Consider the following 57671-nt stretch of genomic DNA (forward strand, 5'->3'; position numbering starts at 1 on the left):
TCAATCTTCCTCCAACGGACATAGGTTGTCAAAGTTGAAAAACTAAGAATGAGCGAGAAAACAGGAGAAAACATTACTTTATAGTGGGAGGTATGAATCGTGGCGGCTTCACCGAAAACGTTAAGAACGTGCGACAACGGACACCAGTACTACAAAAGCACCGATTGTCCGACATGTCCGGTTTGCGAGCAGCAGGCGGCGCCTGACAGCGCGTTTCTCTCCCTTCTCTCGGCGCCGGCCAGACGAGCGCTGGAACATAACGGCATTACGAGTTTGCAGCAGCTTTCGACCTATAGCGAGAAAGAGATTTTGAAATTTCACGGGATGGGACCCGCGTCGTTGCCTAAGCTTCGGGCGGCTTTGGAGAAGATCGGTTTATCGTTCAAAGATTAGCGTAAACGGGAGCGTAACCGGAGGAAGGGCAGGCAGGCCGCCCTCATATGAGGCCCCGCAAAGTCGGCTTGCCGCCACGGGGCCCGATTACCGGGGGAAGCGGCCTCCGGACTGCCGGCCAAGGAATTGGAAAGGAAGGCTAACGGTCCATTGCGCTTCTACGATGGGCCGTTCAACTGCCTTGCGAATTCCAGCTGCATCCCCCATAACTCTTTGACGCCGACCGCTTTTCTCGAGGTGCGTTCCACATCTTTTCCTTCAGCCGTCCATAGATACGGGTACAGTAAAAACGCCTGGTCGCCTTGAATGTTTTGCGAATCGTGCAGCCACTCTTTCCACCGGAACGTCTCGTAAAATAAAGCCAACTCCCCATTCAGCACCCAATCGATAAATCCGGAATAGGGGACTTTCAGGTCTTCCCAGGCTAGCGTGTCCGGAGCAAAATATTGTACGGTTCCCGTTTCCCCGCTTAGTGCAAAACAGCCCCCGACCAAATCGTACGCGACGATTAAAGCGTCTCCGATCGGGTTGTTCCAGGTAATCAGCGACCCCGAAATACTGGAGTTGCCGGCCCCCAAAATTTTTAACCAGCCGCCATCGATTAACAGTCCGCCGGTTTCAAGGGCAATGGCTCCCAGATAAGATCGATTCGATAGCTGCAAATGTTCAAGCGTTGCGATCCCTTGTTCTCTATTGCAAGGGAGTACGGAAACCCGGTTCTGCGCGCCTGCGATACATTCCTGCAGTTCGCCCCACGCATCGTCCGGACCCATCCGTTTTTTACTAGTTTTCATGGATTTACCTCACTATTGGATGGTTTCTGGCGGGAGACTTATCGTTATTCCTTCATAAGCAGCAGCTTCATTCTGCGAGAGCCGCCCCTTCCTCACCGCAGCTTAACCGCCCGAACCGGCAACCGCTGGGGAAGAGCCGCCAGCGGATTGTGCGCACCTCCATAGCCAAATGGGGGAATGCCGGCGTCTTGTCCGGCAGCGCCAATAAATGGTCTTTCTCTACCGTATATTCGTCTTGTCGAAATCTAGCAACCTTCCATATACTGTATCAGCTTCAAACAAAGAGCGCAGCGTAAGACCTCCCCCTTCTCGCTGCGCTCTTTGCTATGTGCCGACCCTGCAGCCTGCTCGAACGCTTTCGCTGTCCGGTTCCTATTCTATCGGGTTAAATCAGTTCCCTCCGCCGTTTTAAGTAGCGGTACAGCACGATGCTGAAAGCGGCGCACACAGCGGCGCACAACCCGATAAACCCGTACCCGGCCTGGAGCCCCCGGAGCAGGCCGATGGGAGTATCGGCGCCGTAAAGCGCCTTCGTACCTTCTATGACGCCTCCGATGAGGTAGTTGCCGATAACGCTCCCTACCCCCATCAGCGTAACGGTAAAGGTAATGGCCGTGTCGCTGCCCCTCGAATACCGTCTGGCAATAAAGGCCATAACCGTCGGATAAATCATCGCGATCCCCAGTCCCGCCGCTGCGAACAGAACGGCATAACCTTCGCCTCCGATCAGGGCTGCAAACGTACATAAGGCCGAAAATGCCGAGAAAACAATAAGCGACAGGGTGAACCCGATCTTATCGGTCAAGGGCCCCAATATAAGCCGGGCAAGCGTAAAGCATAGAAAAAAAGCCGACAGCATGCCCGAGGCCGTAACGGTATCCCATCCGTAAGCCTTCTCCAGAAAATAAACGAGCCAGCCGCCTACCGCCAGCTCCGACACGACGCCGAAGGTGAGGATCAGCACCATCAGCCAGAGGGCCGGGTCGCGCATCAAGGCTTTCAGCGGAATCCGTTCCTCATGCGTCAGGCTGTCGCCCGGGAACGAGGAGCGTAAGGCCGATATAATGGGCAGAATGGACAGCGACAGCATCACCAGATACATGCCGCGCCAATCCAGCGTATGCCCGAGCACGGTTACGTTCATTAAGCCCGTCGCCACCAGGGGAGCCACCGTGGAGCTGATCCCGTAGAAGCCGTGGGTCAAATTCATCATCGTGCCCGTATTTTTCACGAAAATACGCGCGCCCAGAATCGCTAACGCAATCTCCAGCATCCCGTTGCCGATGTACATGAGGAAATACGACGAAGCAAACGCCGGATAACTGTGGGAGAAATAAATAAGCACGCCCGAGAGGATCATCGACCCGAACGCAGCGACGCTTACGATTTTGATTCCCCAGATCCGGGTCAGAAATGCGGTAAACGAGCAGGCCAGTAAATAGCCGAGCGCATTCAGCGACAACAGCGTGCCGAGCTGGGATTCATTCAGCATGAAGTCGAATTGAATGCGCGGTATAGCCGGTCCTTTACTATTTTCCGAAAAGCCGAAAACGATAAATCCTGCAAAAATCGTCACCAATTGCATGGCGTAAATCTTGTTGAACTTCTCCAGTCGTCTCTCCACTTCCGGTTAACCTCCGGGCTGTTTCTGTCTTCGCTTGTCGGTTGGACCGCGTCATCACAGGATCGCCGGTTCGACGACCGGACGGTCCATGAATCACTCTATCAACCCTGGGCATAAAATGCTATTCTTTTATACTTGAAGGTTTCTGATAAAATCCCCAGATCGCGCGCACAGCCCTCGCTCCTTTAATCGTTATCCTTGTCCGGGCCTGGCGCAGGCGGCTCCGCAAACCGGACCGACCAATGCCAGCCGTCCTCCGTCCGTTCCGTCAAGTCCCTGGCTTCTATATCCCGGATCAGCCGCACGACCCATGTCCGCTCGGTCCGGCCTTGTCGCTTTTTCTGAAGAGAGCCGGTTTCGCTCCCGTACTTTTCGAAGCCGATGAGCAGGCCGACGACTATGCGGGGTTGTTTCTCAATCTGGCCCGCAACGGGACGTATGTTTTGCAAGAGCTGGGGTTGGATGAAGAAGTCCGGCGCGAAGGGTATGCAATGCATACGATGAAGAGGGTCAGCGGCAAAGGCAAGCTGCTGGGTGTTATCGGCGCTTCCGACGGGGAGCCCCAAGGGTATACGGTGAAGAGAGGCGCGCTCCATCGGATTCTCCGGGAAGAGGCGCGGCGTCAAGGCATTCCGATCGAGTACGGCAAGAAGCTGAAAGCGGTCGAAGTGAATACGGCAGAACGCGTGGAGATTTCTTTCGAGAACGGGGGAACCGCATCCGGGGATCTGTTGATCGGCTGCGACGGCATTCATTCGCGGGTCCGGAGAATCGTCGTTCCGGGCGCGCGCCGGAGCCGGCTTATACAGGATTGATCAGCTTTGGCGGTTTTTTGCCCGACAGCAGACTCCCCTACGATCGGGGCACCCAAACGATGGTGTTCGGAAAACGCGCGTTTTTTGGCTATTTGACGAGGCAAGACGGCGAAGTGTACTGGTTCGGCAACTTGGACTATCCCGGATCGCCCACCCGGCAAGATCTGTAGCGCATCCCCCAGGCGGAGTGGCATCGAACCGTCCGGGAGCTGTATGCCGACGATATCGCCCCGCTTTCGGGTATCGTGCATGGGATGCGAGGAGAGATCGGCGTCTATCCGATCTACGATCTGCCTTCCTTGCCGGAATGGCACAAGAAATCCGTAGGTCTGATCGGCGACGCCCTGCATGCCACATCGCCAAATGCCGCAGGGCGCTTCGCTGGCGCTGGAGGATGCGATCGTACTGGCCAAGTGTCTCCGCGACCTCCCCGATCAGGAGCAGGCCTTCGCCCTTTTCCAGAAACAGCGCCGCGACAGGGTGGAACAGATCGTTCGTTACTCCAGAAGCATCGGCCGGCGCAAGCATGCGACGAACCCGGTGCAAGTGTTTTTCCGCGATCTGATGATGCCGCTGTTTCTTAGGAGAGCCGATAAGGACGCCCATCGCTGGATGTACGAGTACCGGGTCGATTGGGAAGAGAACTGACTCAACGTAAGATGCAGCTGTACCCTTACTGCGTTAAGAAACGCATGTCCGGACTGCCTTCGCGGTCGGGTGTCTTAAGGACTTGCCTTTCCCGGACGGCTCCGGCCTCTCGCGAAGGATATGAGCAGCAGCAACACCGGCACCACATACGCGATGCACATTCCCAAGTAAATGTTCAACCTCTGGTACTCGATCAATTTCTGGCTGCTTGGAGGAAGCATGGAAAACCAGTACAGCACCGGCAGCATGAGAACAGCGATCCACCGCCGGCTTTTCACCTTGTAAGCTTGTGTGGCGATGATCGTTGCGGCGAAATACATATTGCCCACACTCGTAAAAACGGACGCCACCCATACGCCGAGAAAAGCCGATTCCAGCCGCTCCAGGATCAGTCCGGGCACCTCGCTCGTCTTGACCAGCTCCAGAGTCGGCCAGGCCAGAATTCGCAGCTCGTCGACGCCAAATACGGATATGCCGGAAAATGCGATAAGCACGTAGATGAACCCCGGGATCGCAACGCCGATGATCCCGGCTGTCATTCGTTTGCCCCCCTGCTCCGTATTCGCCAAAAAGATCGACATCATCTCGAAGCCGAGATACGAGCCGGCCGTGTAGAAAACCCCCTTCAGCAAGCCGAGCCAATTTCCGCTGAATATCGGCAGCACGTTGTCCAGCCGCGCGCTTTGCAGGGAAGACAGAGCGATGATGACGACGGGAACGACGATGATCGGCAGCAAAATTTCATTGACGCGAATCAGCACCTGCTCATCGTGCATAACGAAAAACAACCCTGTGAACAGCATCGTCAGTATAACGACTTCCAGAGGCGTTTCCCGCAATACGTTGGTTACGACGACCTCGCCGAAGCTGCGGGCGATGAGTGCGGTAGAAGCTGCCCAAAACAAAAAGTATGCGGTGAATAAAGGAAGGCCGATGAGGCGTCCGACCAGAGGGTAACGCTTCGGGCCGAGCAGCCGGATCGCATAATCGACAATCGTCTGACCCGGATGGCGGTTGGACAGCTTAATGATGACGGACAACGCCAGGATGGCCAGCAGGCAGCCGCCTATGACCACGATCCACCCGCTTTCCCCTGACGATTCTGCGGCCATCCTGGGCAAGGTCAGCACGCCGATGCCGATCAAAGAGCTGGAGACGATGCTGCCGGACTGCCGGATGTTGGTGTAGAACGTGGGACGGCTTTCCCGATCTGCCGGACCTTTCGGACGGTTCGAGTCTCTGCTGCCGGTTTGCTGTTCGATGCTCGGCTCCCCCCTGCCCGGCTCCTTGTGAGCTCCATTGGTTTGCTACATGTCGCTTCTAATTATTTCCGGAGCGGTGTTAAACTATTCCAACTCTGTTCCGTCCAAGGAAGGAGCGCTTCTTTCAACAAAAATACCCCCGTTCCGGCTGTAGCGGCTGGTAGGGGGGGATGGAGGCTGACTTAAACGCGCAGTTCCCTTGCCGTGCAAACTTAATTCAAAGCGAGCATAGCCGCCATATCCTCTTGCGCATCGCCGATCAGCTTCAGGCCGAACAGCTCGACGAGCACGTTCATGACGCCTTCATTGATGAACTCCGGCGCTTTCGGACCGATCCGGATATCCCGGATACCGAGGCTGAACAAGCCCAGCAGGATGGCGACGGCTTTCTGCTCGAACCAGGACAGCACGATGCTTACCGGCAGTTCGTTGACGCTGCAGCCGAAGGCGTCGGCCAGCGCCAGCGCGATTTTGACCGTAGAGCCGGAGTTGTTGCATTGGCCCAAATCGATGTACCGCGGTATGCCGGTGCCGGCTACCGTGCCGTAGTCGACGTCGTTGAAGCGGAACTTGCCGCAGGACGTCGTCAGTATCACCGTGTCGTTCGGAAGCGAAGTGGCCAGCTCGCGGTAATACTCGCCGCCTTTGCCCGGAGCGTCGCAGCCGGCGATGACGAAGAACCGCTTGATCAGGCCGTCGCGCACCGCTTGAATGATTTCCGGAGCGAGTCCGATGACCGTCTCGTGGTGGTAGCCGGTCGTCAGCACTTGCTCGGAATCGATATTCGCCTCCGGCAGCTCCAGCGCCCGTGCGATCAGCGGAGAGAAATCGTCGCCGACGATTTTCGTCACATTCTCAAGCCCCGCCACCTCATAGGAGAAAAACCGGTCCGCGTAGGTGCCCTTAATCGGCATCACACAGTTCGTCGTCGCCAGAATGGCCCCCGGAAACTGCTCGAACAACCGCCGCTGGTCGTACCACGCTTTCCCGATATTTCCTTTCAAGTGGGCATACTGCTTCAGCTTCGGATAGCCGTGAGCCGGCAGCATTTCGGAGTGCGTATAGATCTGGATGCCTTTGCCTTCCGTCTGCTTGAGCAGCTCCTCCAGCGCATACAGGTTATGCCCCGTTACGACGATGCACTTGCCCTCGATCTTGTTCTGCGATACCGTAACGGGCTGCGGAATCCCGAAGTGCGTCGTATGCGCACGGTCAAGGACATCCATGATCCGGACCGCGGCCGTGCCGACCTTCATCGCCATATCCAGATGCTCCTGGAGGTTAAAATTCGAATTGGTCAAAGTCAGGTACAGCGCTTCGTGCGTAATCCGGTCCACTTCCGGATCGGTATAGCCGAGCTGTCTGGCATGTGTCGCGTAAGCGGCGATTCCTTTCAGCGCAAAAATAATCGTATCCTGCAAGCTTGCGATCGTCTCGTCTTTGCCGCATACCCCGACCACTTTACAGCCGCCGCTCGGCGTTTGTTCACATTGGTAACAAAACATAAAGCCATCCTCCATTCGGCGATTCGCTATGTTCTCTTCCAAGAACCAGCTTAACAGAGCCGGGGGGATGGCGACGGTGACGGCAGTCACACCGTTTCTGGCGAAATGATGACATTGCTTACGCCTTGTAGATGCAATACCGCTGGGAGTATGGCACGGCCATTTACCTAAAAGACGCACGAAGACGCAAACTGTTGGCTTACCGGTCCCTCCGGCGTACAGCCGGGTTACATACGCTGACCCGGTTGCGGCCGCCGCGCTTGGACAAATACAGCGCCTCGTCGGCCGCGTGCAGCAGCGACTCCAGCGTATCGCGGCCGGGCTCCGCCGCTTGGGCCGCACCGAAGCTGGAGGTGACGGCGACCTCGCCATCCGCCGTAATCAGCGGCTCGGCCTCCAGCGCCGCGCGCAGCCGCTCGGCAAGACCGGCAGCCTCATCAAGCGAAGCGAACGGCAGAGCGATCACGAATTCCTCGCCGCCGTAACGGCCGAACAACGTATTTTCGCCAAGTATCCGCTTGCATACGGAGACGACGTGCACGATGACACGATCGCCCGTCTCATGGCCGAAGCTGTCGTTAATCTGCTTGAAATAATCGATATCGAAAAGCACGACCGAGAACGGATGTCCCCCGGTCCGGGATTCCTTTAACAGCTCGCGGGCCAGGTGGATGAAATGGGTCCGGTTGTAGATTTGGGTGAGACCGTCGTAGTAGGCCATATGCTCCAAATCCCGCTGAAGCCGTTTCAGCTCGGTCACGTCGATCAGCATCAGCAGGCTTCCCGCCTGCTCGCCGTTGCGGTGCCGGACGACGGAAGAACGAACCTCGTAGCAGCGGCAGCCGTTGTCCGCCGTCCACACAATCTCCTCCTTCATCCCCTGAGGCTGACGGGCCGCAGGGAACGGTGATCCCGTCATCATGGTCCATACTTCGTCCAAGGTTTTACCGATGAGAGAGAGATGGAGCGAAGGAATCATCGCGGCTGCGGCGCGGTTGAAATCGATGAGCCGCTCTGCGGGATCAAGCACGATAACCCCCTCGCCCATGCTTTCGAAAATCGTTTCTTTGGCGATTGGAACCACGGTGAGCATTTTGGTAGAGACTATCGCCCATATAAACAAGGAGGAAGTGACGCACATGACGATTGGCACAGGATCGAGTCCCCCCGGCGCGATCCCCAGCAAGTAGAGGAAGGCGGCAACCATCGGAATGAACTGCCCGCACAGCATCACCGTCAGTTGCAGCCGGTAAGTCCGGCTCGTCTGTCTCCAGCGGCCAATCAGCAAGACGACGGCGGCAAGCAGACAGCTGAATGTGTAGATGCCGTGTACGATGTACCATTCTCCGATCTCAATCTTCACGAGCGGGGCCGGCAGGCCCTCCCTCAATTCCATTGACTTGTAGAACAGATGATGATAATCGTTCGTCGCAACCATCAGCAGAGTGATCGCCGGGATGACCAACATAACCGCAGCCGTTCTCCCGGATACTTTCCTGCCGAGATAGTTCAGCACGATCATCAGACCCAGGGCGGCCGAGAACGGCATGCCGACGTATTCGACCGTCGTCCAGAGCTTGACCTCCCGGATCGTATCGCTTGCCAGACAGAAAGCATACCCGAAACAGTAAATCGCCAGCGCTGACGTATAGGCCATAAAAGTTCCCGCACCCGGTATTTCGCGCCTCTTGGAGAAGGCGTAGATGCTGAGAAACACATTGAACACACCCGATACGCAGACAAGCGTAATGTACATCGTCAATAGCGAATCCATGTTTGCCGGCTCCATCCTAAGTAGCTGTATATTCATCGTAACATACCGATAGCGGGGTAGTGCGAATTGTTTTGCACCATACCAGCGTACGTGAATACGGTAAACCCTTTATCCCGTTAAACGTTCAAAAAGCAGCAGCCGGGATGCCTCCGGGACTGCCGCTGTATTCAACTGTTCCGGCCCGCCGCTAGGACCCCAGCGGTCCCCGAAGCTTGCCGGCTTTTCGCGCTCCCAGGCTGTGGAGCCACCGAACGAGACCGTCAGCTTCGCTTCGCTGCGCCGCGTCCAGCGGCGTCAAGCCGTCCCAGACGGATACCCAGTTCAGATCGGCTCCGCGTGCGAGCAGGTACTCCGCCGGACGCTGCTGCCCGCCATGGCAGGCGCACCAGAACGAGACGTTAATCTTGTCAGCGGGTTCGGCGCCGCTTGCTCCCCAAGAATACTGTTCCGGTAATTCGGCGCCGTCAAAATGGCTCTGTATCGCATCCATCCGGCCCAGCGCTGCGGCATGCCAGAGGGCGAACCGGGCTCCGCGCTCGACCAGCCGGTGGGCCGCCCTCCATTGCGCGAACGCGACGGCATCGTCGAGCGCAGTGCCTCCGGCAATCACCGCGCCCGGCGCTTCCAGATCCGCCCCGGCATCGAGCAGCGCGTCGATCGCTCCGACGTCATCCGTACTCGCCGCCCAGTGGAGCGGGGTCTCGGCGTGTGCGCCGGCGAACCGGGCGTTAACGTCAGCGCCGGATTCCGTTAGCAGCGAGATGACCGCCGCTCCGTTAGGGAAATGCCCGGGCCAGTCGGTGGCCACATGCAGCAAGGTTCGAGACGACTCGCCGGCGTTCCGAGCTCCGTCCGAGGTTTCCCGTTGGACGAATCTAGCCGCCGCCAGTCCCGGATTCCCGGCGAGAAGCCGCTGCAGCGTTGGAACGTCCCCTGTACGTATCGCCTCGACAGCGGCTGCTGCCAGCTTGTCATTCTGATCAAGAACGTTCATGGCCGGACCTCCTGTGTACTCGTTTTTTAAGTTTATTAACTTTATTAAGCTTTTTAAGTTTTCTATCCCCATTATACCTGTTGACCGGGTACAGCAATAGGCAAATGCTCCGCAATTGCGAAGGGTTGCTTTCGCCGCCGGTTGCTGTTCCTCCCGGGCGGGCGGGTGTCCGCAGCTACCGAAATCCGGAAATCACGCGGAACACAGGAGACGTACGGGCTCTATAACGGAATAAGAGCCTCTAGCACCTCCTATTTTCGGCGTTTTCGAATGGTCGAAGAAAAGAAAGGCGGTTTGCATCTCTTATTTTCAACTAAATGAGGGGTCTGCACCTTTGGATGGATTTTAAGAGTCTCGAACCGCTCTTATTACGCCATCCAAGCCGATTTGGGACAAAATAAAGGATACAAACCGCTCTTATTCCGAGAGTTTGACGCTACCCCATCACCGTGTACAACCCTTATTGCAAATCCGGAGTCCGCTTCGACGGCTTGGCGGCTTGGCGGACTGGCGGACCGTTAGCCCTTATGGACTTTTCCCGTTCCACATCCAACACTCAACCCGATTTCAGTCTCAAACAACGGCCCTAGCGTCCGCTTCACAGACGAAAAAAACGGAATAGGCGGATGCATGGGGTGCATGGTCGCAAATAGAGTCACCTCGGCCCCCATGGTCTGGAGTGCGTTGGAGTGCGTGCGGTCCGCGAACCGGCTCCCTGAGCCGGCTGCCCCTGCGTTAGCGGCGGCGGGATGTCTTTGCCAAATCATCCGCTTCATCGAATCCCCGGTTTAGCTAACTTGCTGGAACAACCCAAAAAAGGCCGCCTTTGCAGCCGGGGCCCTTTGGGATGTCGTTTTTTACGCCGTTACTCTGCCTCTACCACCGGAACTGTCTGTCAAGTCCCGCAAAAAGTCCGGTAAGGTTCGCCCGATTCGGCTGGCGGCGCGGAATATGCGTACTGCTCGGAGGAGTACGCGTAAGGGTCCGCTAGCGCACTTAAAAGCCGCTCCATCACGCTGTAGTCGTCTTGCTCCACCGCAGCCTCCAGCGCTTCTTCCACCCGGTGGTTGCGAGGGACGATGGCGGGATTGCTGCTGCGCATCAACTGCTTCGAATCGGATTCCGATTCCTGCTGCCTGCCCCGTCTCGCCTGATACAGCTCGTGCCACCGGGCAAATTCCTCGCTGCCGAATAGGGACGTGCCCTCCAGCTTGCCGAGGGTCAAGGAGCGGAACGTATTCGTGTAATCCGCGCGGTGCTGTTTCATCAGGCCGAGAAGACGTTCAAATAAAGCTGGATCGTCATCCTCTTCGTTAAAAAGGCCCAGCTTCGCTCTCATGCCGGCAAACCAATGCTGCTGGAACAACTGCGTAAAACTGGCGATCTCCCGCTCGGCCAGCTTCACGGCCTCGGCCTCGTCTTCGTGCAGCAGCGGCAGCAAAGATTCGGCGAATCTCGCCAAGTTCCAGGCGGCGATATACGGCTGGTTGCCGTAAGCGTATCGGCCGTTCACATCAATGGAACTAAATACCGTCGCCGGGTCGTACACGTCCATAAAAGCGCAAGGCCCGTAATCGATCGTTTCTCCGCTAAGAGCCATATTGTCGGTATTCATCACTCCGTGGATGAAGCCGACCAGCTGCCACTTTGCGATCAGCCCGGCCTGACGCTGAATGACTTGCCGCAGCAGCGTGAGATAGCGGTTTTCCCCGGCGGCGGCTTCGGGATAATGCCTCTGCAGCGTATAGTCCGCCAACGCTTCGAGATCGCGGGTATTGCCCCAGTTGGCAGCGAATTGAAACGTGCCGACGCGCAGATGACTGGCCGCCACCCGGGTTAATACCGCACCCGGCAGCTCCGTCTCGCGGATGATGGTTTCACCTGTCGTCACTACGGCCAGGCTGCGGGTGGTCGCAATTCCGAGCGCATGCATCGCTTCGCTAATGATGTACTCGCGCAGCATCGGCCCGAGCGCCGCCCGTCCGTCGCCCCGCCTGGAGAAAGGCGTCCGGCCCGAGCCTTTCAGTTGAATATCCACCCGCTCGCCTGCAGGCGTGATCTGTTCGCCGAGCAGCAGCGCACGGCCGTCCCCGAGCCTATTAAAATGCCCGAATTGATGCCCGGCGTAAGCCTGGGCAAGAGGCGAAGCGCCTCCGGGAACGCGGTTGCCGGCCAGCACCGCAACGCCGTCCCCGCTTTGCAGCGCTTGGGCGTTCAACCCGAGGGAAGCGGCGAGCCGTTCATTCAGCACAACCAGCTTTGGAGCACTTACAGGGACTGGACCTTGCCGCACATATAAAATTTCCGGCAGGCGGGCATAACTGTTATCGAAGTTCCATCCGGCTTCCGTTATCGGCTTCTCCGTCATCGCAGCTCCTTGTTCTTCCGTTTGGATTAATAGTCGTTTCAGTTCAGAAATGTGCAGTATAAAACTGTTACATCTAAAGGACTTCTACCTCTATCTTACTCTTTTTTAGAGAGGCATTAACAGTTTATTCGCTTTCTTGCCTTATTTTCGTCCAGGCACAGGGCGGATTCCTTTAGTTTTCGCCCCCGCCCCCGATTTATTCTTAGGACTGGAAGACAAATACAGGTCCGTCCCACTTGTCATTCCGAACGATCTCTTCTTGGTAAGCTCCTTCCCCTGTGTATTGGGCAATGACCCGTTTCCAGAATTCGTAAGCGGGCTTATTGGCCAGCGTTTGCCGGATCTCCCAACTGCCGCGAAACTGTTGAAATAACGAAAATGCCGCTTCCTTGCCGACTCCTTTGCGCCTATATTTGCGCATAATAAAGAAATCGCCGATCGAGTTGGTTTGCTCCGCTGTGCTTAGCTTCATATATTCCCGGGGAATATCGAGACTCACCAGGACAAAGCCTGCAATCTCTCCGTCCGCTTTCACCAGAAAGGGACGACGGTACTCGTCCGTCCACTGGTGATCCAAATATTTATACATATAGAGCCCATGTCCGTTCAGAACATGTCCATCATATTCACTGCTGTCATAACGGTACAGCTGGAGCAGATTACTAAGAATCGACTTATCTTCATAGGGTACTAACGATAGTTGAATGTTCATATTATCTCCTGGCTCCAAATTAGTTCCGTATGATGCTATTACTCCCGTTTTCGAAGACTTTAAGGTAGTTATCAACGATGCCGTTCTTCCGTATCGGGTGTTGAATGCCGGAAGAAGGCGTGCCGAAGACAATGTTTGATAGGAAGCTCGGCAAGCTTTGACGTCTAATTCACGGTTTAATTCTCCGGCAATGACGCCTCTCTTTAACGTCTCTTCAAAAATAGCACAGAAGCACCCCTTATTGTGAGCTCCTGTGTATTCTTTCTCAATCAGATCCTCAAATAAGGATCGAAAAGCTTCTTTCACAGTCGCAGGCTTTTGCAGAACAGCCCGAATACAGGAGGAATGCGGTTGCCATGGTATCACCCCTTGGTGAAATAAAAAAACACCCTCAAAGGAGAGTGCTACTTAATCAGGTTGTCTTCTATTGTTTTAAATCTTGAGTGACAGTAATTTTAGCAGTTATCGATAGCCAATCGTTGATACTAGGTCCAACAATATTAAGCGGTTCTTTTGATCTGTTATCTACTTTCAAGATCATCGCCTCCCGACTCATATGTTGACAGTATTCTCTTAGCTAGCTTCACTGCTTGATCAGAATTTAATATGATAGAACATTATCTTTCATGAATAATCTTTAATTCTTCTAAAAGAATGAGTTTGATCTTCCTCTCCAGTAACAAGATACTGCTTTGTTAATAGAACAGGGTCCAAATACTCTTCTATGAAATCTAATACGAGATCGTTGCTTGCATTTTGGTTAATTCTTACTGTTGTAGCATAATCCCTGTGATATTTTGGACTATCCTTATAAGTAAATGTAACCTCTTTTACCATGTATGACACACCACCCGGGCAGTGTTTGTCTACAGATTATACACTTCGGAAGTGGGAAATGGAATACTGTGGTAATAAGTATTTCCAAATGTGTCCAATTTGTCATCAAAAAGACCCCACAGAATCGTGGAGCCTTCTAATTGTAAAAATCTCCTATCCACTAAAATGATGGTTGTCAAACCATGTAATTTTGTGGAAGGTGAGGGAGAACGATGCAATTTGATTTTAACGATGCCTTTTCTGTTGGAGGGTAAAAAAAGAGTCGGCAGCCTCTTCTTTGGCAGGCGGCAGTTTACTAAGTTGTTCTCTGAAAGGATGCAGCTATCTTAGGCACCCAATCCCCTTTTCCTGCTCCCAACCAGAATGAAATAACCCAAAAAGCCCGACCTCGCTCGCTAACTGTTCACGCGGCCGGACTTCTTTTAGGCTATTCTCGATCGTTAACCAGCTACCTTTACCAATCGATTAAACATTATCCTTAACCTTGGTCATCCGTTCCCGCATCCGTCTAAACTCTGCTAGTCGCTTAGGCGAATATTTGCTTTCGTCAATCCGCCCCAACCGGATATTTTTGCGCAAACGCATTTCCAGTATCGTACAGAGGGTGAAGATCGGGATTGCAGCAGCAATGACCCACCCAATCGATGCTCCCGAAGGAATTGGCATACTAACGGCTCCTTTTCTTAGATAAACATAATTCGCCTACCCTTATTATAGTTCCAATTATACCAAAAATAAACAAATTTGAAGAGGTCTTTAGTAGGATATTAGCTAAAATTGTAAGAAAAACGTAAAAGGAAGCTTTTGTTGGTACAGAAAACTAGCAGTTTGCTTGCTTGAAACAATACTTTTGAACTTTATCATTGTAAAAAACCTAAATTTTGGCGTAGCGATAAAAGCTTTTAATCGAATTCTTTCCACGCCATTGCCATGTTGAATGCCTTAAATTTCGGATTTCAGACCCCTGCCGCCGCAGACTTACATCTATTAAACGTTTTTTGGAGCGAACAAACATTTTGGAATATTCAAACGAACACAAAAACCGTTATAATGCTACTAAGATTAGATGAGCTGAGCGAAGAAAGGTGAGACGAGATGGATGTGAGGATTGAACGGGCGCTTACGACCGATGCGGAGGAAATCTTAGCTCTGCAAAAACTGGCTTACCGGAGCGAAGCCGAGCTTTATCGCAATTACGGGATCGAACCTCTTGTTCAAACAATTGAACATGTGAAGCTTCAATTCCAAAACCACACCGTGCTGAAAGCGGTCAGCGATGGAAGCATCGTCGGCTCGGTCAGAGCTTATGCCAACGACGGGACTTGTTTCATCGGCAAACTGATCGTACACCCCGGCTATCAGGGCAGAGGGATCGGCACGACATTGATGAACGCAATCGAAACCTTCCGCCCCGCGGGCAGATACGAGCTGTTCACCGGCAGCAAGAGCGTAAACAATATTCGCCTTTACCACCGGCTAGGGTACCGGATTTTTAAATACGAGACCGTCGAGCCGGATTGGGGTCTGGTGTTCTTGGAAAAAAACAGAGAAATCCAGCCTCTGTGAACCTCTCGACAATGAATGGACGAGCTGCTCCATTTACGGACACTCCAATATCCCGAACCTGCACAAAACCCGGCATCCATAGAAGCGATATGGACGTCCGGGTTTTATTCGTGCCGGATTCAGCATATTACGAAGGGCCGTCGTACTCTAAAGCCGCTTTGAGCTCATTCCGCCTTTCGGCCGCCTCCCATGCGCTCTCCAGCTCGAGACCGGACAGCGTTACCTGATCCGCTTCCCGGATATATCTGGCGGCCAGGTCGAGCTCGTCCATCCCGAAGGCGATATCGGCACGCAGGACGTACGCCTTGAAACGCAGCACCGCCCCGGCGTCCTCCCCTTTCGACAGCGCCAGATCCAGTACTCTGGCGGCACTGGCAGGTTCGTCCTTGGCATACGCGAGCCGATAGGCGGTCTCGAACGCATTTTCTCCGGTGGCGAACGCAGGCGTATACGTTCGGTTTCGCCTGCCGATACGTAACTTCGAATCCCAGCGCTTGGTAAAAATCGAGCTGCTCGTTTATCGATGTGCAGGGGAATATCGGTATTGCCGTGCCCGTCTGATTGGTAGACAAATCTTCAGCCTCCTCGCTGCCATTCAAATAATTACCCTTTCATCATACAACGTTGATGCAATGCCAAGATCGGCAGGCGAGCTTCCTTGTTTTCCCGCTCACTTCTAACGAAAAGCCGTCAAATAGAGGTTCGCCCTTTACAATCTCGATGTATCGGCTATAATTTAATTAGAATTCTAACTATATGAGGTGCATACGTATGAACGGAAGCGGACATGAGGCTGAGGCCTGGCAGTGGGAGAACGGACCGATCGGCCGCCTGGTGAAAACAGGCTATATTACGCTGCGCAGAGAAGTGGAGGAGCTGCTCGTACCGGTCGGGTTAACCCATACGCAGTGGAGCGCGTTAAGCGTTATCCGCCATTATCCGGGCATCACGCCGTCCCAATTGGAGCCGATTCTCATGATCGAACGGCCTAGCGTCACCAGCCTGATGAACGGACTGGAGGGCAAAGGCTATGTGATCCGCAAGGATCATCCGTCGGACGGCCGTTCCAAGCAAATCTTTTTAACGGACACCGGGCGGAAGATGGCCGAGGATACGCAGCATTTCACCGCCATTCTGGAGGAACGGGTTAAGGAAGGGATGACCGCCTCCGAATTCGAAACCTTAAAAGCGCTCCTGATCAAAATGGTCGGTTTATTCGAAAAGGAGTGACGGCCGTTTATTTGCCCATATAGTTAGAATTCTAATTATATGTCTTGGGTTCATTATTCATTCATACCCCAAGCAAGGAGATTGATCATTGATGACGGAACACCCCCAAGCAGGAGTCCCGGATTCAGGCTGGCAAGGCATCCATCACATCGCCTTGGTCACCCCGGATTTGGACGCTACCGTTACGTTTTACGAGAATGTGTTGGGCATGCAAGCGACGCCGGTGTATCCGGCAACCGCGCAGCGCGGCAGGCATTGTTTCGTGAAGCCGGGAGACACGGAATGCTGGGGCATTCATTTCTTCGAAAACCCGGATGCCCGAATATTCGAAAGCGCCGATGCCCTGAGACGTCTATCGGCCAATCCGCAGGCGGCGGACCTGTACCGGTTTTTGCCCGGGGCGCTTCAGCATGTTGCTTTTGCTATGAGATCCGAACAAGACGGACTCGCTCTCCGCAGGAAATTGGCCAGCCACGGCGTCGTGATGACGGACCTATACGATCAGGGCCGTTTACGCAATTTTATTTTTATCGATAACAACGGGATTCAGTTGGAAGCCGCATGGCCCAAGCCGTAAATCAATCACAGCGGCAGCAGATGCGGTGCGTTACGCCCAGCCTTTCGCACCCACGCTGCTGCTCCCCGCGCGGTGCCGCCTCTTGCTGACTGCCCGGTATGCGGGAGGCGGCGCTCCTGAAGGGCGCCGCCTGATCCGTTTCCATTTTACCGGCTAACGCCAAACGCCTACAGTCCCTTGCCCCCGATCGGGCGCACCGGTACGCCGCTAACCCCGGCGATCAAAGGCCGACAGCGCTGGATGACCGCCAGCACCCTCTCATTTTTCAAGGACGCGGCATGCGCCTCGGCATTCTCCCACAGCTCCATAATCCATAACACGTCCGGATCGTCGACCGATTCGTTGATAATGTAGAAGATGCAGCCCTCCATTCCCTCCAGCGTATCTGCGGATTCCAGCATCAGCTTGGCCAGCTCGTCGCGTTTGCCCGGGTGTGCCTTCAATTGGCCGAACATCGTATATTTACTCATCCTAATCTCCCTTTTCTTGTTCAAGTTTGGCTAACATCGCCTCGTAATGCGCAGTTACTTTCGCCCCGGCTTCCGCCATTTTCCGCACGAGCAGCTCCGATCCGATCGAAAGCGCCGTCCCGTACGGCATCAGGAAATAGGGCACATATGTCAATAAAGTCGAACGTTCCAGCAGAAATACAGCTTCCTCCGGCCGCCGCTCCGTCAGCGCGTGCCCGAACAGCCAGTGACGGCATAATTCGTTCAGCACCTGCTCCTGGGCGGTGATCCGCACCGTCTCCAGCTCCGCGGCCCCTTGCGAACCCGGAAGCAGATTGCCGAGCAGAAAGTCTTTCGCTGAAAAGCCTTCCGGACGCTCAAACCTCGCCTCGGTCTCGCCCAGCCGGACAATCCGGTCCACACGAAAGCTTCGCAGCTCCCCCCGGTACGCGCAATGGCCGACCGTATACCAGCTTCCTTTCCAGTACACGATGCCGTATGGGTCGAACCGCCGCTTGGAGGAGCCCTCCCCTCTGCCCCGGTCGTATTCCATCTCCAGCGTTCGTCCCTGCCCGGTCGCCTCCTCGAGCACTTGCAGTAACGCCCGATGCTTGCCGTCGATAGGCGGATAAATGACTGATAAGCCGCCGCCGTGCCGCTCCAGGTGGTCCAACTGCTTCTCATTCGCGTATCGCCTCAGCTTGTCCATCGCCCGCTCCAGCGCTTCCGAATGCGGATACCCTGCTTCCCTGGCGAACACGGAGGCGTGAATCAGCCCCTTCTGCTCTTCCGGATCAAAGACGAGGGGGGAGTCGGCGAACCGGCTCAGGATGCGGTACCCTCCGTTCGGGCCCGAATCGGCGACGATCGGTACTCCGCTCGCGCACAACGAGTCGATGCAGCGGTAGACGGTCCGCACGTGAATCTCCAGCTCCTCCGCCAGCTGCTTGGCGGTCATCCGCTTGCCGCTGCGCAGCATCCAGAGGATCGATAACATATTGTCCGCTTTGGTCATTCTCCAAACCCTCTTTCCCGGAATCCGGCCGGCTCGTCCTCCCCGAAACTGCCGATTACTCCAGCGGCTTCATCCCCTGGTCGATCCAATATTCGTAGGTCGGACCGTAGACGTCGGGAGCCCGGAGTCCGGCTTGCCGCATCAACACTGTCATCTGCCCCCGATGATGGGCTTGATGCATCAGTGTAAAGTGCATGGAGTCGCCATTCCGCCATTCTTCCCCCATAATCGTGACCGTCCCGTCGAGATGAGCGTCGCTCCACTGTGTCTTCACCGCCTGCAATACTGCCGCGCTGATACGCCGATATTCCCCGGCGATCTCGCCGGCCGATTCCGGAGCACTCCCTCCCTGTGCCACTCCTTCGAAATCGAGGCCGAGCGCGGACATATAACCCGCCGATGTGACCAGATGCCACGCCAATCCGCCCAGCGTCCGCCGCCCGGAGACGACCCGCTGCCGCAAAGACTCGTCGGTTAATACGTTCAGCACCCGTTCGGTCCGCTCCGCCTCCTTCTCCCATTCCTTCGCAAAATCCGCTATCGTCATATACATAACCGTTCCTCCCGATTGTTTTTTTACCCTCGAATGGAGTATACTACTCGATCCCTGACAGAAACGGTCAGTTATTTTGCGCGACGATCGATTTTTTTGACGCGACCTCTTACTTGCGGCCTTCCGGATTCCTTGTTTTGCGATAAGCTCAAGCTGTTTTTTTGTCTCGGTACATTCAGCTTAACCATGAAGGATAATCCGTTCAACTTATATTGCAAAAAACATCTGTACGGGGCACGCCGATACTTTATCTTGACAAAGTAAATTAACATGAGTTAATTTACTTATTAGAGTTAATCTTATGGAGGCGAACGAAATTCAACATGCGGATATTCCTTTAAGAGAACTGAAGAAGGCGCGAAGCAAAATAGCGTTGTACGAGGCCGCTTTGTCGCTTCTGGGCGACAAGATGTTCAGGGACGTGATGCTCGACGATATATGCCGGAGGGCGGAAGTGTCCCGGGTGACGTTTTTCAAGTTTTTTCAAAGCAAGGACGATCTCCTCCTGTATTTTATGCGGGTATGGCTGACCGAGAGGATCATCGAGATCGAGGAGGAGCGCAAACGCGGGTTCGGGGCCATCCGGCATCTGCTCCATCATGTGGCCGAACGGTCCAGACACCAGGCGGGGCTCGTCCCGAGTCTGATCGCTTTTCTGGCGGAGAAAAACATGCATCCGTGCATGCCGGAGCTGAGCCAGGCCGAGGTGCGGCTGCTGTTTCCCGGCCATGAGATCGAGGGTGCGGTCAGCCCCAATATGTTCGAGCTGTTTCGCCGGTGCATGACGGAAGCGAGCGCCGACGGGACGCTGAGAGCGGAGATTACGGCGGAATTTGCGGTACAAGGATTGTTCACCATCTTTTACGGAGCTTTTCTGACCGCCCAATTGTATGCTTCCACCGATATAGCCGGCATATATGAAGCCCATCTTCAACTGTTGGAGAACAGGTAAAGGAGCGATGCGCGCGTGAGCATAGTAAAACCTGGCCGGTATACGGCCCATATGGAAGGGTCCTTCGTGGTGTTTATAATCGGGATGCGGATTAACAAGCTGTGGGCGGTACACAAATGGCTGCCGGTACTAAAGGCCATGAACCCGATGATGCAGGAGCTGTACCGGAATAAAGAGCTGGGCTTTCTGGACGCGAGCTTCCATCTGTCGTGGCGCGGCGTATCCGTCGTTCAATATTGGCGGTCGTTCGAGCAATTGGAGGACTATGCGCGGAAAGGGGCGATCCATCTGGAGGCGTGGCGTAACTTTAATCAAAAGGTCGGGACGAGCGGCGGCGTCGGGATTTACCACGAAACGTATCTGATCCAGGAAGGACAGTACGAGTGCCTGTACAACAACATGCCCGTATCCGGCTTAGCCAAGGCGGGAGCTCATGTTCCGGCCACCGGCAAGCGCGAGACTGCGAGCAGAAGACTGGGCCGCGACAGCGAGCCGGCTGTCCCTTCGCCTACGAATCCGGGGTAAGCCGGATCGAAGCTGGAGGTCCCCCGCTATGCGCTGAAAACGGAATGCGAACAACGACCGGCCTATCACAAAATAAAGGTCTTTGGGGCCCTCTATTTTCGGCTTTTTCGAAAAACAAGCCGAATAAAGGCGGTTTACACCCCTTATTTCAACCAACTGACGGGGTATGCTCCCTTTTCGCCGATTTTAAAAGCCCCAAACCGCTCTTATTTCCCAATCGAAGCGGGTTTCGGACCAAATAAAAGCTGCAAACCACCCTTATTCGCCCCTCCCCCTACATTTACGATTTATGGTGACCTCCTTCGAACCGGCTTTCCCCGTAAAAAGGACCTCGGCCCCCGCAATACAGCGGGATTAGAGGTCCTTTCGTTTGGAACCCGGGGCGTTCCCAGGCTATATGAGGATCATACGAGCGCTTCCGGAACAGCCCCGCTCCCCTTCAACGCTTTGCGTTACTTCTACCCAAAACTCACCGTCACCGGACCCAGCAAGCCCGACGGCAGCGAAGCGCGATTGTACGCATTTGCCAAGCTGTTCGTTACGCGTATGCGCAGCGTGTTCACCCCGGGACGGACGAGGCCGGAAATGTCCGCGTAACGGTATGGCTTCCAAAACCGGACGCCGGCAAACGTTCCGTTCACGTCCACCTCCGCCATCTCGTGCACATCGCCCAGATCGAGCCGGATCACCCGATTGCCGCCCGCATCCTCCGGCTCCAGCCGGAATTCACTCTCGTAGACGACCGCCCCGGAGAAATGCTCCATCCCGCTCCACTCCGTCCAAGAGACGAGAGGACTGGAGCCGGGTGCGGATATGGATACCTCTCCGCCGGAACCGACAGATCCGGCTTCGGAAGCGGCCGCCTCGGGCCTTGCGCCTACCTGCTGGAGCGTGGCCGCGCCTTGCGCGGATGCGGCACTCGCCTCCAGGCCTCGGCCCTCCAGCTCTACCCGAATGTCCCAGCCGCCGTCGATGCGGATCGTACGTTCCTGCATCGGCGCCTGCTCCAGGTCCGGCACAGCCTCCGGCCTGCCCGGCCCGGCTTCTTCGCCAAGCCGTACCGGCGGACGCGTCGCATCGGCGCAGTAGATCACGCTGGCGCGTCTCTCGAGCGCAACCGGCACACAGACGCCGCCAAGTCCAAGTGCAGCTCCGCCCGGCTCAAGCACGCCTTGCACGCCGGTCGTCCCCTCCCAAGCGTCCCACCGCTCGACGAATCCGTTCGTGTCCAACTGTGCGGTCCCCGCATAGGCCGCCTCACCCTCATTGACGAACAGATAGAAGGTGAGCCCCCCTCTCCGGACCGTGCTCACGCGAATGTCTGGCGAGACCGGATGCAGCTTCACCGAACGGAGACGACGCGCATCCAGAATCGCCGGCAGCTCCGAAACGGATACAACCGCAGCGTTATCCAGCTCCCCGATCCGGCCCCGGCCCGTATCGGGCAGAGACGATTCCGCAGCACCCCGGAGAGCATCCCCGTCGGGAGCGGAAGACTCCGACGAATCAAGCCGAGACGGATCGGCGTCCGGGAGAGACGGAGACGCATCCTGCCGCAACGAGTCCGCAACGGAGCGCTCATCTGCCGCTTCGTCCCGAATCGTCACGACGATCCCCCCTGTCTGCGCGAATGCCCGCAATCGCTCCCGCGTATCCTCCAGATACCGTTCGGGCCGATCCACGATGATCACTGCATAGCTCTGCTCGGCAATAAGCGCCTGCCCGCCGCGGAATTCGCAGGAGGACACGAGCAACTGCTCCTCCAGATAATTGAACTCGATCTGATTCTCGTACAGAGGGACGGCCGGTTCCCAAGGGAGCCGGTCTTCCTCGCATAGTATCGCGACCTTCGCCTCGTTGACGCTATCCGTCATGAGCCAGCTCATCCGCCTCATGTAAGTGCTGAACAACGCGTAGTGCGGCCACAAGATGCTATTCGGGCCGACATCGGGCGGTCTCTCGTGCTTGCGTTCCTCCGCGATCGAGTAGTAGAACGCGTGCGGTGCAAGCAGATTAACTCCTCGGACGAACAACCAGTCCATGTACCATTTCATCTCGTCCGCAGTAAAATTCCATCCGATGTCGTCCTTGAAGCAGGCACCGAAGCACTCGTTCAGGTTCCGCCTTCTCCTCCTGTGTCTGGCCGCGTCGGAGGAGCATTTGCCGAGGGTGCTGTGAGCTCCTGTCAGCGATTGGCCGCCGGGTTCGATGTAGCGCCAGACGATGTCCTGGCCGGGAAGCTGAAATGCCTCCAACAAGCCGATCTCGTCGCTATGGCCGGGATGTCCGGTCAACTGGATGCCGTGCTCGTCACACCAGACCGACAGCGGCCGGTAGAAGCTCTCGGCGAGGCGCGCATTAACCGCCTTGCCGTAGGCGGCGCGGGCGCGTTCCGTCCCGCTTCCCGCCTCGAACCACAGTGCCGGAAGCTGCTCCTCCTTGAAGCCGAACGGCCCCGCATAGTCGAGAAACCCGCTTGTCCACGGCTTCAGACCGGAACGGTGCGACCTGCCGAGTATATTAGGCTCGTCGGTGAACATCGCGATGACGGTATTCCCGAAGTAACGCTTCAGCTTGGCGTAATACGCCTCATGCGTCAGCCGGATAAATGACGCCGTAGCCTGCGGGTTCAGCAGATCCGCCGCTGCCGGTGCGCCCGGCTCCCCGTCGTCCTGTCCCCAGTAGACCCCTCTGATTTTACCTCCGGAATACGTCTCGACGAACTGCAGCATCGTCCATTCTCCGCCACCTTGCGGACGGAAAACCTGCGCCGCCCGCTCGTCTTCGAATACGATCGCCGAGTCCGGATCGACACTGCCTGCGGCCGTCTTGCGCACCGCCTGCACCGATACGAGCGTCTCCCCTTCCGCGAGCGGCACCGCCTGCCAGCCGGTCGTGCCCAACGGCTGCTCGATCATCCGCAGCCCCCGGCTCGCGTGGGCCGGATCGTCCCGGACGACCATCCCCATCGCAGATCCCGAAGGATACATCGCCTCATCGTACAGGATCACCTTCATATCCAGCCGGTCCGCCTCGACTACAGCCGTTTCGACAAGCCCGAGGTAAATCTCGGACAAGTACGGGATCGATTCGGACAAGCCGAGCCGCGGGTGAATGACGAATCCCGCCACCCCTTTGCTATAGAAATCGCGAATTTGCCGGACGATTTCCGCGTCATTCAAAGCATCGTTCCAGAACCAGAACGGCATCGGGGAAAACTCGTCATCCGGCTTGAGAAATTGCCGTTTCTCTCTCTCCAGTACAGTTTCGTCTCTATCCGCCATCATTGTATCGTCTCCTTGCCCGGATCTCGTGTTGCCCGGCGCGTTTGTCGGCCAGTCATGCATCGCGTACGGATTATTTCTTCATCGCACTCTGCAGCTCTGCGACCTTCTTATCCGTCAGAGCCGCCGTCTCACGCATAATCGTGTTGATATCTTTCTGCCCTTTGATTACGTCGGCGATTGCTGCCGAATAGATGCGTTCCACCTCAAGCTCATAAACCGATCTGTACGGGATGGGGGCCAGCTTGTTAAAGTATACGCCTTTCCAGTTCTTCCCCTTAAACTGGCTTTCCTGGCCGAACGCCGCTTTTACCGACTCCTCCTTCAGCACCGACATAACGCCTTTCTTGGAATTGGCCGTCTGGACTTCCAGCGAAGTCAGATATTTGATCACTTCCATCGCAGCGTCTTTGTTTTTGGCCATCGACGTAATGCTCATACTCACCGCGGCCGCCTGTCCTCCGACTCCGTTCAGCTCCTGGAAGGTCGGGAAGGCGACCATATCCCAGTTGATCTTCTCCAGTTCCTTCGGAACGGCGATCGGGAATTCCGAATGGAAGTGAAGCATCGCGACATCTTTCGTGTTCGTAAACCCGATCCGGTTCGGCAAAGCGTTTTTCGCCTGCACCTGGCTTTTCAGCGCGTTCTCCGCATCCGTATCGAGGAAGACGGTCTGGATCATCTTCTTCCACGTCTCCCGCTCGAACGTTGATTTCCCGGTCTTCTCGTCCAGATACGGCTCCGAGAACGGGTTCAGCTTCAGCGAGAACGGCTGCGAGCCGACGAAGCCGAAATATTGGACGCTCCCGTCTTTGCGCGTCAGCTTCTGAGACATCGCTTTCATCTCATCCCAAGTCATCCCGTCCTTCGGATAAGGGACGCCGAATTTATCGAAAATCTCTTTGTTGTAAAACACCATCGGCACTTGCAGGCTGGTCGGCAGCATATACAGCTTCCCGCTACCGGCTCTGCGGATTCCGTCGATCACCGAAGGCTCGAATGCCGCCAGATCGACCCCGTGCTTTTTCGCAAGCTCCGTCATGTCGTACTGAATGTTATAGTTCAGCAGCGGCTCCAGCACATAATCGAACACGTTGTAAATGATGTCGACGCGATCGCCCGCGGCAATAATCTCCGGAATCAACGCGCCTTTCCCCGCACGCGTATACTTGATCGTATACTCCGGAAATTTCGCCCGCAGCGTGTCGCCGAACTTCCCGTTAAAGCTCTCTTCCGCCTCGCCCGAATTGCTGTAGAAAATCAGTTCGACCGGCTCCGCCGGCTTCTTCGGAGTATCGTCCGGCTTAGCGCCGGGTGCGGGCTCTGCGCCGCCTCCATTCGCGCATCCCGTCAGCAGCGAGCCGAACAGCGCCGGAAGCAGCGTCCAATAAGTAACTTTTTTCATCGTATAACCCCTTTGTCCCGAGTATGGGATGAATCCCGATTTCATACGTCAAAGTCTGCCTATAGATAAGCAGCCTTCGCAGGCCAACCGCCTCCTCCTTTCTTCCGCTTCGATGCGAGCCGTCCGATCCGGCATGCCCCGTGTAACTCTAACTATATCGCCGCCCCTCCCGCGGCTCCATGGCCGCTCCGGACTTTTACTTTGCCGATTCGGTCATTTCTTGCCAAAAGAAAAAGACGCCCGAAACCGCAGGCGTCCTCTTGCATGATTCACTTGTATATCGGCAGACGCCGGTTTGCAGCCTCCCGGCACGGCCCGCCGGCCTATCCGTTAAATATACGGAGCAGTCCCGGCCAGATGTGCTGACGAACCCCGCAATGCGGGCAGTCCGTATCGCCCGCCAGCTCGGGGAGGTGGTGCAGCATCGTAGCATCCCCGACAAGCTCCGCCTGCCGATACAGCACCCGAAAGCCGCCATCCTCCATCGTCTCCGGCTCTCTTCTCTCGATCCGGCTGCCCGGCTGATCGGGCTCGTTTACCGGATCGTCCTTGTACACGATTAATGTCTCGCACTCGGGCTCCTCCGGCCACAGGTACACATCTTCGCCGCATTCCGAACAGCCGAACACATACTCATCGCCGCCCGAGAACGTAAGCAGCATGCAAGCCGCGGCCTTTGAACCCGCATAGGCGGCAGCGGCAGCCAAGAAATAGCGTTTCTCCGACTCCGGCTGCTCGCTCCGTACATAGTCGATCAGCGTTGGTCCCAGGGCCCCCAGTCCGGCTACCGCCTTCCGGTAGGAACGGTAGATGTCTTGAGCCGTTTCGGGTGAGACCTGAATCCCGTCTCTGGCATATTCAGCCGCAACCTCGTTTTCCGGTCCGTTCCCATTATTCGCCTCGAAGATACCGCATTGGATATAAATGTCCAGCTTCGTCTCCGGATTATCGGTATTGTGCGCAAGCACGGCCAAATAAGGAACGGCGGCGTATGTGCAGCTGTACAGCGTATTTTGGTGATACAGATGTTCCCAGATCAACTTGTCTTTGTCCTCGGCGTCGTATTGCTCCTGCAGCCGGGTGAGCAGGAGGGGAACCTCCTCGGACGATCCGTACGGACCGCGCAGCTCGCGCCATAGCGGATCGGATAGCGGCAGCATGACTTCAGCCTCTTTTCTGTATGTAGTCGGTTAGCAATCTATCCCAATTATACTCCGGGAGGAGAGCGGCGTAACTCCGACGCAAACCCTATTTTTAGGGGAAAATGGGGCCACTCCCTCCTCTTCCGCCCGCCCAGAAGCATCAGCGGCTCTGTTCCCGGTATTTCCCCGGCGGGCAGCCGACCTCCCGGGTGAAGGTCCGGCTGAACGAGGCGGCATCTTCATAGCCGACAAGCTCGGCGATCTGATTGATCTTCTCGTCCGTCTCGACGAGCAGACGCTTCGCTCGTTCCATGCGGATTCGCTGAACGTAACCGATCACGCTCGTCCCGAGGTGGCGGTTGAACTGCCGGTTCAACTGCCGGACGCCGATGTAGAACAGCTCGGACAGCAGCGGCAGCGTAATTTTCTGATCGTAATGCCGCTCGACGTAACCGCACACCCGGCGAACAAGCAGCTCGCTGGAACTCGGCATGCCGATGTTCGTATTCCGTTCGTTGTAATACCGGGACAGCAGGATGAACAGCTCGGTCATCCTCAGTTGGACCAGCGCCTGATATCCGGGTTTCTGCTGCTGCATCTCCTGGTGCAGCTCCTCGAGAATTCCCTTCGTCTTATCCGCCGTCTCGCCGCGCAGCTTCAGCTTGTGGTAAAACCGGGCGTCCCCGTTCAGGAACGGCTGAACGTAGAAGAAGTCGAGCCTATCTGACAGACTCAGCTCGCGCAACAAGTACACCGGAATGAAGCCGGGCTCGAACAAACAGTTAATGACCTGAATGTTCTGCCCCGCTCCCACCATATAACCGTGTTTCTCCCCGGGGTTGATGATGAACACATCCCCCTCCCCGATCTCGTAGGAGATGTCCTGAAACAGGTGGGTTGCCCGCCCCGAGGCTACGTAGATCAGCTCCACGAACTCATGGATGTGCAGATGGGGCATATCGCGTTCATCGTGGCGGTTGCGCTGAATCCAGAAAGGAAAGTTGCGCGGATGCTTGTATTGGTTTAACGATTTGATCAACATACGGACGGCACCCCGTTTCCGTTAGGTTGGTTGGGTCGGTAAGGTGAGTTCGGCACCTCGGACAATCTTTTATGCAAGCGCCTTCACAAAAATGTTGCAGGAGCAGGGATGTAACTCTCTTGCATTCGACTATACGGAGAATTTACTGGATTTGTCAATCCATAAAGACGAGGGTTCGCCGACCGAATGTGTTCTGCGGAAAATGACCGTTTCTGCATAGCGAAAGTCCATAATTTCCATATACAGGATCGTCCGGCCGTGGTACTTTGAGTTCATTGGGAAAGAGACCGTTTTCTTTGCAACCGTAGTTTTCGTAAACCTGCTACTGGTGTGCAACACGCCAGGCTTGCCGCCCGGAAGTCACTGGACCGTTATTCGTGGATATAGAGGAGGCGCCTCAAGATGGATCGCAAAATGAGCAGAAGGGTATTGCTCGGCTCGGCGGGTGCGGCCGGGGCCGCCCTGATCGCAGGCAGCCTGCTGACCCTGGATCACGCCGACGCATCGGGCGACGATAAGATCCGGACTGTCAGCGACATCACGGAGCTGCAAAGCTTAACCGCTGCGCACGAAGGGCAACAGATCGTTACTCGCGGTTATTACGCGGCGGGCGATGGCGGCGGAGCCGTCTACACCGTGGTCAGCACATCGGCTTACGCGGGCACGCCGGATCAGATCATCGATTTCCTTCTCGCCGCTTCGGGCAAAGTGGCGGTTATGAACGTTTCCGGCGGTATCCATATGAAGCAAGCGGGCGTTCAATCGGGAGTCGACTGTACCGCCAGAGTGAAGGCGGCCTATGCCAGAAACGCCGCGCATTATTATTACGAAGGCGATCTGGCCCCGCTCATCGATTGCGCCGATCCCGCTTATCCGGCCAGCAAGTTCGGCGGGGGAATTCAACCGCCCAGCAACAGCTATCATTGGTTCGACGGGCTCTTTAAATTTCAGGCGAAGCCTAACGGGTTAGCCGAATACGTGCTGTTTAATCTGCAAGGACGCGAGCATGTGACGCTGGTGCGCCCGTGGATTGTCGGCGATGTGCAGACGCATACCGGGACGAGCGGCGAATGGGGATTCGGGTATTACATCGGCAACAATTCGGCCGCCAGCACCCTTCCGATCCCCGAGCACATTACGCTGCAGGACTGCATCGCCGATTCCAACCGGCGGCAGGGCTTGTCCGTCACGGCGGTGAAGCAAGGGAGAGTCGTCGGCGGCAGCTACAGCCGCACAGGCGCGATCTTGTCTACGCCTCCGGCGTACGGCATCGATATCGAACCGAATGCGGTAGCGAGCGCTTATATCGATATTTCACTAATCGATGTGCAGACGAGCCACAACCTTCGGGGAGGACTGCAACTCGTGCCCGGCTTCCTCTCGGGTCCGGCGGTCGCCGATCCGTTCTTCAACGTATATGTGGAAAACTACCGTTCCCTCGAGGACGGCCCCGTCGGTGCGCTGCGATTTGCCTATCCCGACTTGTCCAACGGCGGCATCCGGTTGAACCGGAAAATATTCGGGCAAATCGTCATCCGGAAAGCGACGATTCTCCATTCCAAACGAAAAGGAGTCGAATGGGCCCGGTGGATTCCGAATGCGCCGGAGGTGGTCGGCACCGATATTTCAGTCATCGATCCGAATATGGAGGGGATTACGAATCCGGCCAGCAACGGAGAACGGTCCGGCTTCTCGATCAACGTCACAGCGGATGATGTAAGCAAAGGAATGACGGGCCCGGGCGCGATCACCCTGATCCGCCCTCAAGCGATCGACAGGCGGACAGCGTCAAGCTGCAATTCGCCGGAGTTCGTCCCCGCTTCGAGCTCAATCAGAGTGTGACCTTAACGGACGGAGCGCTGGCTGGTGTAGAGCTGTTTCTACCTGCCGCTCAGACGGGCTCTGTGGACGTCCATCTACCGGATGCCGGCAAGTCGTTGGGACTCGAATACGTAGTAGTCAACGGTTCACAGGCAGGCGGCCTCCTTAACCTCGTCGCGAGCGGAACGAATAACCTCAAGGAAAACGGGCTTCCCGGCGTCACTCAGCTGGCGGTCAGTCCCGGCGACGCTTATTGCCTGCGGGCACTGGTACCTGGTGTTTGGTCGGTGGGGAGGTTGTAGGGGTTGGCAGAGTAGGCAGTATGAAGAGACTGTGATGAATGATAGACTAATAACCCACCTTTGACCGGAAGGTTTAAGGCGGGTTTTATTTTACTTCTTGGGTCTTAGACTTGGTACGGCATTAGGCTAAGAGGGCAATATCGTTCAACTATAATTGTTTTCTCTACCCTGGTTGTCAGCAAAAATGTTAAAATCTACCTATACAAAACAGATAGGGAGTTAAGTGATGAGCAAAGGAAAAATCGTATTCTTAAACGGCGTAACCAGTTCGGGAAAAACATCTATCGTAGATGCCATTCAGTTAAAGTCGGATGAATTTTATTATGTTGTTGCAAATGATCTATTTGAAGAAATGATAGGTGAACGTTATCTTCGTGAAGATTACTGGAAGTATTTAAGTGATGCTATTGTCATGATGTATCATACCGCCAGACTTTTTTCTGACCATGGCAAGAATGTACTGATTGACGGCATCTTGGTAGAACGACCTGAAATTAAACCTCACTATGAAAAAGTAAAAACCATCTTTACCGGATATCCTCTTTATATCTTTGAATTGTTTTGCCCTTTGGAAATTTGCCGTCAACGAAATATACGACGTGGAAATAGAACCGAAGACCAATCGGATGAGCAACACAAATTGATGGCAGCAGATATACAATATATATGTACTGTCCACACACATGTAAATACCCCGGAAAAATGCGCAGATGCGATTCTGCAAAAACTCGCCTCGCTCGACTGAGCATGCAAGACCGGGCGGATAAATTGCTCAACGGACTACGATAGCTCTCAACTTTCCGTTTAGCGAATTGTGTTTGTAATTCCATCGTCAAGACTCTATAGAGATTTCATCCAACCGACGACCTTGCCTTTAATCGTTTCTTTGGGCTGTGGTTCGGTAAATCCGCTTCTCCACCATACATCGCTTGCGAGAAGAAATTGCCCTTCTAAGAGTAAGATCTGCTGATCCAGATTCAGAGCTTGGTCGGTTCCATTAATAAATCCGTCGGTATAATATTCTTTGCCATATAAGGTATCAAGCAAACGATCATTAATGTAGATCTGGCCCTTCTTCACCTTGAGAGTTTCTCCGGGCAGAGCAACTACCCTAGAGACATCGTACTCTGCTCTTTTTTTATTATTAATCTCTTCTTCGGTTGCATTCGTTTTGTAATAAACGACATCGCCTCTAGCAATTTCCCGACTCTTGTAGTAGTCAGGGTCTATTACTAGAGTCGAGCTTGCAGCGTACTGCTCAGAACGATACATGCCATCGTGATGAATTCGATGTGTGATCTGACCGGGACCCTTTTGTTCAAGTAACGGCAGTTCGTATTTTGTAAACTCATCTACGATCGGCTTTTTGGTGTTGCAGCCCGCTAAGAGTATCATTGCAACAACAGCAACAATCAGACCTTTTTTATACATAACAGCCTCCGACTTCTCCGTTGTTGAAGTGCCTTCAACAAACTCACTCCAGGAATCGCTAATACAGTGAAAAGCCTAATACTCTCCTTCATATTGACCTGCAGAGTTATTAAAACATATAATTTCCATATTAGTAATATATTACTTTTATCATGAATAGTACACAACCAAGTCATGGAAGGACGGTTTTTTGTGAAAAAAATTTTCAAACCATTGATATTATTGGCGCTGATCACGATCGCCCTCCCCAATCAAGCTTTTACTTCCAACAAGGTAGAGACAACGTTATACTCCTTTAACCTAACCGCGGGTCCTAGTAAGACCCCCTTACATCTGGAAGGCCCTCTTCTGAATTATGACGGAAAAGCCTATGCGCCAGTCCGAGCATTGGTAGAAAGCATGGGCGGCCAAGTTTCTTACCAAGAGAAGGAACGAAACATCGAGATCGTATTTCCGACGCCCCGGAGCAAGAAATCCGAAGTAAGCTCCGTAAAGAAGCAAGGAGACTTTACACTTCTCCTTCATTCCAGCAAAAAAACATATGCACATGATGAGCCTTTAGACATATGGGGAACTTTTATGTATTCGGGCGAACAGGAAGTTACGATCGGTCATGGAGCTCCCATACTAAGGTTCTACATTACCGACGCCGACGGACATGCATCCGGCGATTTTACCGAAGACTTTTTGAAAAAGGAGCCGATCGGCAACAATACCGTGTTCACCTCCTCCCTATCGTGGAACCCTCTTATTAATTTGAACTATATGAAGAGCGGGATTTCAGATTCCAATAACTTCAATGCTGCGTACCCGGAACCGTGGTTATTGGATCAAGGAGTGTATACGGTCGGCATCGTATTCGACAACCTGATAAACGATGAACGCTTTACGATGGAAACGGAGATCGTCGTTGAAGTGAAAGACGACGGGGACGAGCAATGAATGCTCAAAGTTGGGGCGACTTCCGTACTTTTACAAAGCGAGGGCCGCGACCGGCCCACATAGACCGGCCGTCGCCCCTCGCGAAACTCCCCTTTAAGTGCGAGTTCAAAAAGTCCGGTTTTCAGTGGGCTTTTTGAACAACCTCTTTAACGGGGAATTATCAATTCCCGGGTCACTTCAAGCTGGCTCCGGTCTACTTCCACAAACCCGAAAGAGGCATACAGCCCGGCCGCCCGCTCATTGTCCGGCCGATGGCCGAGAACGATTTTGTCGCAATTGTGCTTCTCCTTCATATAACGGACAAGCGCCTCCATGCCCGATCGTCCCAAACCTCTGCCCTGGAACAGCCGGTCGATCATAAACGCCATGATCCAGTAGCTTCCGTCATCCGGATCGACTGCGTACACCGCCAAACCCACCATCTGTTCGCCCGTGTACAAAGCAAGCGGCGTAAACCCGCAGTAAGCCGACTCCGCCAGCCAATAGACCGTCTGCACCGGAAAGACGTCGGTCTGCTCCTCCGTGACCTGCAGCTGCGTACAATCGTACCAATTATCCGCATCGACCGGCTTCAGCTCGACCTTCGGGCGGAACTGATCGCGTATCCGGTCACAATAGCCCATCAGCTTCTCCCGGAGCTGCAGTGCCCAGTCCGGCGATAGCGACATATCCATCCCCTCTACGCTGCGCAGCAGCCGCGCGAACGTATACAGCGCCTCGAATCTCCGGAACACGGGGATCAGGCGAACATCAGATTCGTCCAGTTCCCGGACGGATCTGTACCCGGCCAGAAATGAACGGATGCTTCGCTCCGCTTCTTCTCCCTCCCCCTCCAGAAGATCGGATATGGCGGACGTCACATCCATCATGTACCAATGGATCATCGCATCGTCAAAATCGATTGCGTAATAACGCGATTCCTCATCGGAATAAAAGAGGTTATCCGTCTCGAAATCGTAATGGATCAGCCCGGTATGCCCGGTACCCGATGGAAGCTCGGCGAGCTCTCCTCGCAGTCGTTCGAGTTCATGACGAAGCACCGTTTCCCTCGGGTAACGTTGCAGCACCGATGCGATAAACGCCAGCGCATCTTCCCAGCTTCTTGGCAAGGCCGTTCCCGACGTATACGTTTTGGATAACCTGTGAAGGGAAGCGAGAGTTTTCCCCCACCCCGCCAGATGGGCATCTGACATCGAAGCAATCGGGACATGTTTGCCCTTGGCTTGCTCAAACACCACCCCGTAGTATAAACCGTCCTCCGTTAATACCGTTTCGATCCAGACTCCGTTCGTAGAGCGGACCGGAGCGACGGTCGGATAGCCGTGATCCAGCAAATACAGCATGAAATCCAACTCGGCCTGAATCCGGCTGACCGTCTTGTCCGTTTCATGGATGAACCGGAGCCAATGCCGTTTACCGTCCCTCTCGAAATGGTAAACAAAATTGCTGCTCGCCCTCCAGAACGTTAACGTCCCTTCGTCATGCGCCCAGCGCTCGATCAGCAGTTTGGCGGGCGCGTCGTGCTCCAGCCCTTTTATCATATTTGTCAGCAGCATCATGTCCGTCTTGCCTCCCATATGCCTAATGAGAGGTGTTACTACATAAGCTGAACTCCTGGGGTTTACCGACTCCGCTTAACCATGGAGGCCATTAGTTCAACTAATAATTCACGAGCAAAGCCCTCTCACCGGCTGTTTTATGAATGTGTACGCATGCAAACATCATCACTCCTTCAAGTGTAGTAGAGATCGCCGACTGATCGATATAGCTGTGCGGCGCTTCCCTCATGGAACATTGTCTGTGATATCGTTAGCTGCATAAAGATACCATTTGTATGAAATTGATTTTTCCGGGGAACCCGAAGGATAAATTTAACTTATAACGAACTTTTTCCATGTTTGGGGAGTCGTATAAGGATAACGTCCGTCCGAGGTAACGCGGGATAAGAGGGGTGCATGTAATGAACGTAAGCCGGACATGTTACATCGCTTGGCTGCTGGTACTCCTATTGGGACACAGCTCAGATGAACGGAATTACACGCCCGCTAAAACGCACAAAGAAGCTCACGGCACTATAGGAACAGAACAAGCAGCCGAAACGGTACAGTTAGCTGCTCTCCGGGACATTTACCTGACGGCTGAAAGCATGCCGAAGGGCGATTTATTGGAGGGAATAACCGTTACTAGCGGAGATCGGAGCAGACAATTCGACTGGGCCACGGTTACTAACCCCATTTACTCTCCCCGGTTGTACGCCGTCGATCTGAATGCCGATGCAAACGATGAAATCATCGTCATCCTAACGATAGGAACCGGGACCGGCGTGCTCGAGGAAGACATTCATGTGCTGGACGCGATGCTTAACGAGATCCTCGTTGAAGACCCGGTAGCCTGGATCGAGCAACAAACAACGAATAAGATCATCAGCAGTGATAATCAGATATCCGTCCAGTTGGATGTACAAGGGACTCGCGTGGAGAATGTCTATAACCGGTCTGATGCCGGCAGTTGGAACGAAGCCCTGGGCTTCGGCTCGATCGTCAAATACGATGTAAAGGGTCAGCAAATAACGGCGCGTGTATCAGCTCAAGCATCTCCCACTGTTTTTGTTGGGGATTTAGAAGTGACGTATACTTCCTCCGGCTTCGTCCTCCGATGCGGCTTGATCCAGTTTGCAGACTTTGATGAGGAGAGGAATGGCTGATGGAAAATAGGACCGAATAGCGGCGAGCGGCCGTTCACAGAAAAACTTGGAAGGCGGCTTGCTCCCCAAACAAAAAAAGCGGGACGTCCGCCCCGCTGTTACTTCACGACTGAAATATATCTTTGCAGGCTATCCTTTACACAATCGCCTATAAGTTCGAGAAAGGGATTCAAATTGCCGTTTTTGCTTGCCTCTTCCAGGCTTTCATAGTAGTTCAGGCGAGCCTCGCTGGCCGCTTTGACAATAGCGGGCGGATAGCCATGCTTCATTAAAATTAAATTCATTAACAACCGTGCCGTTCTCCCGTTGCCGTCCGAAAAAGGATGGATGTAAACAAATTTGAAATGAAACTCAGCAGCAAGATTAACCGGGTGCAAGATGTCTTTATGCTCCTCATACCATTGAACCAATTGCTCCATTTGTTCCTGGACCAGCGTATAGTGCGGAGGGGTGTGCTGAGAGCCGGATATGAACATATGAATCGTCCGATAGTGACCGGCATTAGCATCATCTATATTTGTAAGTACCAGCTGGTGAACCGATTTTATTACATGCTCCGTTAGTTCGATACTCCGGTGAACGATATCTTGAACGTAACTGATCGCTTCCGAGTGATTGATAACCTCGAAATGTTCCCTAAGTTTTTTGCCGCCGATCGTGAGCCCTTGTTCTAATACAAGTTTGGTCTCGAGCAGGCTTAATGTGTTACCTTCGATTGCGTTTGAGTTATAGGTCCACTCTACCCGATAAACTTCATCCAGGTTCCTAACTGCCGCAGACGGCAAAGGTCTACACCGATCCAGCTCTTCCTTTAGCTCATTAAGAAGGTCTACATTCATAATCCCCCTCCTCCCTGGACCGCCCGCTTCGGCGCACGGGTTACCGCAGCGGCCCAGCGGATATGGAAGACAGCCTTACGTTGTTACGTTCTCGAACAATACGGGAAGCCCGTCCGAGCGGTTGAGATGAAAGAATACGATAAACGTGTCTACCGAACGATCGCCATGTTTTGTTTTTTTGAGCATCTTTCTGCTTCTGTTCAGAATATAGTCCTTATGGTTCATCGAGAACATAAAACCTAAGCCGGACGTCATGGTAAACTTCTCCAGGTGGATCAGTCGGGTATATACCAGAGCAGAGCCCTGCACGCTTCCGCTTAAACCTCGATCGACCAGTTTGACAGGTTGGTTCGAACTGTGGAGCACATCATGCAGTACGAGAACCCCTTCCTTCTGATCGACCTCCGTTATCTCATACAGCGATGACTCCGATTGAAGCATAGCTGCCAGCAATTCCTTTTCCAAAGGGTCCTCCGAAAGATGGTTGTCTGCGAATCGGGATAACAGGCTCTTACCCTCCCGTATATTTCCTAAATATTAAAATCACATAGAGCATCATGATCCGCTTCCGTCTCAATAACCACTTGATTCCGGTTGTTCAGAATCCCGATGAGCCCGGCGGCTTGCTTGAACTCCGTTTCATGGACATAAGCCTCTAAAATTTTTGTGTGCAGGTGTACTTGCGTTTGTCTATATAATTTGTATTGGTCGATGTAAGACACTGTACTCATCCTCCCCGATTTACGCCCTACTCCATCTATTGAAACCATTGTTCTTTTGTTCAACAAATGACAAGCTCTCCATCATATTGCCGGTGAACAAGTTCACCCACTGACCGGTATGCCGCTGATAATCCGCCTCGCATTTTTCACCGCGGGAATCTTGCAATGTAAATCGAGCCATAGGGAACTCTGCATATTTGCCATCGATCAGCGGTTTGATGAATTGCAGCTCTGGATTATTCCAGCCAAATTGTTCGTGCAGCCGATACAAATATATTCGCCCTGCTTTAATTTCTATACGGTGGACAATCTCACTTAAAGAAGATTTTGATATAAATTGACTGACAACCGTTTCAAGATGAACACGTTCGGTTGCACTTAATTTTGCCGGTTTGCGATGACTGGACCCACGTTTATTTATCATTTCTCACGCCCCGCAACACTTTTTGTACTTCTTGCCGCTCCCGCAAGTACAGGGATCGTTCCGGCCGATTTTTTCAACTTTGACTGCCGGATTCATCCTCGGTTTCTCATAAAACGCACTAGGTTCCGCCCCGAAGTAGGATTCTAACTCGGAGTATGCATTCTCAGAATCTGCATCGGGTTGAAAACAAGCCCAGCCCTGCAATTCCTCGATGGTGTCGGTAATAAGCCGATATTTGTCATACTGCCCGCTCTCCCGCAAGACGGCTTCTTTCGTTCTCTTTAGTGTCCCACGGACATCGTCCATTCCGATTATCATCGTTTCTACAATCCGATCTTCATACAATCGCTGAATATCCGCAGCAACCTCTTCCGGATAAAGGTCATTACAACAGCATACGATCTCTGTATTCAGATAATAGCTGTCCTCTGAACGCTTTTGCTTGTCGTTGATCAACTGCTTGAAATAGTCCATGACGAACTCTCTGGAGAGCTGACCGTCCAAAACCAAAATAACTAAAGCGACTAACGCTTGCCCTCGCGCATACTCATTCGCTTCGGTGTTTTCGATCAATCGCTGCAGCAATTCGATTTCCCCGTTGTAAGTAGAAGCGAGTGCCTGGCCTACACCTTCCGTAATGGAATCGTCAAAGATTTCTTCACAAATCCCGGCGGGCTTAGACAAAATCTCGATCAGGATCGGAAATAAGGCTTGTTCCCGAAATTGTGCCAACAAGTAAAAAGCGTAAATGAAATCGATCCGTTCCGGACGTTCGATCACCTTCTCGTAATCTTCATTCAGATCGTTCATGATTTGAAGCAGATGAGGAATAGCCTCCTCTTTCCGTTCGATGATTTGCTGCAGTTCCTCGCGAGGAAATGCGCCCTCGTTATACCGAATGTTTTGAATAAGGTGTTCCAAAGCCGTTACCCTCCTATTCCAAATCGAAGGTCAAGCACGATCTCCGATTATTTCCTGTTTTCAGGATTTCATTTCGACACAAACGGCGCATATCCTGTATATTTCGGCATAATCGTGCAACATTTAATTGCGAATTAGGATCGGTGCTGAAAACCGGACTTTTTGAACACGCACTTGATGGCATATGTAGAATAATAAAAAGCAGCCTCGAAGCTCTAAGCTCCCAGACTGCCTGGTCGACGTTCCCTTGCTTGCCGAGTCTTGCCCTGCACGAACCGAATTCAACATCCTTCTCCCCAAGCTCAAGCCGAATCCCAAACCACCCGCGTCCTAAAGCGTGCCAGCAGCCTGACCGACCCATGCCGCCAGCTGTTCGGAAGGGACCGTGTCCCCTTTGCGCAGCTTCAATGTTTTTCGCTCCTCCGGGCCCTCGAACATGCCTTCCGGAAGCTCCAACGCGGCGGCATTAAAAATCGTGAAGCTGACGGCGTCTTTCGATGTCGAAATGACAGCGGCATATTTCCCGTTTTTCAGGAAATGGGGTTTCTTATACTGAATACGTTCAAGCGCATCGGGGATCGCCTGGTGGACAACCTCGCGTAGAGAAACGGACAGTTCGCGGTGCCACGGTTCTTTTAAAGCCTCAATAAAATCGGTTACTTCTGGATTCATCCTGCACAACTCTCCTTTATTTCATGGGATTAAAGACGTTCTGGCAGCGGCTGAACCATCTTCTGGAGCATATCGAGCTGGTCCTGCAAATCGGCTTCCATCGCCCGGATTCTTGGCTCCCGCCACGCATCCGCAGGCTCTTCGAGTCTCCGCAGCTCGATCTCGTACTCGCCGGGGCCCGCCGGAACCGGCATCCGGAGCGCCCAGTTCAGCGCCTCGTCCTCCGACTGCACCTCGATCAGGGCATATTCCGCCATAAGCGCCGTATCGGTTGGAAAAGGGCCGGTCTGCAGGCTCGGCTCTCCTCCAAGCGCGGAATAGGTGATCCTCACTCCGCTTGTGCTGGGCCGCAGCTCTTCCGCAGCAAGCAGCACACCGGCTTGCGCCATCGACTGCCGGCACGTCTGCCTGGCCTCGGCATACTCCCGGCTGGGCTCTACTCCCGCCTCCGAGTACCCCGTCGCCTTGATCATCAACATAAATCGCATTTTGGTCCCCTCCTTCCAGGAAAAGGCTTCAGGCGGTAGTGGCCGCCGAATGTCTTCCCTTTGCTACTACGACGAACGTGAACCCATCAAATCGACAAGCGGCTCAAAAAAAGGATTCGGTAGGAGCGGATCGGCATTCCTCCGCCCGGTTCAGCAATAACGCTCGTTCGCGCTCATTCCGAGTCATCGCTGCCGCACGCTCGAATTCCGCGCAGGCTTCGGCGTTCCGCCCCAGCTTCGCCAGAAGATCGCCGCGCACGCTCGGCAGCAGGTGATACTCTTTTAAGGCAGGCTCCTCATTCAGCCTGTCGATGATCTGCAAGCCGAAGGCCGGACCAAACGCCATCGATATTGCCACCGCCCGGTTCAGTTCGACGATCGGTGAAGGCGCGACCCGGGACAGCGCCTCATACAAAGCGGCTATACGGGGCCACTCCGTCTCGGCCGCACTCCTCGCCTGTGCATGACAAGCGGTAATCGCGGCCTGCAGCGAATAAGGGCCGAGCGGCCGGCCGAGCTTCCGGCAGCGTTCCAAGGCGGCCAAACCGCGGCGGATCAGCAGCTGGTCCCACAACGCGCGGTTTTGATCCATCAGCAGAACGGGTTCGCCCTTGGCGTTCACCCGCGTTTTCAGCCTCGAGGATTGAATCTCCATCAGAGCGACGAGCCCATGAACCTCCGGTTCATGAGGGGCGATCTCGGCAAGCACGCGCCCCAATCGCAGCGCCTCCTGACAGAGCAGCGGACGAACCCATTGATCCCCCGATGTGGCCGAATAACCTTCGTTAAACATCAAATAAATCACTTCGAGCACGGCGGACAGCCGGTCTTGAAGCTCCTCGCCCGCAGGCACCTCGAAGGGAACACCCTCGCGGTTCAACGTTTTCTTCGCACGGACAATCCGCTGGGCAATCGTCGATTCGGCGGTGAGGAACGAACGGGCGATCTCATCCGTGGTGAGCCCGCACAACAGGCGAAGCGTCAGGGCGACCCTCGCGTCCTGCGACAACACCGGGTGACACGTCATGAAGATCAGACGAAGGAGATCGTCGCCGATCTCCTCGCCTATCGCTTGCTCGATATCTTCTTCGGTATACCCGTCCACCGTGCGGGCGATCTCCGCGTACTTCCGGTCGCGCAGCTTCGCTCTGCGGAGAAGATCGATGGCACGTCTCTTGGCCGTCGTCATCAGCCAGGCGCCCGGGTTGTCCGGGATGCCGCTCTCCGGCCACCGCTCCAGAGCGATGACCAGAGCGTCCTGGGCCAGATCCTCCGCAAGGCCGATATCCCGCACCATTCGCGTTAACCCGGCGATCACCTTCGCCGACTCCATCCGCCAGATCGCGTCGATCGTTCGGTCGGTACGGGAGCGGTTCACGCTTGTTTCTGCTCCTGAACCTGCTGGCGAAGCGCCGCTTCTTTTGCCCGCGTCTCGGGATCGGCCATCAAGTCCTCCACCTCGAATACCTGTCTGAGCTCAATCTCTCCCTGTCCGTAACCGTGAGGGTCCGGCATGCGAAGCGCCCATTGGATCGCTTCCTCCCGCGATTTGACCTCAATCAGCGTATAACCTGCGATGATCTCTTTCGTCTCGGTAAAAGGACCGTCCACCACCTTCGGCTTGCCCCCGGGTTCCGGGTACGAAATCCGGATTCCGTTCGAGCTGGACATCAAGCCGTCGGCCGCGAGCAGCACACCGGCCTTCACCAGTTCCTCGTTGTACTTCTGCATCGCCTCAATCAGCTCCTGGCTCGGCATCACGCCCGCCTCCGAATCGGTCGTAGCTTTCACGATCATCATAAATCTCATCTTCATTACCTCCCGCGTTTTGTTGAGCCTCGTCCACCCGTTACGATTGCCCGGGGACATCCGCTTCTATTTATACGACGAACCGATGATGACAAAATCGACAGCCGCTGTTTCTTTATTCCTACCCTATAGGTTCGGCAGCCAAAAGCCAAGTTCCTGTCGCACTCCATTGCAGCTGCAGCCTATCCCCTGGAGGCTTCACCATGTAATCGGGCCGCAAGAGCCGACACCCACTCGAAAGCAACCACCCCCGCACTCCCCATAATGACGCCCATCCAACTATTCATTCCCATGCCCAATATAATCAGCAAAGGAGCAAGGCAGGCCGTCGCGATCGAGTAAGCTTGCCATCCACGCTCGCCCCGTGTCGCAAAGCGGCGGGCAAACACGATACTTGCCGCAATCAGGCAAATGAAGGCGGTAAAGAAAGCCAAAGAATGCACCGCTGCTTCTCCGCTCATCGATGTCGGCATCCCTTCCGGGGCACCGGACGGAAAGCCGAGACCCGGGTCCGGGCGAAACATCCCCGCCGCCATCATACCGAGCCCATACATTCCGATCAGCAGCGCCCCCCACGTCCCGCCTCTGCTCCCCCGCAGGAAACTGCGAATCCCGACGGCCGCGAGCACAGCGAGCAATCCGGTGAGTATGAAATTAGCGCTCTGAATCCACCCCATCTCCCCTAACGTCAGCATGCTGATCGCGTGACGCCTAATATCGAATCCTGAGCGGGTAATCACTTGAGCGATCGCTGCCGCATAGAACAGGGGCGCACTGATCACCCCGCCGGCCAAAAGCAACCTAATTACGTTGGTATGACTCTCTTTTGCGTATGTTTTTTGCATAAGAATCCATCCTTTCTTCTCTCATTTCGCAGCGCCAGTATCGCCCTTAAAAAATGCCGCCAGTTCCGCCGCAATCCTCTTCGCATCGAGCTTCTTCGTGTGCCCCAGTCCTTTTTTGCTAAGCAGCTGTGCGTTCGGGAGCACGTCCGCGAGAGCTTGAGCGCCGCGGCGCAGCGAAAGCGGACTCTCCGTCCCCTCCAGCACCAGCGTAGGCATCGTGACACCGCTCCATAAGCGGGCCGGCAGCGGTTTCCCGTCCATATAGCCGTCCATCAAGGCCGCATCGTAGGGGAGCGTGTGCGCGACGGCCATCAGCTTCGACCATACGCCGGGCATGAGCCGCATCATACCGACTACAAACGAAGGCGCACCCATCCCTTGAGTCATAAAATACTTGATGGCCTCCGCCCGGCGGTCTGCCGCGATATGCCCGGTAACCTGCTTGACGAAATCCGCCGGAGGTTTACGATCCGCCGCGTCGACTACGAATGGCGGCTCATGCAGCGCCAGTTTCGTAATAGGCACCCCTCTCGCCGCCGCTTGAAGGGCAAGAACGGCTCCGGAAGACAATCCCCAGACGTAGGCCGTGCCGCCGGCTTCATCGATCATCGCCTGAAGATCCTCGATCTCGCGCTCGATCGCATAGGGCATCGTGTCACCGCTGTCCCCGCGTCCGCGCCGGTCGTAGTTGTACACCGTGAAGCGCTCCGACAAAAGGTTCGCCAGTTGCACCTGCCCCGGGAATTTCCGGTAGCTGAACGCTCCCGCTACGAGAATGAGCGCCGGGCCTTGGCCGACCTGATCGTAGGCAATCTTGGTGCCGTCTTTGGAAGTTACTGTGTTCATTTTGTATATCTCCTTTTCGCTATGTTCATGATGGATGGGCTGTGGCGGAATGCTGCAATTTCCGCGCCTTTATAAAGACGACGAACAGCTTAAGACAAAATCGACACTGTCGATAAAAAAAATTAGAAAAATAGGATTAGGTCTCCATTAACAGTCCTTACTTATTCTATAAAAGGAAAGATAGCGAAGGAAGAACCCCTCGCTAAGAAGAACCCTTTCTAATCTCATTTAAAACGCTACCGATTATCGTCTGCTTACTAAGGTGAATAAGCGTCTCTTTTATACAACCTTGTTTTAACTATTGAAGTCTTATATATGGACATACCAATGAGGAGAGTGATGGCAGATGAAAAATGGATATCATTTTCCGATCTTGCTGATGTTGTTCATACTGGCCGGAATGTTCCTTTTATCTGGATGCACCGAAGATAATAACTTGTCCTCGCCTTCAACCAAAGAGATACAACTGCAACAGCGAATCGCTGAGTTGGAGAAGCAGCTGGCAGAAAAGCAGGTGGATGAGGGGCCTAAATCTGCAGAGGGTTATTCGGAGGAAATGGAAAGAAATAAGCAGTTGCTTGCATGGTATGAAGACACTCTTACCAAACTTACCCGTACACCGAAACCGGAATATGAAATTATAAATTCAATGGGAACCGAAACGGTTGTGTTCGCAAAAAATGCGCCGAGCGATTATGGAGCCCGGGGTATATTCCTTATCCGGCTGGCACTTGAATTTCCTGAAGGCGAAGAGGTCGCTTTTTGGCGTGATCTAAACGCAGCAAAAGAATATGCAACTAACGGAACTGCTAACGAGGGTGAGAAACAAAAGCATATGCTTGGCCAAATCAGTCAGATAAATGGAGAGTACGTCTTAGAGCAATTCGGAAGCACCTCCGGACCGGCACGTATACGGTTTGGTAAATTTAAAAATTAACGGAGTAACAGCGAGCCGCCGATTCTATCCGGACAATTCGCACTGCTAACACAAGTTGGACAGGCACATACATCTATCATACTCGCCGAATCCCATTTTTTGCTGGAGTAGTCTTATCTATTTCCTATGCTTCACAACTTCTTCGCCAGTAATTGCGTTTATATATTACTTCGGGGTAGAAGGGAGGAAATCATGTTCATTAGAGGAGTTCTCATCTCATTCGTTACCACTACGATATTGTATTTTCTATTACCAATCATTTACATCGATCCTGTTCGCTGGATGAATTATTCTAATTCAGTTTCTGAATGGCATATCCAATACATGCTAAGAATGACGGTTGCCATGATTGTCAGCATCCCTGTGGGGGGATCTTTTGGATGGAAACGGAAAATGAAAAAGTTGTGGTTCATCGGTTATTTGTTAGGTGTAATCCTCACGCCGGCCCTTATAGGATTTTGCTATATGGTGTATTTTTACTTTGCCATCGCTCCTTAATAGTAAAGAGTGAAGTACTTCATCTTACGAGAAGATCTTCGCTCTTTAAAAAAACGTTAAAACGCAAAAACAAAACAGCCCGGAAGCATAAGCTCCCGGGCTGCCTTGTCTGCAGTTACCTTTACTTAACCAGCTTGGATAAAACCTGAATCGCTTCCGCACGGGTCAGCTGCCCTTGCGGGACGAACTGCCCGCCGTCGCGGCCGCTCAGAAGGCCCAGCGCTGCTGCGTGCCCAACCGCGTCCCGAGCCCATTCGCTCATCTGGTCCGCATCGGCAAACGAAGTCCCGGCGGACGCGCCGGTAAGCTTGCCGGATTGGTACTCGTAAGCGCGAACGAGGATGACGGCCATCTCCTCCCGGGAGATCGTCCGGTCCGGGGCGAACGTCCCGTCGTCGTAGCCTCCGATCAGACCGGCCTTGACCGCCGCCTGAACGGCGTCTTCGTACCAGCTGTCCGCCGCTACGTCACCGAAGGAAGCGGCGCCCGGCGATGCCGGCAGCTTCAAGCTTCGCGCGATCAAGGCGATGAACTCGGCCCGCGTCACGTCGGCATCCGGAGCGAACCGGTCGTCGCTCACTCCTTCGGCGATCAGCTTCGACGCCATCGTTTGAATCACTTTCAACGCCCAGTGAGTACCGGCCACGTCGGTGAACGTCTTGTTCAACTCCAGCGCGATATACTGCCCCGGTTTGGTTACATTCGCAGTCAACATGCCATCCACTAGCTGTCCGCCGACATACTCCAGCTTGCCTTCCTCGGACAGGCGATACAGATGCGTCAGCTCCGGCCGTCCGTCGCCTGGGACGTTAACGGACACGACGATCGGCTCGGCGAAATGCTCCAGCCGGATCGTTCCTTGGCTTGTAGCCGCTGTAACCTGCACATCCATCCATGCCGATCGTGCCGTTACTTGCGCATGACGCTGTTCGCCAATCTGCCGAACCATCTGCGATGTTTGCGACTCGTCCGCTTTGGCCAGCGATACGTTCACGGACTGTATCCCGCCCTGCGACGAACCGGCCTTCTGCTGCAACTCCGCGAACAGTTGCGAAGGCAGCGACAGACTCGCGTGGGGAGCGGCGATCGTCAGAAGTCCTTGCTCTTTAAGCAGCTCGGCCACGTTAGCCGGCAATTGCACCAGCTCCGTCTTCTCCAGCACGTTCACCTGCAGAGAGCCGTTGCTTTGCGGGATCAGATCGCCGCTGCCGACAACCCGCGTCTTCTCTCCGTCACCTCCAGGGGAAGGCTGTTGTCCCCCTCCGATCGGCGCGCCAGGTCCGGCCGGCGGTGTCTCCGGTTCATTCGGCTCCTCCGTCGGAGGCGTCGTGCCGTCATCCTTCTGCTCCCACACGATCCGGTACACCCGTGTCGATTTCCCATCATTACCGACGACCGTTATTTTCGCTTCCTCCCCGCTTTCTTCCACCTGAACGGCTGCCCCCGGCTGAGTCGCCGTCGCTTGAACCGTACCCTTGGAAGCGGCAGGAAGCTTGTAAGTTGCGATTCCCGGGGAGAACCCTGGGACACCCGAACCTTTTACGGTAAGCGAGGACAATGTTGCATCGGTTTGCGGTACGGCGATCCGCGCCAGGTCCGTTCCCGCATCCGGCGCATAATAGATGCTGCCGTCCACCCCGATCGACATGCTGTTCAAGAAGTCGTTCACAATAATTTTGTACTGCAGCGTCTCGGGATCGATCACAATGATCTTACGCGCCAAAGTCGTGTACAGCATGCCGTCCGGCGCCCAGCGCAGATGATAGGGCAGCCATTTGCTCGTGTTGTAGGAGCTCGGGCGGATCATTTTGCTCTTCACAATCTGCTTGGTCGTCACGTCCATCGCGAAGATCGTACCGTCCACGACTCCCCACAACAGACCGTCCGGACCGAACGAAATCTCGCCGATCATCTTCGGCGTCTCATCGATGCCCGGGATGTCGAGTGCGAACTCGTCGATCTTCTGCCCTTTTTCCACGTCCCAGACGAACAGTTTCGCTTCCGGCTCGGACGGATCGATGCCCAGCCCGCCCCAGACCGACGTCCCGCCATACAGCAGACCGTCCTTGTACGCCAGTCCGATAATGCTCTGGTTGCGGACGACTTGATCGTGATCGTACTGGGTCCACTTGTCCGCCTTCTCATCGTAGATCGCGAGCGCGCCGCCCAGATAGCCGTAATCCGGCACCGTGCCCACGAACAGCTTGTTATCCCCTGACGTGATCGCGAACGGCCGGTCCTGATGCGCGATCTTGTACTCGTAGTTCGGATTCTGGTTCATCACAAAAGGCTTCGTCGGGTCATAGCTGTACATCACCGCCGATACATACGTGCCGTAAAACACCCGCTCGCCGAGAAACCCGATCCCCTCCGGCTGTGCGAAGGCCGAGACGTTCAAGTCGATCTGCTTCGTAAACGGATTGTAGATGCTCATCCCACGCTGGTAACCGCCGAAATAGAGACGGCCGTCGAAGCCTACCTCGAACGCCTGAATCCGCACCGGCTGCGGATCGATCTCCAGACTAACGAACGTTACGCTGCCATCGCTTGGATCGTACCACATATACTCGCCGTATTGGGTGACGATCGCCAGTACCGTTTGCCCCGCTTTGGCCCCGCTCGTCAGCTTGATCCAGGTCATATCCTTGACGCGTGTCGTATCCGGCAGCGGGTAGGACAGCTCGATCCGCGTGGATTCGTACGTCGTCAAGTCGAACCGGTACAGGTTCGTCAAATATTTGTAGTACATGTACTTCGGATTGGCCGGGTCCGGCTCGGAGATCATGTTGCTGTATTGGAAATTCGCGAGGACCCCGCCTGTGTTCTTATTCAGCACGACCATATTGATCGTACTGACCGATACGAACAGCAGATCCCCGATCACGAACACGTCCGCGACCGGACCGCCGGGACCGCCCGAATGACCCGGAATCGGAACCGCTTCTTGCGCGCCGGTATGACGGTTCACTTTCAGCAGCTCGATCGTCGTCCCGAGGCCCGCATACACATAGTCGCCGTCCACCGCGATCCCGCGCACGTACTGCTGCCCTTGCTTCAGAATGCCATAGTTGCGGAACGTCTTGTTCGTGATGTCGTATTCGAACAGCTTGCCGCTGGACGTGCTGTTGTACGTGCCGCCGTAGATTTTGTCGTCGATCGCCTCGAGATCCCATACCCAGCCGTCGGCCGTGTTGTAGCCGAGGTTCTCGAGCTTTTTCTCCGCAGGCAAGTACCGGTACAGCATCCCGTCCTTCGTCCCTGCAAAGTAGACGTTTTGGTCCGAGCCGACCGTCATCGCCCAAGTCGCTTCCGTATTCGGGATGACCTGGCTGAACTTCCGCTTGCCCGTCTCCGCATCGACCACGTAGAACGTACCCGGCAAGCCGTTGGTTACGAAATAAATCTCATTCTCGCCAAGCGCATTCGTCTGGATGGCGCCCGCTTGCCCCAGGTTCACGTTGACCATCGGCCCGATCGCCTCGGGAGCCAGGTACTCGCGATCCAGCGGAACTTCCGGCGGCGCCGCCGTTACGCTGATGTCGTCCATATAAGCCTCCGTTTCACTCGGCTCGCCGGAATACAGCGCGATCCGGGCAAACGCCGCTCCCGCCGGAACCGTCGTATACAGCCGCATCGCCGACCATTTGTTCGTCCCCAGCGTTACCGAGCCGAACAACCCTTCATCCGTGCGGAGATGAGTCCCGTCAGAAGAATAGTAGTAGATTTGCGGAACAATGTTGTGCGTCTGACGAATGACATACACATTCGTATGAATCGTCAGGCTGCTGCCCGCATTCACCTTGAATCGGTCGCTCATGATACGGAACCCTTCCGTCGCCGAGCTGTCTTTGAAATACAAGCTGTTCGCGCCGTCCAGCACCGGAGATTGCGCCAATTGGGCGGTCCCGCTGCCGAGCACGATTTCCCAGTTCGGGATGTTGCCGCCGGCCAGCGGCGATTCGAAGCTCGGATTAGGCAGCGTATCGGCTACTACGGGCGCGGTGCCTGCACGCTCGATCTGAACGTCGACGTCGTCCACATAAGCGACCGTCTGCGTCGTCCTGCCGCCGCTAAGCGCCACCACGACATGCGCCGCGCCTTCTTTCACCGTATACTCGCCTTTTACCTGCACCCATCTGCCCGTCCCGATCACAGCCGCCGTCGTAGGGACGCGCAAGTACGAGTCGGTTACGCCGGTCGTCGTCATCTGGGCGTTGTAGCCCGTGAACTCCAGCCCGAAGTTCAAGCTGATGTCCACTCCGTATACGTATGCGGTCACCGTCACCTTGTCGCCCTTCGACACCGCGATCGGATCGCTGGATACCGTTAACGAAGCGTTCGTATCCTTGTTGCGGAAATACAAGCTGGACGCGCCCGACCGGACGACCGTCTGGTTCAAATTCACATACGTGTCCTGGACGTTCGCCGCCGTCGTCACTTTCCAGCCCGGCAGCGTCCCGTCCGGATTAGCCGCCCGCTCGAAGCCCGGGTTCAGCAAATACGGATGATCCGGTCCAGGCCCTGGCCCAGGTCCGGGTCCCGGGGCGTTCGCACGAACGACCGATACCGCCACATCGTCGACATACGCGACCGTCTGCGTCGTTCTGCCGCCGCTAAGCGCCGCGACGACAAAAGCCGCGCCTTCCTGTACCTCATACTCCGCGCTGATCTGCACCCATTTCCCTTTACCGATCACAGCCGCCGTCGTAGGAACCCGCAAGTACGAGCCGGTTACGCCGGTCGTCGTCATCTGGGCGTTGTAGCCCGTGAACTCCAGCCCGAAGTTCAAGCTGATGTCCACCCCGTACACGTAAGCGGTTACCGTCACCTTATCGCCCTTGGATACCGCGATCGGATCGCTGGATACCGTTAACGAAGCGTTCGTATCCTTGTTGCGGAAATACAAGCTGGCCTGGCCCGAGCGAACCGTGTCCGTGCTCAGGTCCACCAGCGTATCCTGCACCGTCGCGGCCGTCGTCACCTTCCAGCCGGGAAGCGTACCGTCGCCATTGCGGCCCAGCTCGAAGCCGGGGTTGAGCAGCTGCACCGGCTCTGCAGTTGCAGCACTGGCTTTTCCTGTCCATGGAGAAACTGGGAACGCTCCCAAAACAATCGATAAAGAGAGAAACACCATAAATAATTGCTTGTACACTCGCTTGCTCATACCATCACTCCCGTAGCCTGAATGGGTTTATCGCGGCAGATCTCCGTACTCTTGAGAACGCTTGCGTAAAACACCCTGCTCTGTTGCTCTGCTGCACTTCCATCCTCTCGAGCGGATAGCTCGTGATTGGATCCATCGATCGAACGAAACCGTTTGACGCTCCTCCCTATGTACTGTATCATATCTGTATCATATGTAAGTGATTTTATGACAGGACCCGGTGCTTGTCAACTGGCAGTTTCGTTCGGTATGATCGGAGGACGAGACCAGATTTTCCCGGAAATGAGGTTCCCCAGTGTCAAGCAAACCTAGCCGATCGACCTTTCGGGATCGATTGAAAGACATGGTAGATAGCCTGCGGCAGCAGATCGAGAGCGGACAGCTGGAGCCGGACGCCTACCTCCCGGCGATCCCGCAGCTCAGCAAGCAATACCAGCTTAGTGTCAATTCGGTGCAAAAAGGGCTGGAGCAGCTCGTTCAGGACGGGTTGGTCGAACGGATTCCGCGGGTCGGGATTCGGGTGAGAGCGTTCCCCGGCGGGCAGCAGCCGGTTACTTTATCCGTCGGGTATTATCCTTCGATGGCAACCGATATGGATCTCCCTGCGTTGATCGGACAGTTCGAAGTCAACCATCCGCACATTCAGGTACGGCTCATCCCGCTGCAATTTTACGATTATCTCGAGGTCGCGACCTATTATCTGGAGAACAACATCGTCGACGTGATCGCGATGAACTATATCAACTTCGGCCAGTTGGCCGAGAAGCTTGCCCCTATCGGCAGCTACTTGTTGCCGCTGCGTCCGGCGAAAGGGATCTACGACTATTTGACCCCTCCTTTTACCTACGAAGGGGAGCTGTACGTGCAGCCCGTCATCTTCTCACCGGTAGTGATGGCTTACAACAAGCGGCATCTCGCGGAGCTCGACTGGACCGCACCTCCCCGGGAATGGACGTGGAATCGGTTCATGGAGCTGCTCGATCGGTTGGAGCAGGGCGACAGCGGCAAGCTCGGCTTTTACTTCTACCCGGTGACGGACAACCGCTGGCCGGTCTTCATGCTGCAAAGCGGCCTGACGTTCGGGGAGCTGGACCCCCGGCACCGGGAGGAACAGACGGCCCGGCTGATGGACAGCATCCAGAGCTGCTACGACCTGGTCCACCGCCAGCGCCTGTTCTCGCTCTTGCTGTCCGAGCACGACATCCACGTCGAGCGCCTGTTCGCCGAGCAGAAAATATCGGTTATCATGACCACCTACTTTAACCTGAACAAGCTGCGCGGCACATCGGTCGAATTCGATCTCGCCCCGCTGCCTTACGTGAACGCGCCGAAGACGCTGCTGCTCTCGATCGGCTTTGCCATTAACCGGCACACCCCGAACCCGGAAGCGGCCGAGCTGTTCATCCGGCACCTGACCTCAGAGGCCACCCAGCGCTACATGCGCACCCGCACCTACAGCATCCCGGCCCTGCGGCAAGCGGCCGAGCAGCAAGAGGACGGACAGCAAGGTAACGATCAGCAAGGCGACGAGCAGCAGGACAACGAACAGCAAGAGAACGAGGCTGGCGGAGCCGGCATCTACCGCCCGGACAATTACAGGCTCTTCAAGGAGCTCGAGCCGAGCTACAGCCTGCTCACCGACCTGCACATGAGCCAGGAGCAGAAGAGCCGCCTGCAGTCGATCTTGGCTTCTTATTTGATGGGGATCGAGACGCGGGAATCGACAGAAAAGCGGGTTGGGGAGTTTTTGGAGTTGTTGGGCGGGTAGGGATCGGAATCAAAATGATTAAGCTTCGTAAATTCCAATCACGCTCTGCCGCTTCGCAGCGTCCGCCGGGCTGGGTCTCTATTCTCGGAGACGATTACGGCTGGGGAAATGTCGTTGAAGAAGCGGAGAACGTCTCCTCGCTGACAGACTCGCCCGTGCTGTCCGTCGGCTACTTCGACGACGATGTGCTGGAGCTCACCGTAGCGGTAAACGGCGAAACTATTGCTACCCATGTAGCCGGACCCGGCCTCGACGTATACGAACTGGATGCCGGGACGGCCGATGCCGAAACGCTCATCCGTTCGCTCCAGTTGACGGCCGATGTCGCGAAGTTGAGGGAGATTTTAGCCGATCCTTCTATTGAGGACACGGTTATGCGGCTGCCGGAACGCACTCCACATATGTCGAGTAGACAGTGTGAGAACACGTGATGCGCCGACCTATTCAAAGGCTGCAACCGCATGAACCAACGCTGTCCACTGAGTCTATAACGTCTCGGTACTGAGCGTAAATCCTTCGATTACGGCATCTTCGTCGATCTCAATCAGGATGCATCGTTTCCCTTGATAATTCACCTGTCTCACATACTTTAGATCCTGCGGGCTGACCGAAATCGAGGCGACCTTGGTATCGATCTTAATCGATTTTGAAGTGAATTTCGGCATCACGCTGCTTGCCTTCATTTCATAGTTCCGATCGTCGACGATCGCTTGAAACGCGCGTTCCACTTTTTCCGTCGTCACGTTCTCTATGCCGCTTACGGTCAGCACACGTTCCACCTCTTTATAATCCAGCCTCGGAGGTTCTTCCTCATCTTCGTTGGTTTCGATGACCTGGTGGATCTCCTCGTACACCTGTGCGAGAGTGGCTACGTCGAGTTGTTCGCCCGCCACTTCCTTCACGATGTCTTCGAAAATAGCCCTCTCTTCCATGGCCGTCATGGATCTTTCGGCATTTAAGACCTGTTCGATGAAGTGCTGATCCGGATAATTCGATTTTGCCGTACAATACAGAATGCGGTTCACATCGGAATAGTTATCCGTCACGCTAGGATAAAAGAACCCGTGCTCCGGCGAACTTAACTTGATAATCGGATCTACGATGACATTGTACTTAAATTCCTTCTCCACATAATCGAACAAGAGGGTTTTCTTTTGCTTCTCCGTGGAATTCACGCTGCATAGAATGAACGGATTCGCGAACAGTTCGTCCTTCCCGGTCTCTTCGGCTTCTTCATTTCTGCCCTTGGTCGGCCGGAAATACTGTCCATGAACGAACGTGACTACTGTATCCTGTTCATACTTGGCATCCACCAACATTTTATCCACCAACAGCAGCATCAGGTCCTTCCATTCTTCGGGATCGCCTGTCACCAAACCTTGGTGAAGCAGCACTCGCGTTGGATCCTCTGCTTCCTCCTGAAACTTCAACTCGAACAATTTCTGATCCAATTCTCCGGTCAGCAGTTTTTTGAAATTCCCCATATACAGCTCTTGCTTCTCTCGATCCACCAGAGCAAACGCCTGGCGCTCCCAATGATAGACCTCGTTGCTATCCTTCATAATATACACGTTGAGAATGTTGTTAATAGTCATCATCTCGTGATCCAGCTTAAATTGCTTGCGTATATGAGCGATTTCTTTCTTTATCATGATTCGCTAGACAACTCCTACGAGTAAATTGGTTTTATCAGTATAAACGATATAACAGCCCTTCGCTAGGAGGGCTGTTAATGTTACTTCTCTTCAGTTCCGTTCCAAACCAACACCGCCACACACTCCACATGTGTGGTTTGCTCAATATAGATAACATATTAGGGGGCAGCTTACGCCCCCAGCAATAACGGATTTTTGAAATATAATGGATCGTAATACTGCCGTCCACCGCAATTTCAATCCGTTCGATCAATCGTTGAAAGAGTTCACGAAGCATTGCCTCGTCTGTGACAATATACCCCGCCTGTCTGCAGTCGCCTAGAGCAACTCCGGCGGTTTAAAAATAAAGGGGCCACTTTATACATTGCTCTTATCTTGAAATATTTTTTTATCAAAAAATAAAAGGATGGTGAAGAGAATGATGCCTAACAACAATATCGATGCTGACGTAATAAACGTAATCATTGTAAACGTGTTCTCCATCTTATAGTACAGAAGCATACTGAGCGGCATAAGTCCGCCACCAATCAGACTGGACCAAGCATGTAATTTAGCTGTTTTTTTCATGCCGATCTCTTTAAATACATAATAGAAAATACCGTATGCAAAAAGAGTTAACCAGCCGACAACTAGAATATGGGCATGACCCGGAACCAGTGTATAGTCTTTTCTCCCCGCTATATCCGATCCGAGCATTGCGCCAATCAAAGCATATACTGCCGAAATGCGAATTAACCATTTACTGTAAAACAACATGTTGTTCTCGCTCCTTTTCAAAGTTCATTCCTTAGGCAATGTAATCAGTACACAAGTTCCAACGTCAAGCTCACTTGACACTTGAATGCTCCCCTCATGTAATTCAATAATTTGTTTAACAATCGTCAAACCAAGACCTGTGCCTTCTTCCGTTCTAGAAGTATCTGCTCGGTAGAAACGATCGAACACATGTGGAAGCTCATCTTCTCTAATACCTATCCCGGTATCTTTGAATTGAATGGTCACGTAAGGACCGCAATCTTCATTCTCGATTTGTATGGAACCATTCGGTTTATTATATTTTAATGCATTAGTAAATAAGTTATCCCATACCGTCTCTAATAAGCTCTTATCACCCTGATAAAGTACAGGAGATATTTTGTAGTAAAGCTCAATCCCTCTTTCTTGGATCCTCCATAGATATTTCTGTGACAAGCTTTTGAGCTGCACATCCAACGAGAAGGACTCCCGCTTCAATCTACGGTTGGACTGATCTAATGAAGTAAGAAGCAACAGCTGTTTCGTTAAAATCGATAGTCGTTTGGCTTCTGTTTGGATGACCAAAGAATAAGCTGATCTTTCTTCTTCTGTAATCGTCTGAGCCCTTAATAAATCCGCATAACCTTGGATGTTGAGAAGAGGAGACTGAAAATCGTGCGACACATTGCTAATGAACTCTTTACGTGACTGATCGTTCTCCTGTAATTGCTTCGTCATTTCATTAAAGCTCTCGGCAAGCTGTCCAATCTCGTCTCTTCGATCAATCTCAAGCATATGATTGTATTTTTCCTGCGAAATTTGCTTCGTCGCTTCCGTGAGCTGCGTAATCGGGCGAATAAGCCGCTTGGCTACGATGAGCATCGTAAGAAGACTAATGACAGCCATCGATACAATCATTCCAGCAAAAATGATATGCACTTCTGTAACCAGCAGATCAATATTCGGTCGCAGGAATAATCCAAAGTTCTCGCCTTCGTATTTAAACGGCAGACCCACTGTGTTTTCAAGCTCATTAGCAAACATTCCGCTCATAAAGATGTAGCTTGAGAAGTCTCTCATTCCGTGATAGATGTTCCCATTAAATACAGATAACTTCGTTGATTCCAGTAAATCTTTTACTTCAAACTCACTCCCAAAAAAATGGGAATAGCCCGATTCGCTTGCAACGTAGAACTGATAGCCGACCTGACCAAGCGAAGATAAATAATGCTCCATATTAACATTTTCATTCGTTTCAATAAACCTAGTAATTTCTTGAGCAATTGCTACATGCTTCTGATCATTGAGCTCCTCAGTAACCTGATAATAGTACGTATTCGCCAAGAAGAAGGCGACAATCGTACTCAACAATATAATGAAAATAGTGGTGACGAAAAATTGCCGATAAAGTGTTTTCACGAATTATGAACCTCTAGCTTATAGCCAACACCACGAGTCGTTCTGATTTCGATGTTAGCACGAAGATGAGTTAGACGTTCGCGAACTCGCATCATATGAGTATTCAACGTATGATCATCACCTTCATAGTCATGCCCCCAAATTTGCTCCATAATCGTGCTCCGCTCAACGACATGATTCGAACGACTTGCCAATAAAGCGAGTAATTCAAATTCCTTTAACGGCATGATAACGGAACGCTCACCCGTCGACACTTCAAATATTTTACGGTTAATGGTTACGTTACCTATTTGAATGATCGATTGATATTCCTTTTCATACCTTCTTAATATGACTGCGATGCGGAATAGTAATTCCTTCGGTTCGAACGGTTTCACCACATAATCTTCCGATCCCGCTAGGAATCCTTTTGTTTTGTCCTCTAGTTCGCCTCTTGCTGTTAGGAGGAGAACAGGAATACCGTAGTCTTGACTTAAGATTTTAGTTAATTCGATGCCATCCATACCGGGCATCATAACGTCAACGACTGCCAAATCAGGTACTTCCTTCTCCAGAATATCTAATGCTTCTGCTGCGTTATTTGCTTTTAGCACTAAGTATCCTTGGCGTGCTAGATGAATGCTTACAAGTTCTAAGATGTTTTTGTCGTCATCAATTACAATGATTCTCAGCTGAATCCCCCCATGCAGAGGCTGTATACATAGTCTGCATTTGTCAGATTACTTATCCTAATCCTTCTCGAAGAATAAGATTACCGCTGGTAACAGCATACCACGAACTAAGAAGGTATCCATCAGAATACCGATGGCAACGATGAACCCGAAGACGAACAAATCTGCGATGGGCATCGTCATTAATGCTGCGAACGTTGACGCTAATATTAAACCAGCCGATGAAATGACACCACCCGTGTTACGAATTGCAACTTCTAATGATTCCTTCACTTTACGTACTTTACGTTCCTCTAAGAATCGTGACACTAGAATAATATTATAGTCGATGCCAAGAGCGACTAAGAAAATAAAGGCATACACAGGAACACGCGTACTTACCGCATCGTACCCGAATAATACATCAATTAGGAATATACCGAGTCCTAATGCAGATACGAATGAAATCAGAATCGTAGCCATCATGTAAGCTGACATTCTAACCGATTTGGTCAATACGAACAATAATACGAGTATTAGTAACGTTTCAAGTACAACGATCAACCATATATCGCGGTTATTTACACCACGTTCATCAACTAATTTCGGTGTAACACCACCATAATGAATTTCTCCAGATATGTTAACATCCGCTAACAAGTCTTCGCTACCATTAATTAGCTCTTTGATCAAATCGATCGCTTCTACTGAATAAGGATTAAAATCAAGCGTCATGCTATATTTTAGAGCGGTACTATCCTCAGTTACACCAATCAGTCTAACAGACGCAACGTTATCCTCATCAATCAATCTCGAACTAAGCGCTTTGATTTGATCTTCTGATATTGCTTTATCGCTTGTTACCAAGATCGAAGTCGGTGCTAATTCCCCTTTTTTATATTGGGCTTCAACAATTTCATATCCTTCACGAGATGGTAAGTCTTTCGGGAATGATTTCACTGTATCGAACTCATAATTTAAGTTAAATACATTCAGTGCTGTCACAAGCATAATAATCCCAACAAGTCCACCTGATAATCCTGGCTTGTTTACTACAAACTTAGCCACAGGGCCCCAGAAACCATGCTTCGCTTCTTTGGATATACCGAACTTAGGTACCTTTGGCCAAAATGCTTTGCGACCGAATAATGTGAATAATGCTGGTAATAGTGTGATCGATGCTAACATTATAATTGCCATCGTTGTACCGAAAATAGGTGCAAAATTCTGGTAATCACGGAAACTTGCAAAGAATAAAACAAGCATGGCTGCGAATATAGTACCGCCTGCAAGGAATACTGGCTTACCTGTAGCACGCATAGCATGCTTCATAGCATCGTACTTGCTTTCGTGATGATTCAACTCCTCACGGAAGCGCGAGAATACGAATAGGGAATAGTCAATAACGGCTGCGAACAGCAGAATACTCATAATCGAGGTTGTCGAGTTATTAATTTCTAACCCCCCTGCCCCCATTAAGCCAATGACCTGGTTTGTAACTTGGTATACAATCGCTGTTGCTAATAATGGAATGAGCGCTAATAAAGGTGAACGGTAAATAACGATTAGAAGCAATAAAATAATTCCGATCGTTGCCATTATTAACACAAAATCCGCTTGCTCAAAGAGCTTTAACGTATCGCCCACAATACCAGCAGGTCCTGTTATTCGAAATAGGGTATCAGTAAATCCTTGCGCGGCTTGGTTTCCGATCTCTGCAACTTTATCAACGGTTTCGCCGATCTGACGACTGTCAGCAGCGGCGTCTAATGTCATCGGAATAATCATTGTTGATTGGTCTTCTGATTTAAAAGATTCTAACGCTTGAAGCGGCAGATTGGCAATATTAATGATTTTGTCTATGCCCTCCACATCAGCAGCTAGAATCGCATCCATTATTTCTGCTACTTCGTCCACATTTATTTCCCCGTTTTCATTATGAAAGACGAGAATCCCAGGTGTACCCTGATCGTTTGGAAAAAACTGTTCGAGCTTTTCGTTAGCAATGATGGATTGTGCTTCGTTAGGTAATGACTGAAAGTTCGTCACTTTGTAGTCACTTAATTTGGGTCCAGCACTTAAACCAATCATGAGGACAAGCCAAACGATAATTGTAATCCACATGCCCCTCTTTGTCGAAACCCAATCTGTTATTGACTTTAATAGAGTATTCATTATTCCTCCTTGATTTCGGAATCATCTATACGAATGAACCTTATAGTCTACGTATTGCATTATATTCTTTTCATATAAACTCAAAATAAACTTTTTGAAATATACTAAGTTGAAGCTGTTACGAATTCTAAAAAAACCTGCATGCGCCGCCCCACGAATCCGGTTGTATCGAAGACCCATATCTTGAACCACAACTTTACTTAACGGTTAAGACATCAACAGCCGTGGTTAACATCCACGGCTGTTGTAATAATTCTATTCACCAACTAAGTGATAAACTAATGGACATCTCCACTCTCCACCTTTACCACTATTTTGTAATACGGTTCAACGCTTTATTAGCTTGAGCAATACTGTCACATCTCATCTATTCTTTCAGCACTATCAATATTAGACACTCCACATGACTTGTATGCGGGAACAGTCCCGAAGCCATAA

Annotated in this window: 51 protein-coding genes; 15 read left to right on the forward strand and 36 right to left on the reverse strand. The window is 53.3% G+C overall.

Annotated features, from left to right (window positions below):
• Positions 1 to 99 precede the first annotated feature (99 nt).
• Positions 100 to 393 (forward strand): RNA polymerase alpha subunit C-terminal domain-containing protein, encoded by a 294-nt coding sequence (locus tag IDH45_RS10510; RefSeq protein WP_190927283.1) that lies wholly within the window; start codon positions 100 to 102, stop codon positions 391 to 393.
• A gap of 158 nt (positions 394 to 551) precedes the next feature.
• Here the strand turns inward: IDH45_RS10510 and IDH45_RS10515 are convergent, their stop codons facing one another.
• Together IDH45_RS10515 and IDH45_RS10520 are read right to left on the reverse strand one after the other, a co-directional pair.
• Positions 552 to 1187 (reverse strand): DUF2625 family protein, encoded by a 636-nt coding sequence (locus tag IDH45_RS10515; RefSeq protein WP_190927285.1) that lies wholly within the window; start codon positions 1185 to 1187, stop codon positions 552 to 554.
• A 385-nt stretch (positions 1188 to 1572) separates the two neighbouring features.
• Positions 1573 to 2772 (reverse strand): MFS transporter, encoded by a 1200-nt coding sequence (locus IDH45_RS10520; RefSeq protein ID WP_190927434.1) that lies wholly within the window; start codon positions 2770 to 2772, stop codon positions 1573 to 1575.
• Positions 2773 to 3053: 281 nt separating this feature from the next.
• On the opposite strand from IDH45_RS10520, the gene IDH45_RS33955 reads away from it, so the two are divergent.
• Complete coding sequence (locus IDH45_RS33955) at positions 3054 to 3626, forward strand: FAD-dependent oxidoreductase (protein ID WP_223836543.1); 573 nt, start codon at positions 3054 to 3056, stop codon at positions 3624 to 3626.
• Between the two features lie 348 nt (positions 3627 to 3974).
• Complete coding sequence (locus tag IDH45_RS33960) at positions 3975 to 4274, forward strand: hypothetical protein (protein WP_223836544.1); 300 nt, start codon at positions 3975 to 3977, stop codon at positions 4272 to 4274.
• Between the two features lie 74 nt (positions 4275 to 4348).
• Here the strand turns inward: IDH45_RS33960 and IDH45_RS10530 are convergent, their stop codons facing one another.
• The 7 genes from IDH45_RS10530 to IDH45_RS10560 all read right to left on the reverse strand — a co-directional run bounded on the left by IDH45_RS10530 (position 4349) and on the right by IDH45_RS10560 (position 13726).
• Entirely contained in the window at positions 4349 to 5395 is a 1047-nt protein-coding gene (locus IDH45_RS10530; RefSeq protein WP_223836545.1) for a GerAB/ArcD/ProY family transporter, read from the reverse strand.
• A gap of 353 nt (positions 5396 to 5748) precedes the next feature.
• On the reverse strand, positions 5749 to 7041 hold the full coding sequence (gene hcp, locus IDH45_RS10535; protein WP_190927289.1) for a hydroxylamine reductase: 1293 nt from the start codon (positions 7039 to 7041) through the stop codon (positions 5749 to 5751).
• A gap of 199 nt (positions 7042 to 7240) precedes the next feature.
• Positions 7241 to 8815, reverse strand: a complete 1575-nt coding sequence (locus IDH45_RS10540; protein ID WP_190927291.1) for a histidine kinase N-terminal 7TM domain-containing diguanylate cyclase — start codon at positions 8813 to 8815, stop codon at positions 7241 to 7243.
• A gap of 187 nt (positions 8816 to 9002) precedes the next feature.
• Positions 9003 to 9809: an ankyrin repeat domain-containing protein gene (locus IDH45_RS10545; RefSeq protein ID WP_190927293.1), complete on the reverse strand. Its 807-nt coding sequence runs from the start codon at positions 9807 to 9809 to the stop codon at positions 9003 to 9005.
• Between the two features lie 895 nt (positions 9810 to 10704).
• On the reverse strand, positions 10705 to 12177 hold the full coding sequence (locus IDH45_RS10550) for a protein adenylyltransferase SelO (RefSeq protein WP_190927295.1): 1473 nt from the start codon (positions 12175 to 12177) through the stop codon (positions 10705 to 10707).
• 202 nt (positions 12178 to 12379) lie between these two features.
• A complete protein-coding gene (locus IDH45_RS10555; protein WP_190927297.1) occupies positions 12380 to 12889 on the reverse strand; it encodes a GNAT family N-acetyltransferase in 510 nt (169 codons plus the stop codon).
• Positions 12890 to 13513: 624 nt separating this feature from the next.
• Positions 13514 to 13726, reverse strand: a complete 213-nt coding sequence (locus IDH45_RS10560; protein ID WP_190927299.1) for a hypothetical protein — start codon at positions 13724 to 13726, stop codon at positions 13514 to 13516.
• 1095 nt (positions 13727 to 14821) lie between these two features.
• Here IDH45_RS10560 and IDH45_RS10565 point away from each other — a divergent pair.
• Entirely contained in the window at positions 14822 to 15292 is a 471-nt protein-coding gene (locus tag IDH45_RS10565) for a GNAT family N-acetyltransferase (protein WP_190927301.1), read from the forward strand.
• 127 nt (positions 15293 to 15419) lie between these two features.
• On the opposite strand, the gene IDH45_RS10570 is transcribed toward IDH45_RS10565, so the two are convergent.
• Positions 15420 to 15611 (reverse strand): hypothetical protein, encoded by a 192-nt coding sequence (locus IDH45_RS10570; RefSeq protein ID WP_190927303.1) that lies wholly within the window; start codon positions 15609 to 15611, stop codon positions 15420 to 15422.
• 452 nt (positions 15612 to 16063) lie between these two features.
• Between IDH45_RS10570 and IDH45_RS10575 the strand changes: the two genes are divergently transcribed.
• Both IDH45_RS10575 and IDH45_RS10580 read left to right on the forward strand, forming a co-directional pair.
• A complete protein-coding gene (locus IDH45_RS10575) occupies positions 16064 to 16522 on the forward strand; it encodes a MarR family winged helix-turn-helix transcriptional regulator (RefSeq protein WP_190927305.1) in 459 nt (152 codons plus the stop codon).
• A gap of 91 nt (positions 16523 to 16613) precedes the next feature.
• A complete protein-coding gene (locus IDH45_RS10580) occupies positions 16614 to 17099 on the forward strand; it encodes a VOC family protein (protein ID WP_190927307.1) in 486 nt (161 codons plus the stop codon).
• A 167-nt stretch (positions 17100 to 17266) separates the two neighbouring features.
• On the opposite strand, the gene IDH45_RS10585 is transcribed toward IDH45_RS10580, so the two are convergent.
• From IDH45_RS10585 to IDH45_RS10595, 3 genes are read right to left on the reverse strand one after another with little or no spacing between them, the layout of a single operon-like run.
• Positions 17267 to 17569, reverse strand: coding sequence for a putative quinol monooxygenase (locus IDH45_RS10585; RefSeq protein WP_190927324.1), 303 nt, complete (start codon positions 17567 to 17569; stop codon positions 17267 to 17269).
• Position 17570: 1 nt separating this feature from the next.
• Positions 17571 to 18563: a helix-turn-helix transcriptional regulator gene (locus IDH45_RS10590; protein ID WP_190927326.1), complete on the reverse strand. Its 993-nt coding sequence runs from the start codon at positions 18561 to 18563 to the stop codon at positions 17571 to 17573.
• A 55-nt stretch (positions 18564 to 18618) separates the two neighbouring features.
• On the reverse strand, positions 18619 to 19116 hold the full coding sequence (locus tag IDH45_RS10595; RefSeq protein WP_190927328.1) for a DinB family protein: 498 nt from the start codon (positions 19114 to 19116) through the stop codon (positions 18619 to 18621).
• Positions 19117 to 19417: 301 nt separating this feature from the next.
• On the opposite strand from IDH45_RS10595, the gene IDH45_RS10600 reads away from it, so the two are divergent.
• Positions 19418 to 20068, forward strand: a complete 651-nt coding sequence (locus IDH45_RS10600) for a TetR/AcrR family transcriptional regulator (protein ID WP_190927330.1) — start codon at positions 19418 to 19420, stop codon at positions 20066 to 20068.
• Between the two features lie 15 nt (positions 20069 to 20083).
• The gene (locus IDH45_RS10605) at positions 20084 to 20593 is read left to right on the forward strand and encodes a DUF4188 domain-containing protein (RefSeq protein WP_190927332.1); all 510 of its coding nucleotides are present in this window, start codon (positions 20084 to 20086) and stop codon (positions 20591 to 20593) included.
• A 458-nt stretch (positions 20594 to 21051) separates the two neighbouring features.
• Here IDH45_RS10605 and IDH45_RS10610 read toward each other — a convergent pair whose 3' ends face one another.
• The 4 genes from IDH45_RS10610 to IDH45_RS10625 all read right to left on the reverse strand — a co-directional run bounded on the left by IDH45_RS10610 (position 21052) and on the right by IDH45_RS10625 (position 27466).
• On the reverse strand, positions 21052 to 23880 hold the full coding sequence (locus IDH45_RS10610) for a glycosylhydrolase-like jelly roll fold domain-containing protein (protein ID WP_190927334.1): 2829 nt from the start codon (positions 23878 to 23880) through the stop codon (positions 21052 to 21054).
• Positions 23881 to 23950: 70 nt separating this feature from the next.
• Positions 23951 to 25282: an ABC transporter substrate-binding protein gene (locus IDH45_RS10615; RefSeq protein ID WP_190927336.1), complete on the reverse strand. Its 1332-nt coding sequence runs from the start codon at positions 25280 to 25282 to the stop codon at positions 23951 to 23953.
• A 323-nt stretch (positions 25283 to 25605) separates the two neighbouring features.
• Positions 25606 to 26442, reverse strand: a complete 837-nt coding sequence (locus IDH45_RS10620) for a hypothetical protein (protein ID WP_190927374.1) — start codon at positions 26440 to 26442, stop codon at positions 25606 to 25608.
• Positions 26443 to 26584: 142 nt separating this feature from the next.
• A complete protein-coding gene (locus IDH45_RS10625) occupies positions 26585 to 27466 on the reverse strand; it encodes an AraC family transcriptional regulator (protein ID WP_190927376.1) in 882 nt (293 codons plus the stop codon).
• A gap of 402 nt (positions 27467 to 27868) precedes the next feature.
• Between IDH45_RS10625 and IDH45_RS10630 the strand changes: the two genes are divergently transcribed.
• Positions 27869 to 29308 carry a hypothetical protein gene (locus tag IDH45_RS10630; protein ID WP_190927378.1) on the forward strand — a complete coding sequence of 480 codons (1440 nt, stop codon included), beginning with the start codon at positions 27869 to 27871 and terminating at the stop codon, positions 29306 to 29308.
• Between the two features lie 507 nt (positions 29309 to 29815).
• The gene (locus IDH45_RS10635) at positions 29816 to 30334 is read left to right on the forward strand and encodes a phosphotransferase-like protein (protein ID WP_190927379.1); all 519 of its coding nucleotides are present in this window, start codon (positions 29816 to 29818) and stop codon (positions 30332 to 30334) included.
• A gap of 95 nt (positions 30335 to 30429) precedes the next feature.
• Here IDH45_RS10635 and IDH45_RS10640 read toward each other — a convergent pair whose 3' ends face one another.
• A complete protein-coding gene (locus IDH45_RS10640) occupies positions 30430 to 31020 on the reverse strand; it encodes a S26 family signal peptidase (RefSeq protein ID WP_190927381.1) in 591 nt (196 codons plus the stop codon).
• Positions 31021 to 31599: 579 nt separating this feature from the next.
• Here IDH45_RS10640 and IDH45_RS10645 point away from each other — a divergent pair.
• Complete coding sequence (locus IDH45_RS10645) at positions 31600 to 31962, forward strand: hypothetical protein (RefSeq protein ID WP_190927383.1); 363 nt, start codon at positions 31600 to 31602, stop codon at positions 31960 to 31962.
• Positions 31963 to 32108: 146 nt separating this feature from the next.
• Here the strand turns inward: IDH45_RS10645 and IDH45_RS10650 are convergent, their stop codons facing one another.
• The gene (locus tag IDH45_RS10650) at positions 32109 to 33521 is read right to left on the reverse strand and encodes a GNAT family N-acetyltransferase (RefSeq protein ID WP_190927385.1); all 1413 of its coding nucleotides are present in this window, start codon (positions 33519 to 33521) and stop codon (positions 32109 to 32111) included.
• Positions 33522 to 33922: 401 nt separating this feature from the next.
• On the opposite strand from IDH45_RS10650, the gene IDH45_RS10655 reads away from it, so the two are divergent.
• Positions 33923 to 34666, forward strand: coding sequence for a hypothetical protein (locus IDH45_RS10655; RefSeq protein ID WP_190927387.1), 744 nt, complete (start codon positions 33923 to 33925; stop codon positions 34664 to 34666).
• Positions 34667 to 34764: 98 nt separating this feature from the next.
• Here IDH45_RS10655 and IDH45_RS10660 read toward each other — a convergent pair whose 3' ends face one another.
• The 11 genes from IDH45_RS10660 to IDH45_RS10710 all read right to left on the reverse strand — a co-directional run bounded on the left by IDH45_RS10660 (position 34765) and on the right by IDH45_RS10710 (position 42232).
• Positions 34765 to 35505 (reverse strand): Fic family protein, encoded by a 741-nt coding sequence (locus IDH45_RS10660; protein ID WP_190927389.1) that lies wholly within the window; start codon positions 35503 to 35505, stop codon positions 34765 to 34767.
• 75 nt (positions 35506 to 35580) lie between these two features.
• A complete protein-coding gene (locus tag IDH45_RS10665; protein ID WP_190927391.1) occupies positions 35581 to 35970 on the reverse strand; it encodes a hypothetical protein in 390 nt (129 codons plus the stop codon).
• 65 nt (positions 35971 to 36035) lie between these two features.
• On the reverse strand, positions 36036 to 36227 hold the full coding sequence (locus tag IDH45_RS10670; RefSeq protein WP_190927393.1) for a hypothetical protein: 192 nt from the start codon (positions 36225 to 36227) through the stop codon (positions 36036 to 36038).
• 19 nt (positions 36228 to 36246) lie between these two features.
• A complete protein-coding gene (locus tag IDH45_RS10675; RefSeq protein WP_190927395.1) occupies positions 36247 to 36651 on the reverse strand; it encodes a hypothetical protein in 405 nt (134 codons plus the stop codon).
• A gap of 3 nt (positions 36652 to 36654) precedes the next feature.
• On the reverse strand, positions 36655 to 37572 hold the full coding sequence (locus tag IDH45_RS10680; protein ID WP_190927397.1) for a DUF1186 domain-containing protein: 918 nt from the start codon (positions 37570 to 37572) through the stop codon (positions 36655 to 36657).
• A 330-nt stretch (positions 37573 to 37902) separates the two neighbouring features.
• A complete protein-coding gene (locus IDH45_RS10685) occupies positions 37903 to 38244 on the reverse strand; it encodes a DUF1801 domain-containing protein (RefSeq protein WP_190927399.1) in 342 nt (113 codons plus the stop codon).
• Between the two features lie 29 nt (positions 38245 to 38273).
• Positions 38274 to 38732, reverse strand: a complete 459-nt coding sequence (locus tag IDH45_RS10690) for a YciI family protein (RefSeq protein WP_190927400.1) — start codon at positions 38730 to 38732, stop codon at positions 38274 to 38276.
• Positions 38733 to 38835: 103 nt separating this feature from the next.
• A complete protein-coding gene (locus tag IDH45_RS10695; RefSeq protein ID WP_223836547.1) occupies positions 38836 to 40065 on the reverse strand; it encodes an RNA polymerase sigma factor in 1230 nt (409 codons plus the stop codon).
• A 41-nt stretch (positions 40066 to 40106) separates the two neighbouring features.
• Positions 40107 to 40541: a YciI family protein gene (locus IDH45_RS10700; protein ID WP_190927404.1), complete on the reverse strand. Its 435-nt coding sequence runs from the start codon at positions 40539 to 40541 to the stop codon at positions 40107 to 40109.
• 182 nt (positions 40542 to 40723) lie between these two features.
• Entirely contained in the window at positions 40724 to 41386 is a 663-nt protein-coding gene (locus tag IDH45_RS10705; protein WP_190927406.1) for a DUF998 domain-containing protein, read from the reverse strand.
• Positions 41387 to 41407: 21 nt separating this feature from the next.
• Positions 41408 to 42232, reverse strand: a complete 825-nt coding sequence (locus IDH45_RS10710; protein WP_190927408.1) for an alpha/beta fold hydrolase — start codon at positions 42230 to 42232, stop codon at positions 41408 to 41410.
• Positions 42233 to 42578: 346 nt separating this feature from the next.
• Between IDH45_RS10710 and IDH45_RS10715 the strand changes: the two genes are divergently transcribed.
• On the forward strand, positions 42579 to 43169 hold the full coding sequence (locus IDH45_RS10715) for a hypothetical protein (RefSeq protein WP_190927410.1): 591 nt from the start codon (positions 42579 to 42581) through the stop codon (positions 43167 to 43169).
• A 619-nt stretch (positions 43170 to 43788) separates the two neighbouring features.
• Here the strand turns inward: IDH45_RS10715 and IDH45_RS10720 are convergent.
• A complete protein-coding gene (locus tag IDH45_RS10720; RefSeq protein WP_190927412.1) occupies positions 43789 to 48831 on the reverse strand; it encodes an S-layer homology domain-containing protein in 5043 nt (1680 codons plus the stop codon).
• A gap of 295 nt (positions 48832 to 49126) precedes the next feature.
• Between IDH45_RS10720 and IDH45_RS10725 the strand changes: the two genes are divergently transcribed.
• Positions 49127 to 50599 (forward strand): extracellular solute-binding protein, encoded by a 1473-nt coding sequence (locus IDH45_RS10725; RefSeq protein WP_190927414.1) that lies wholly within the window; start codon positions 49127 to 49129, stop codon positions 50597 to 50599.
• A 14-nt stretch (positions 50600 to 50613) separates the two neighbouring features.
• On the forward strand, positions 50614 to 51030 hold the full coding sequence (locus IDH45_RS10730; protein WP_190927416.1) for a hypothetical protein: 417 nt from the start codon (positions 50614 to 50616) through the stop codon (positions 51028 to 51030).
• A 54-nt stretch (positions 51031 to 51084) separates the two neighbouring features.
• Here IDH45_RS10730 and IDH45_RS10735 read toward each other — a convergent pair whose 3' ends face one another.
• From IDH45_RS10735 to IDH45_RS10755, 5 genes are all read right to left on the reverse strand, one after another.
• Positions 51085 to 52251 (reverse strand): DUF4317 domain-containing protein, encoded by a 1167-nt coding sequence (locus tag IDH45_RS10735; protein ID WP_190927418.1) that lies wholly within the window; start codon positions 52249 to 52251, stop codon positions 51085 to 51087.
• A 360-nt stretch (positions 52252 to 52611) separates the two neighbouring features.
• Positions 52612 to 53010 carry a hypothetical protein gene (locus IDH45_RS10740; protein ID WP_190927420.1) on the reverse strand — a complete coding sequence of 133 codons (399 nt, stop codon included), beginning with the start codon at positions 53008 to 53010 and terminating at the stop codon, positions 52612 to 52614.
• Between the two features lie 24 nt (positions 53011 to 53034).
• Positions 53035 to 54408 carry a sensor histidine kinase gene (locus tag IDH45_RS10745; RefSeq protein WP_190927422.1) on the reverse strand — a complete coding sequence of 458 codons (1374 nt, stop codon included), beginning with the start codon at positions 54406 to 54408 and terminating at the stop codon, positions 53035 to 53037.
• Positions 54405 to 55079: a response regulator transcription factor gene (locus IDH45_RS10750; protein WP_190927436.1), complete on the reverse strand. Its 675-nt coding sequence runs from the start codon at positions 55077 to 55079 to the stop codon at positions 54405 to 54407. Before IDH45_RS10750 ends, IDH45_RS10745 begins: the two co-directional genes overlap by 4 nt.
• A 57-nt stretch (positions 55080 to 55136) precedes the next feature.
• Entirely contained in the window at positions 55137 to 57233 is a 2097-nt protein-coding gene (locus IDH45_RS10755) for an MMPL family transporter (protein WP_190927424.1), read from the reverse strand.
• Positions 57234 to 57671: the final 438 nt, after the last annotated feature.

The organism is Paenibacillus oceani (assembly GCF_014705615.1).
Classification (GTDB): Bacteria; Bacillota; Bacilli; order Paenibacillales; family NBRC-103111; genus Paenibacillus_AB; species Paenibacillus_AB oceani.

Coding starts and splice junctions, on each gene's coding strand:
- IDH45_RS10700 (WP_190927404.1), bottom strand. CDS start 40,541: ATGAGATTTATGATGATCGTGAAAGCTACGACCGATTCGGAGGCGGGC.
- IDH45_RS10635 (WP_190927379.1), top strand. CDS start 29,816: ATGAGCAAAGGAAAAATCGTATTCTTAAACGGCGTAACCAGTTCGGGA.
- IDH45_RS10615 (WP_190927336.1), bottom strand. CDS start 25,282: ATGAAAAAAGTTACTTATTGGACGCTGCTTCCGGCGCTGTTCGGCTCG.
- IDH45_RS33960 (WP_223836544.1), top strand. CDS start 3,975: ATGCCACATCGCCAAATGCCGCAGGGCGCTTCGCTGGCGCTGGAGGAT.
- IDH45_RS10695 (WP_223836547.1), bottom strand. CDS start 40,065: ATGGAGTCGGCGAAGGTGATCGCCGGGTTAACGCGAATGGTGCGGGAT.
- IDH45_RS10565 (WP_190927301.1), top strand. CDS start 14,822: ATGGATGTGAGGATTGAACGGGCGCTTACGACCGATGCGGAGGAAATC.
- IDH45_RS10650 (WP_190927385.1), bottom strand. CDS start 33,521: ATGATGCTGCTGACAAATATGATAAAAGGGCTGGAGCACGACGCGCCC.
- IDH45_RS10550 (WP_190927295.1), bottom strand. CDS start 12,177: ATGACGGAGAAGCCGATAACGGAAGCCGGATGGAACTTCGATAACAGT.
- IDH45_RS10690 (WP_190927400.1), bottom strand. CDS start 38,732: ATGCGATTTATGTTGATGATCAAGGCGACGGGGTACTCGGAGGCGGGA.
- IDH45_RS10715 (WP_190927410.1), top strand. CDS start 42,579: ATGAAAAATGGATATCATTTTCCGATCTTGCTGATGTTGTTCATACTG.
- IDH45_RS10520 (WP_190927434.1), bottom strand. CDS start 2,772: ATGCAATTGGTGACGATTTTTGCAGGATTTATCGTTTTCGGCTTTTCG.
- IDH45_RS10735 (WP_190927418.1), bottom strand. CDS start 52,251: ATGATAAAGAAAGAAATCGCTCATATACGCAAGCAATTTAAGCTGGAT.
- IDH45_RS33955 (WP_223836543.1), top strand. CDS start 3,054: ATGCCAGCCGTCCTCCGTCCGTTCCGTCAAGTCCCTGGCTTCTATATC.
- IDH45_RS10620 (WP_190927374.1), bottom strand. CDS start 26,442: ATGCTGCCGCTATCCGATCCGCTATGGCGCGAGCTGCGCGGTCCGTAC.
- IDH45_RS10610 (WP_190927334.1), bottom strand. CDS start 23,880: ATGATGGCGGATAGAGACGAAACTGTACTGGAGAGAGAGAAACGGCAA.
- IDH45_RS10675 (WP_190927395.1), bottom strand. CDS start 36,651: ATGATAAATAAACGTGGGTCCAGTCATCGCAAACCGGCAAAATTAAGT.
- IDH45_RS10660 (WP_190927389.1), bottom strand. CDS start 35,505: ATGAATGTAGACCTTCTTAATGAGCTAAAGGAAGAGCTGGATCGGTGT.
- IDH45_RS10740 (WP_190927420.1), bottom strand. CDS start 53,010: ATGTTGTTTTACAGTAAATGGTTAATTCGCATTTCGGCAGTATATGCT.
- IDH45_RS10585 (WP_190927324.1), bottom strand. CDS start 17,569: ATGAGTAAATATACGATGTTCGGCCAATTGAAGGCACACCCGGGCAAA.
- IDH45_RS10755 (WP_190927424.1), bottom strand. CDS start 57,233: ATGAATACTCTATTAAAGTCAATAACAGATTGGGTTTCGACAAAGAGG.
- IDH45_RS10705 (WP_190927406.1), bottom strand. CDS start 41,386: ATGCAAAAAACATACGCAAAAGAGAGTCATACCAACGTAATTAGGTTG.
- IDH45_RS10595 (WP_190927328.1), bottom strand. CDS start 19,116: ATGTATATGACGATAGCGGATTTTGCGAAGGAATGGGAGAAGGAGGCG.
- IDH45_RS10560 (WP_190927299.1), bottom strand. CDS start 13,726: ATGGTAAAAGAGGTTACATTTACTTATAAGGATAGTCCAAAATATCAC.
- IDH45_RS10600 (WP_190927330.1), top strand. CDS start 19,418: ATGGAGGCGAACGAAATTCAACATGCGGATATTCCTTTAAGAGAACTG.
- IDH45_RS10515 (WP_190927285.1), bottom strand. CDS start 1,187: ATGAAAACTAGTAAAAAACGGATGGGTCCGGACGATGCGTGGGGCGAA.
- hcp (WP_190927289.1), bottom strand. CDS start 7,041: ATGTTTTGTTACCAATGTGAACAAACGCCGAGCGGCGGCTGTAAAGTG.
- IDH45_RS10555 (WP_190927297.1), bottom strand. CDS start 12,889: ATGAACATTCAACTATCGTTAGTACCCTATGAAGATAAGTCGATTCTT.
- IDH45_RS10580 (WP_190927307.1), top strand. CDS start 16,614: ATGACGGAACACCCCCAAGCAGGAGTCCCGGATTCAGGCTGGCAAGGC.
- IDH45_RS10545 (WP_190927293.1), bottom strand. CDS start 9,809: ATGAACGTTCTTGATCAGAATGACAAGCTGGCAGCAGCCGCTGTCGAG.
- IDH45_RS10720 (WP_190927412.1), bottom strand. CDS start 48,831: ATGAGCAAGCGAGTGTACAAGCAATTATTTATGGTGTTTCTCTCTTTA.
- IDH45_RS10685 (WP_190927399.1), bottom strand. CDS start 38,244: ATGAATCCAGAAGTAACCGATTTTATTGAGGCTTTAAAAGAACCGTGG.
- IDH45_RS10645 (WP_190927383.1), top strand. CDS start 31,600: ATGTATTCGGGCGAACAGGAAGTTACGATCGGTCATGGAGCTCCCATA.
- IDH45_RS10590 (WP_190927326.1), bottom strand. CDS start 18,563: ATGACCAAAGCGGACAATATGTTATCGATCCTCTGGATGCTGCGCAGC.
- IDH45_RS10625 (WP_190927376.1), bottom strand. CDS start 27,466: ATGTTGATCAAATCGTTAAACCAATACAAGCATCCGCGCAACTTTCCT.
- IDH45_RS10540 (WP_190927291.1), bottom strand. CDS start 8,815: ATGGATTCGCTATTGACGATGTACATTACGCTTGTCTGCGTATCGGGT.
- IDH45_RS10730 (WP_190927416.1), top strand. CDS start 50,614: ATGATTAAGCTTCGTAAATTCCAATCACGCTCTGCCGCTTCGCAGCGT.
- IDH45_RS10630 (WP_190927378.1), top strand. CDS start 27,869: ATGGATCGCAAAATGAGCAGAAGGGTATTGCTCGGCTCGGCGGGTGCG.
- IDH45_RS10640 (WP_190927381.1), bottom strand. CDS start 31,020: ATGTATAAAAAAGGTCTGATTGTTGCTGTTGTTGCAATGATACTCTTA.
- IDH45_RS10710 (WP_190927408.1), bottom strand. CDS start 42,232: ATGAACACAGTAACTTCCAAAGACGGCACCAAGATTGCCTACGATCAG.
- IDH45_RS10655 (WP_190927387.1), top strand. CDS start 33,923: ATGAACGTAAGCCGGACATGTTACATCGCTTGGCTGCTGGTACTCCTA.
- IDH45_RS10575 (WP_190927305.1), top strand. CDS start 16,064: ATGAACGGAAGCGGACATGAGGCTGAGGCCTGGCAGTGGGAGAACGGA.